This window comes from Amycolatopsis sp. NPDC048633 (genome assembly GCF_040650695.1).
Lineage (GTDB): Bacteria > Actinomycetota > Actinomycetes > Mycobacteriales > Pseudonocardiaceae > Amycolatopsis.
The window spans coordinates 1-57,671 of record NZ_JBEZHS010000014.1 but is presented as its reverse complement, the minus strand read 5'-3'; the positions used below and the strand labels follow the sequence as shown (position 1 = coordinate 57,671).

The 57,671-nt window shown below is 71.9% G+C and carries 46 protein-coding genes; 14 read left to right on the top strand and 32 right to left on the bottom strand.

Annotated features, from left to right (window positions below; all coding sequences use genetic code 11):
• Positions 1–100: 100 nt before the first annotated feature.
• The 10 genes from AB0C38_RS24610 to AB0C38_RS24565 all read right to left on the bottom strand — a co-directional run bounded on the left by AB0C38_RS24610 (position 101) and on the right by AB0C38_RS24565 (position 15,915).
• Complete coding sequence (locus AB0C38_RS24610; protein WP_360677296.1) at positions 101–1,123, bottom strand: hypothetical protein; 1,023 nt, start codon at positions 1,121–1,123, stop codon at positions 101–103.
• A 404-nt stretch (positions 1,124–1,527) separates the two neighbouring features.
• Positions 1,528–2,466: a HEAT repeat domain-containing protein gene (locus AB0C38_RS24605; protein ID WP_360677294.1), complete on the bottom strand. Its 939-nt coding sequence runs from the start codon at positions 2,464–2,466 to the stop codon at positions 1,528–1,530.
• A 6-nt stretch (positions 2,467–2,472) separates the two neighbouring features.
• On the bottom strand, positions 2,473–6,372 hold the full coding sequence (locus tag AB0C38_RS24600) for a hypothetical protein (protein WP_360677292.1): 3,900 nt from the start codon (positions 6,370–6,372) through the stop codon (positions 2,473–2,475).
• Between the two features lie 340 nt (positions 6,373–6,712).
• Positions 6,713–7,546 carry a MarR family transcriptional regulator gene (locus AB0C38_RS24595; protein WP_360677290.1) on the bottom strand — a complete coding sequence of 278 codons (834 nt, stop codon included), beginning with the start codon at positions 7,544–7,546 and terminating at the stop codon, positions 6,713–6,715.
• A 96-nt stretch (positions 7,547–7,642) separates the two neighbouring features.
• On the bottom strand, positions 7,643–7,987 hold the full coding sequence (locus tag AB0C38_RS24590; protein WP_360677288.1) for a hypothetical protein: 345 nt from the start codon (positions 7,985–7,987) through the stop codon (positions 7,643–7,645).
• Between the two features lie 32 nt (positions 7,988–8,019).
• Entirely contained in the window at positions 8,020–10,482 is a 2,463-nt protein-coding gene (locus AB0C38_RS24585; RefSeq protein WP_360677286.1) for a PEP/pyruvate-binding domain-containing protein, read from the bottom strand.
• 68 nt (positions 10,483–10,550) lie between these two features.
• A complete protein-coding gene (locus tag AB0C38_RS24580; protein WP_360677284.1) occupies positions 10,551–13,436 on the bottom strand; it encodes an AAA family ATPase in 2,886 nt (961 codons plus the stop codon).
• A 101-nt stretch (positions 13,437–13,537) separates the two neighbouring features.
• On the bottom strand, positions 13,538–13,957 hold the full coding sequence (locus AB0C38_RS24575) for a DUF6640 family protein (RefSeq protein ID WP_360677282.1): 420 nt from the start codon (positions 13,955–13,957) through the stop codon (positions 13,538–13,540).
• Between the two features lie 41 nt (positions 13,958–13,998).
• Entirely contained in the window at positions 13,999–14,319 is a 321-nt protein-coding gene (locus AB0C38_RS24570) for a hypothetical protein (protein ID WP_360677280.1), read from the bottom strand.
• A 129-nt stretch (positions 14,320–14,448) separates the two neighbouring features.
• The gene (locus AB0C38_RS24565) at positions 14,449–15,915 is read right to left on the bottom strand and encodes a PLP-dependent aminotransferase family protein (protein WP_360677278.1); all 1,467 of its coding nucleotides are present in this window, start codon (positions 15,913–15,915) and stop codon (positions 14,449–14,451) included.
• Positions 15,916–15,961: 46 nt separating this feature from the next.
• Between AB0C38_RS24565 and AB0C38_RS24560 the strand changes: the two genes are divergently transcribed.
• Together AB0C38_RS24560 and AB0C38_RS24555 are read left to right on the top strand one after the other, a co-directional pair.
• A complete protein-coding gene (locus tag AB0C38_RS24560) occupies positions 15,962–17,179 on the top strand; it encodes an MFS transporter (protein ID WP_360677276.1) in 1,218 nt (405 codons plus the stop codon).
• Between the two features lie 11 nt (positions 17,180–17,190).
• Positions 17,191–17,772 carry an NAD(P)H-binding protein gene (locus tag AB0C38_RS24555; RefSeq protein WP_360677274.1) on the top strand — a complete coding sequence of 194 codons (582 nt, stop codon included), beginning with the start codon at positions 17,191–17,193 and terminating at the stop codon, positions 17,770–17,772.
• A gap of 47 nt (positions 17,773–17,819) precedes the next feature.
• Here the strand turns inward: AB0C38_RS24555 and AB0C38_RS24550 are convergent, their stop codons facing one another.
• The gene (locus tag AB0C38_RS24550) at positions 17,820–19,748 is read right to left on the bottom strand and encodes a LamG-like jellyroll fold domain-containing protein (RefSeq protein WP_360677272.1); all 1,929 of its coding nucleotides are present in this window, start codon (positions 19,746–19,748) and stop codon (positions 17,820–17,822) included.
• Between the two features lie 431 nt (positions 19,749–20,179).
• On the opposite strand from AB0C38_RS24550, the gene AB0C38_RS24545 reads away from it, so the two are divergent.
• A complete protein-coding gene (locus AB0C38_RS24545; RefSeq protein WP_360677270.1) occupies positions 20,180–21,631 on the top strand; it encodes an amidase in 1,452 nt (483 codons plus the stop codon).
• Between the two features lie 21 nt (positions 21,632–21,652).
• On the opposite strand, the gene AB0C38_RS24540 is transcribed toward AB0C38_RS24545, so the two are convergent.
• The 5 genes from AB0C38_RS24540 to AB0C38_RS24520 are packed head-to-tail and all read right to left on the bottom strand — an operon-like array spanning position 21,653 to position 26,209.
• Positions 21,653–22,558 (bottom strand): acetamidase/formamidase family protein, encoded by a 906-nt coding sequence (locus AB0C38_RS24540; protein ID WP_360677268.1) that lies wholly within the window; start codon positions 22,556–22,558, stop codon positions 21,653–21,655.
• A gap of 32 nt (positions 22,559–22,590) precedes the next feature.
• Entirely contained in the window at positions 22,591–22,902 is a 312-nt protein-coding gene (locus tag AB0C38_RS24535; protein ID WP_360677266.1) for an NIPSNAP family protein, read from the bottom strand.
• A 24-nt stretch (positions 22,903–22,926) separates the two neighbouring features.
• Positions 22,927–23,400, bottom strand: coding sequence for a nuclear transport factor 2 family protein (locus AB0C38_RS24530; protein ID WP_360677264.1), 474 nt, complete (start codon positions 23,398–23,400; stop codon positions 22,927–22,929).
• On the bottom strand, positions 23,397–25,130 hold the full coding sequence (locus AB0C38_RS24525; RefSeq protein WP_360677262.1) for a CocE/NonD family hydrolase: 1,734 nt from the start codon (positions 25,128–25,130) through the stop codon (positions 23,397–23,399). Before AB0C38_RS24525 ends, AB0C38_RS24530 begins: the two co-directional genes overlap by 4 nt.
• Entirely contained in the window at positions 25,127–26,209 is a 1,083-nt protein-coding gene (locus AB0C38_RS24520; protein WP_360677260.1) for an FAD-dependent oxidoreductase, read from the bottom strand. The genes AB0C38_RS24525 and AB0C38_RS24520 overlap by 4 nt, the downstream gene beginning before the upstream one ends.
• Positions 26,210–26,309: 100 nt before the next feature.
• On the opposite strand from AB0C38_RS24520, the gene AB0C38_RS24515 reads away from it, so the two are divergent.
• Positions 26,310–27,233, top strand: coding sequence for a LysR family transcriptional regulator (locus AB0C38_RS24515; RefSeq protein WP_360677258.1), 924 nt, complete (start codon positions 26,310–26,312; stop codon positions 27,231–27,233).
• A gap of 6 nt (positions 27,234–27,239) precedes the next feature.
• Here the strand turns inward: AB0C38_RS24515 and AB0C38_RS24510 are convergent, their stop codons facing one another.
• From AB0C38_RS24510 to AB0C38_RS24460, 11 genes are read right to left on the bottom strand one after another with little or no spacing between them, the layout of a single operon-like run.
• Positions 27,240–30,125 carry an aminotransferase gene (locus AB0C38_RS24510; RefSeq protein ID WP_360677256.1) on the bottom strand — a complete coding sequence of 962 codons (2,886 nt, stop codon included), beginning with the start codon at positions 30,123–30,125 and terminating at the stop codon, positions 27,240–27,242.
• Positions 30,122–30,901 (bottom strand): SDR family NAD(P)-dependent oxidoreductase, encoded by a 780-nt coding sequence (locus AB0C38_RS24505; protein ID WP_360677254.1) that lies wholly within the window; start codon positions 30,899–30,901, stop codon positions 30,122–30,124. Before AB0C38_RS24505 ends, AB0C38_RS24510 begins: the two co-directional genes overlap by 4 nt.
• Positions 30,891–33,578 (bottom strand): aminotransferase class III-fold pyridoxal phosphate-dependent enzyme, encoded by a 2,688-nt coding sequence (locus AB0C38_RS24500; RefSeq protein ID WP_360677252.1) that lies wholly within the window; start codon positions 33,576–33,578, stop codon positions 30,891–30,893. The genes AB0C38_RS24505 and AB0C38_RS24500 overlap by 11 nt, the downstream gene beginning before the upstream one ends.
• Positions 33,575–34,735 carry a DUF4149 domain-containing protein gene (locus AB0C38_RS24495; protein ID WP_360677250.1) on the bottom strand — a complete coding sequence of 387 codons (1,161 nt, stop codon included), beginning with the start codon at positions 34,733–34,735 and terminating at the stop codon, positions 33,575–33,577. The genes AB0C38_RS24500 and AB0C38_RS24495 overlap by 4 nt, the downstream gene beginning before the upstream one ends.
• Positions 34,732–35,571, bottom strand: coding sequence for a PHB depolymerase family esterase (locus AB0C38_RS24490; RefSeq protein ID WP_360677248.1), 840 nt, complete (start codon positions 35,569–35,571; stop codon positions 34,732–34,734). Before AB0C38_RS24490 ends, AB0C38_RS24495 begins: the two co-directional genes overlap by 4 nt.
• On the bottom strand, positions 35,568–36,410 hold the full coding sequence (locus AB0C38_RS24485; RefSeq protein ID WP_360677246.1) for an ATP-binding cassette domain-containing protein: 843 nt from the start codon (positions 36,408–36,410) through the stop codon (positions 35,568–35,570). The genes AB0C38_RS24490 and AB0C38_RS24485 overlap by 4 nt, the downstream gene beginning before the upstream one ends.
• Entirely contained in the window at positions 36,403–37,182 is a 780-nt protein-coding gene (locus tag AB0C38_RS24480) for an ABC transporter ATP-binding protein (RefSeq protein WP_360677244.1), read from the bottom strand. The genes AB0C38_RS24485 and AB0C38_RS24480 overlap by 8 nt, the downstream gene beginning before the upstream one ends.
• A 4-nt stretch (positions 37,183–37,186) precedes the next feature.
• Positions 37,187–38,032, bottom strand: coding sequence for an ABC transporter permease (locus AB0C38_RS24475; protein ID WP_360677242.1), 846 nt, complete (start codon positions 38,030–38,032; stop codon positions 37,187–37,189).
• Complete coding sequence (locus tag AB0C38_RS24470) at positions 38,029–38,979, bottom strand: ABC transporter permease (protein ID WP_360677240.1); 951 nt, start codon at positions 38,977–38,979, stop codon at positions 38,029–38,031. Before AB0C38_RS24470 ends, AB0C38_RS24475 begins: the two co-directional genes overlap by 4 nt.
• A gap of 4 nt (positions 38,980–38,983) precedes the next feature.
• Positions 38,984–40,615, bottom strand: coding sequence for an ABC transporter substrate-binding protein (locus AB0C38_RS24465; RefSeq protein WP_360677238.1), 1,632 nt, complete (start codon positions 40,613–40,615; stop codon positions 38,984–38,986).
• Between the two features lie 14 nt (positions 40,616–40,629).
• Positions 40,630–41,763: a C45 family peptidase gene (locus tag AB0C38_RS24460; RefSeq protein ID WP_360677236.1), complete on the bottom strand. Its 1,134-nt coding sequence runs from the start codon at positions 41,761–41,763 to the stop codon at positions 40,630–40,632.
• Between the two features lie 213 nt (positions 41,764–41,976).
• Between AB0C38_RS24460 and AB0C38_RS24455 the strand changes: the two genes are divergently transcribed.
• Together AB0C38_RS24455 and AB0C38_RS24450 are read left to right on the top strand one after the other, a co-directional pair.
• The gene (locus tag AB0C38_RS24455) at positions 41,977–42,741 is read left to right on the top strand and encodes a MurR/RpiR family transcriptional regulator (protein WP_360677234.1); all 765 of its coding nucleotides are present in this window, start codon (positions 41,977–41,979) and stop codon (positions 42,739–42,741) included.
• Between the two features lie 166 nt (positions 42,742–42,907).
• A complete protein-coding gene (locus AB0C38_RS24450; RefSeq protein ID WP_360677232.1) occupies positions 42,908–44,131 on the top strand; it encodes a cytochrome P450 in 1,224 nt (407 codons plus the stop codon).
• 37 nt (positions 44,132–44,168) lie between these two features.
• On the opposite strand, the gene AB0C38_RS24445 is transcribed toward AB0C38_RS24450, so the two are convergent.
• The 4 genes from AB0C38_RS24445 to AB0C38_RS24430 all read right to left on the bottom strand — a co-directional run bounded on the left by AB0C38_RS24445 (position 44,169) and on the right by AB0C38_RS24430 (position 47,945).
• Positions 44,169–44,789, bottom strand: coding sequence for a hypothetical protein (locus AB0C38_RS24445; RefSeq protein WP_360677230.1), 621 nt, complete (start codon positions 44,787–44,789; stop codon positions 44,169–44,171).
• A 171-nt stretch (positions 44,790–44,960) separates the two neighbouring features.
• Complete coding sequence (locus AB0C38_RS24440; RefSeq protein WP_360677228.1) at positions 44,961–45,611, bottom strand: response regulator transcription factor; 651 nt, start codon at positions 45,609–45,611, stop codon at positions 44,961–44,963.
• Positions 45,596–46,864: a hypothetical protein gene (locus tag AB0C38_RS24435; RefSeq protein ID WP_360677226.1), complete on the bottom strand. Its 1,269-nt coding sequence runs from the start codon at positions 46,862–46,864 to the stop codon at positions 45,596–45,598. Before AB0C38_RS24435 ends, AB0C38_RS24440 begins: the two co-directional genes overlap by 16 nt.
• Positions 46,857–47,945 carry an ATP-binding protein gene (locus AB0C38_RS24430; RefSeq protein WP_360677224.1) on the bottom strand — a complete coding sequence of 363 codons (1,089 nt, stop codon included), beginning with the start codon at positions 47,943–47,945 and terminating at the stop codon, positions 46,857–46,859. The genes AB0C38_RS24435 and AB0C38_RS24430 overlap by 8 nt, the downstream gene beginning before the upstream one ends.
• Before the next feature lie 248 nt (positions 47,946–48,193).
• On the opposite strand from AB0C38_RS24430, the gene AB0C38_RS24425 reads away from it, so the two are divergent.
• From AB0C38_RS24425 to AB0C38_RS24400, 6 genes are all read left to right on the top strand, one after another.
• Positions 48,194–49,021 (top strand): endo alpha-1,4 polygalactosaminidase, encoded by an 828-nt coding sequence (locus AB0C38_RS24425; protein ID WP_360677222.1) that lies wholly within the window; start codon positions 48,194–48,196, stop codon positions 49,019–49,021.
• Positions 49,021–50,286: an ABC transporter substrate-binding protein gene (locus tag AB0C38_RS24420; protein WP_360677220.1), complete on the top strand. Its 1,266-nt coding sequence runs from the start codon at positions 49,021–49,023 to the stop codon at positions 50,284–50,286. Before AB0C38_RS24425 ends, AB0C38_RS24420 begins: the two co-directional genes overlap by 1 nt.
• 9 nt (positions 50,287–50,295) lie before the next feature.
• The gene (locus AB0C38_RS24415) at positions 50,296–51,210 is read left to right on the top strand and encodes a sugar ABC transporter permease (protein ID WP_360677217.1); all 915 of its coding nucleotides are present in this window, start codon (positions 50,296–50,298) and stop codon (positions 51,208–51,210) included.
• Complete coding sequence (locus AB0C38_RS24410) at positions 51,207–52,046, top strand: carbohydrate ABC transporter permease (RefSeq protein WP_360677216.1); 840 nt, start codon at positions 51,207–51,209, stop codon at positions 52,044–52,046. Before AB0C38_RS24415 ends, AB0C38_RS24410 begins: the two co-directional genes overlap by 4 nt.
• 46 nt (positions 52,047–52,092) lie before the next feature.
• The gene (locus tag AB0C38_RS24405) at positions 52,093–53,400 is read left to right on the top strand and encodes an alpha-glucosidase/alpha-galactosidase (protein WP_360677214.1); all 1,308 of its coding nucleotides are present in this window, start codon (positions 52,093–52,095) and stop codon (positions 53,398–53,400) included.
• A 135-nt stretch (positions 53,401–53,535) separates the two neighbouring features.
• A complete protein-coding gene (locus tag AB0C38_RS24400; RefSeq protein WP_360677212.1) occupies positions 53,536–55,110 on the top strand; it encodes a hypothetical protein in 1,575 nt (524 codons plus the stop codon).
• Here the strand turns inward: AB0C38_RS24400 and AB0C38_RS24395 are convergent.
• Positions 55,103–55,771, bottom strand: coding sequence for a TetR family transcriptional regulator (locus AB0C38_RS24395; protein WP_360677210.1), 669 nt, complete (start codon positions 55,769–55,771; stop codon positions 55,103–55,105). The two genes, AB0C38_RS24400 and AB0C38_RS24395, sit on opposite strands and share 8 nt — an antisense overlap.
• Positions 55,772–55,864: 93 nt before the next feature.
• Between AB0C38_RS24395 and AB0C38_RS24390 the strand changes: the two genes are divergently transcribed.
• Both AB0C38_RS24390 and AB0C38_RS24385 read left to right on the top strand, forming a co-directional pair.
• Positions 55,865–56,749, top strand: a complete 885-nt coding sequence (locus tag AB0C38_RS24390; protein ID WP_360677208.1) for an SDR family NAD(P)-dependent oxidoreductase — start codon at positions 55,865–55,867, stop codon at positions 56,747–56,749.
• 106 nt (positions 56,750–56,855) lie between these two features.
• The gene (locus tag AB0C38_RS24385; protein ID WP_360677206.1) at positions 56,856–57,584 is read left to right on the top strand and encodes a hypothetical protein; all 729 of its coding nucleotides are present in this window, start codon (positions 56,856–56,858) and stop codon (positions 57,582–57,584) included.
• The last annotated feature ends 87 nt before the right edge of the window (positions 57,585–57,671 follow it).

The following is a 57,671-nucleotide window of genomic DNA, read 5'->3' as shown; positions in this document are numbered from 1 at the left end:
GTCCGAGCCTGAGCAGGAACGGCTCCCGCGAACAGCGTCACCAGTACAGCGCATAGTTCATCGGCGAGGTACGACGTGCACGCCATCGCCTGTCGAGCAGTTATCGGGTCGCGCGGGTCAGCTCATCTGGCGGGGTGCCGGCACGACGGAGACGCTCGCGGGCCTCGTCCTCCGACAGCGAGGTGATGGGCCGCCCGGTCGCGTGCTGGAACTTGGCGTCGTAGGCCCTGGTCCACACGCCCGCCGCCCATGCGCGGTGAAGTTCGTCGGCGCTGAGGTCCCGGCCACGCGCATGGCCGTACGCGACGAGGAATCGTCGCGTGTCCTCGACGGTGGCCAGCTTGTCCGCGTCGATGGTCGAGTACAGCGCGGCGGCGAAACCGACCAGGACGTCTTCGCTGTCCGCGGTCACGCTGTCCCAGTCGTGCACCACCTGCAGCGTGTCTCCGCTCCAGCGCAGGTTGTCGGCGAGCCAGTCGCAGTGGCCGATCACGGCGCCGGACGCGCCGATCCGCAACCGGTCGCGAGCACGACGCCCGGCGTCGTCGATCCACTCCGCGCCGGACACCTCGTCGAGGTCGACATCGGAGTCCTCCGAGCGCGGCCACAGGCCGTTCCCGGCGTGGTTCCAGGCCGCCCACGACGGTGCCGGGGCGAGCGCGGACACCTCAGCAGGACTGGGGACCAGCCGGATCAGCCGCGCGAACGCTTCCGCGAAGGCAGCGGCTGCGACGTCCGCGCCCGGTAGCACGGAGCCGCCGGGGATGTAGACCTCCGCGGTGGCGATGTCACCACCGAAGGGAGCGGCGCCGGTGAGCGGCTCCGGGCAGGGATAGCCGGCCTGGAACAGGCGACGCTGAACCTCGACGCATACCGCTATCCGCGGCGCGGCCGGACGAACCTTGACCACAACCTCACGGCCATCGGCCAGCCGGAGCCCGATGACAGCGGACAGGTGCCCGGACCTGAATATCTCCTCCGCTGGCGGGCTACCCAGATGCTCCAGGCACCAGCGGGCGAGACCATCAGGATCGACCGCACACGCATGAGGTGGCATCTCGGCATCCTGACAGGTGAACCCTCCGCAGCCGACGACGACACGGCCTTCACCGAGTCCGTACACAGCGGCTTGGCTGGGTGATCAGCAGCCAAAGCGAGCGCTACGGTCGCACTCGCGAATTCAGCGACATGGTGGTGGGTCACGGCCTCTTCCTGGTCGAAGGGGCGGACGGGTGCGCGGCTCACCCCCGATCCGACACCCAGCTCTTGCCCATCTGGCCGAGTGAGTCCCGTCAGTAAGCCGGCGGGTGCGCGATGGCTCGATCATCGAGGCCAATCCGGTGCGGCAGCGCGCCGTCGCGGCCGCCGTTCCGGGGACAATGGTGCCGGAGCGGGCCGGCGTGCTCGGGGATCGATGGCGCGGTTGCTGGTGATCACGGCGGCGTGGGCCGGGTGCCGGTGGGATCCCGGACCGCAACACACGGCACCTGGATGAGCGGACGGTGGATCACCTCGGTTGTCGATGCGTCAGCCGGTGAGAATTGCGAGCGCTGCCTCGATGTCCGCGCGTTCGTCCCCTGTAGCGGACCGGAGCATCTCGCGCAACGGCTCGATCGCGCGGCGGACGCCGACCCGGCCGGCGGCCCTGACCGCGCGCGGATCCTTGTCCAGGCGCAGAAGGATCAGGTTGTGCACCAAGAGCAACGCAGGGGCGGGCAGGTCGAGCAGCCCAGCGATCGGGAAGTCCGGCTCGTCGCCTTCGATGCTCTGGTCGAAGCTGTGCAGCGGCTCCTCGTCCCGGTCGACGCGCGACGTCAGGCCCAGGTCTCCGGCGGTCTCGCCCGCGTCGATCCTGGCCAGGATCTCGCGCAGCTGGTCCCATGCCTCCTGCCGCACGGAACGCAGGGTCGACATCATCCGTCCGGCGATGCTCAGCAGGACGTCGCCGCGGCTCGTGACGCGGTCACCCAGGCCGCACGCGGTGAGCACTGCGTGGACGGCCGAGGAGCGGACGAACGGGTGCGGGTCGAGAAGCGCCACCTCCAGTATCAAACTCTTGTCCGGCTTGGGGAACTCGGCCAGTAGCTGGACGGCCTGGTCACGCTCGTCCACGCGATCGGTCGGGTTGCGCAGCAGGGCGACCATGGCTGCCCGGCCCGACTCGTTTCCCAGTCTCAGCAACGCTCTCGCGGCGAACACCCTCATCAGCGGTTCCGTCGATTCGGTGGCCGACCTGACCAACGCGGGGATGGCACGCACACAGCCGAACTCGGCCAGCGCGACCGCCGCCCGGCCATCGTCCTGCTCGACCTTGGAGATGAGGATGTCCTCCGCTGCGATCCGTTCCTCGCCCTCCAGCAAAGGCAGGAGCCGGACGCCGGGAAGGTCGTCGATCTCGTCCCGGCCAAACCGCAGCGGGGCGCTCACCCCGTCCTTGAATCGCTTGAACAAGCAGGATTCTGCCATCGTCGGTCATCCTTGCTGGTGCTGGTCCTTGCCGGGAGGCGTTTGCTTGTCCCTCTGCTTCTCGTCGAAGCGGGCCTTGGCGATCTGCGTGGCCTTTTTCAGGCCCGACTCGTCCAGCTCCTGTTGCTCGCCCTCGGGCAGTTCGTCGCCGTTTCGCGTGAGCTCTCGCCAGTACCTCGGCACCGCGCTGTCCAGTATCCGCAAGGGGTCGTCGCCCCACGCCATACCGTGGAACTTCAGGGTGATTTCGTGATCCGACGCCGCCTCGACGTTCCTCACCGCCTCGAGTTCAACGCTCACCATGATCGAATTCGGCTTCCAGAGTCGCATGAACAGGTGGATCACGTTGCGGAGTTTCCCGGCATATCGTGCGGAGAGTTTTGCCCACAGTGGCCGGACTCTCTTCCACTCGTCGAGGAAGATCAGCCCCTTGGTCACCGTGTAGAACTCCTGCTTTTCCAGCGTAGTGAATCCGCGGTCCTCGGCGTAGTCGGCCAGGTCGACGCCTTCCGACCACAGTGCGCCCTTTCCCGGTGGAATATGCAAATTCGCCAGCAGCACGTCGGCGACGGCGTCGAAGTAGCTGTCGTCGCGGGTCCGGAAGCCTTCGATGACGCGGAACCACAGCTCCTGTGCCTCCGCTGCCGAGAGCCCGAACTTCTTGCTGCCGTGCATCCACTTCCCGTACTCGGGGTGCTCGAGTGGCGCCTCCAGGTCGACGTCGGTGAGCGGGGCGAACTTGTAGATCGTGATGCGCCCCCGCGTGGTCGGCTCGGCCTCGAGCTTGCCCGCGGCCACCCATGCTTTGGCGTACTTCCGCGCCTGCGTCACGCCGAGCCCCAGCAGCTTCGCCAGCCCCGGCACATGAACGTTCTTCGGTCCCACAATGTCCGTGAGAGCGAACGCCAGGTTGTCCTCTTTCTTTTCCTTGTAATATTCCTTCCTCGCGAGGCGCAGATATCGGTCCTGCACCAGGTGGTCGAACGTCGCACGCGGGTTGAGCACCCCGGTGAACTCGTACAGCACCTGGTCGCCGGGGCCGAGGCGCGTGGCCACGGTCAGCACAGTTAGACGGTGGCGAGCACGGATCCCTGGGAGCCCGCGCCGCACGGCGTCCTCGTCGCCGAGTCGGTCGGCCAGTCTCGCGGCCTCGTGCAGCGCGGACATCAACACGCGCTTCTGACGATCGGCCGGCTCGTCCTTCTTCTTCGGATCCTTGGCACGCTGCTTGTCGCGACGGCCAGGTCCGCGCCGGTCGGCCGGTCGCCTGGCCGGACGACGCCCGGCGACCCGGTGCGGCACGCGACCGATGACCGGCACGCGCCGCTCGCCGGGCTCGTCGGGTTTCCCGGATTCCCTGCGCTTCTCGGGTTTCGGCCTGACCTTGCCCCACAGCTTCTTGACCAGCCCGACGATCGTGTCGACCACCTTGGCAATGGCGCGCTCCACCGTGCGGCCCAGTTTGTGGAAGATCTGCTTGACCTTGCCGGGAATCCCACCGAGGCCCAGCAGCGCGGCCAACGCGCCGATGAGCACCGGGACGGCCTTCGCCAGGGCGTACTCCACCGCCGACGCCGCGCTGCCGGCGTTGCCTCTCGCGATCGCGATCACGGCGTCGAGGACCGCGTTGACGAAGTCGATGATCAGGCGGGCCTGGGTCACGATGAACACCACGATGTCGATGATCATCTTGCAGGCGCGGATGAACGCCGAGGCGGGGTTGAACAGCGACGCGATCAGTTTGACGCCCGCGATGATCACCGTCGGCAGCAGGAAGTCGACCAGGTTCTTGACCAGGTCGTGCTTCAGGTCGCCGACCATGCCCTTCAGGTCGGGCCAAAGGCCGGCCACGCCGTGTCGCTTCGCGGCGACGACCAGCGGGACCGTGGTTTCGGCCGCCGCCACGGCTTTCTCGGGGACCTTGCGGACGAGGCGGGCGCGGATGGCGGGCCACGACAACCCGAGCATCGACGCCAGCATCACGAGAATGCCGAGGACGTCGAAGGTGGCGGGCAGCTGGACGCCCGTGGTGGCGGTGCCGAGCAGCCACGCCAGCACACCCTGCGCGAGGTGACGGCCCGCGTTCTTGGCGAACGCCTTCAACCCGCCGCCGACCCCCGTCACGAGGTTGCCGAGGAAACCGATCGGGTCGCCCAGGATCGCGCCGATCGCCGACGCCGCCTTGCGGAGCACTCCGAGCAGCAGCCGGCCCAGCTCCTTGATCGTCTCGATGACGTCACCGACGGCCTCGACCGCCTTGGTCACCAGGCCCTTGTTCTTCTCCTTCTCCGCCGCGATCTCCCCGTCGACCGACTTCACCGCGTCGACGTACCGGGTGGCCAGGGTGTCGATCAGGTCGCCGGCCTTGTCGTCGACCGTGTCCGTCAGCTCGTCGAACCTGCCGTCGAACTCCGTCGCCGCCTCGCGGCCGATCGTCCTCAGGTCCGCGGGCAGCTTGTCCAGCGCGTCCCGCATCTCCTTGCGGCCGGAGGCGATGCGGTCCTTGGCGCGGCGCAATGCCCGGCCGATCGTGTCCGCGATGCCGGAGATCACCTGCTCCATCGCGGTCAGATAGTGGTCCTTCGCCCGCACGTAGATCCGGTTGGCCTCCTCCGGGAGGTCACCGAACTGGTCGGCCACCCAGCGGGCCGGGCCCAGCGGTGGGGCGTACCGCTCGTGCTTGTACCGCCACATTCCGAGTTTGTGTTCCTTGGTGAACCGTTCGCGCGCGTTCTTCTCGCCGAACGTGAACTGGCGGTCGACCATCTTGTCCAGATTGGACAAGATTTTCTCGACGTCACCCTTGGTCCGGTCGAACACCGACTGCAGCAATGCGGTGACCTGGCCGCGTTTGTCCTCGTCACGGCCCTTGGCGCCGGTCTTGCCCGTGCCCACCTGCCTGCCGGTCGCCACGCGGACGTTGTGCATGCCGGTCATCGCGGCCGGCCCCTTGGCCGCCGCGGTGTCCTTGACCCGCTTGAGCTCGCGGGACTCGCCGGCACGCAGCCGCTGGGGCGCGCCGGCCGAGTGGTCGTCCATCGCCTTCTTGTCCTGGACAGCCTTGTCGAAGGACGGCTCGCGCGACTTCTCGAACGACAGCTGCTGCTCGGTGACCCGCGCCGCCGCCATCTGGTCGTCAACCTGCGCTGGGCCTGCCGACATGTCCGTCGCGGACGGGGGAAGCACGTCCGGTGCGGCCAGGCTGCGGTCGGGCGCGCCGGGTTTTCCGGGCACCCGGTCCGGGGCCAGCGGCACGACCGACTTGCTGTCCGGCGCCGGTTGCGGCACCTGCGCCGTCGTATCCGCGATGTCCCGCGCCGAGGTCTCCTTTCCCGCGCTGACCTTGCCCTGGACCTCGGTCTTCACTTCCTCGGCCTTGCCGGAGTCGCCGAACTTGTCCGCCTCGTCGAGGTTCTTCGGTGCGCGCTCGGCAACCGCGTCCTTCACCGCCTTGACGAACGTGGCCTTGTCGAACTCCTTGGGCTGCGCGGAGTCCATGTCCTCGGCGCGCGCCGCCTTGCCGCGTGCCTCCCGGTCGTCAGCCGGTGGCACCGCCGCCGCCTGTGCCGCACCGGCCTCGGCCGTGGCAGGCGGGTGACTCCTGCTGACCGCATTCTTCTTGGTGACGACGTCCTTGGCCAGCGCCTGGAACTTCGGGTCCGTTCTTGGTGACCGCGGCCCGGCCGCCTCCCTCTTGGGAGCCTCGTCCTTCTCGGGCCGCTTCGCCGCCGTCGGCTCCTCGACAACAGGGGGCCTCGCGGCCTTGGGGCGGGCCGGCGGTTTCCGCTCAGGAATGCTCGCGACGGCCTTGCTCACCACGGCCTGGTTACCGACGAGGTTCTGGCCGACCAGAAGCATCTGCACTGACCAGCCAGGCGGCCCGCCCATGGCCGCCGCGTTGCTCACCGGCGTCCGCGTACCGACCACCTCAGCCGGGGCCGGGTGCGTGTCCGGCGTCCGCGTGACGTTCCGTGTGGTCGGCCGCGGCGCAAGCATCTTCGCGGGAACAGGCATGTGATCGCGTACCCCCTGAGGACGCGTGTTCGACACATCCTGGCAGAACGCCGTCGCAGTCGCGCCGTTCGAGCGTCACCGGACCGTCACTGTGTCATGCCTCTGACCAGCCACGGAGTGTCAGAAGGTCTTCGTCGAAATACGAGCCGGCGTGGGAGCTGTCGCCGGAGCAGGCCGACTTTGACGTCGACGAGCGGGAACTGTCCGTCGATCCCGGAGGCGGCGCCGAGCACTACAACGGGAAGACCTTCCGGAACGCAGCCGAGAGCAGTTCAAGGTCGGTGACGACGCGGTTGAGTTCGCTGGGGCTCAAAGCGTTGTAGGGCGCCTCGGCGAGCCGGTCGGTCAACGCCTCGACTCTCGCCTTCGTGGCCCGGCCGGCTGCGGTGAGCCAGCCGTCGGTTCCGACGAGACCGCGGGCGCGCATGCCGTCGATGACCGCGTTCAACTGCGCAGCCGGGAGGTGGCCGACTCGGCCGAACTCCTTTGCGGGCATGTCGACTGACAGGGCGTGGAGTACGTGGGCCTCCGTCCCGCCGACACCCTCGGTCAGCAAAGCGACGGTGTGGCCGTCGCCACGGTGTTCGCGGAGCAGGGTGGCCGCGTGCCATAGCCGCGCCACGGGATCCTTCGGTACCGGCAGCGCGCGCAGGGCGGCGTAGAGGGCGCGTCCCTCCGCTGGTGCGCTGGTCGCCGCCGTCAGCAGGAGGTTGCCGGCGCGTGCGACAGCGGGGTCGTCGGCCAGTGCGCCGAGGATCCGGCGCATCGCCGCGACGCATCCCCGCTCGCGGGCGGCCAGCGCTGCCTCGGGTGTGGTGCGGTCCCAGACCTGCGGGAGGTGGCGGGCCACTTCGCCGGGGGCGAAGTTGTAGAACACCGCGTGGACCACCTCGGGCGGTGCCGTCCGGCCGAACGGTGCGGCCCGCCCGGCGAAGTAGGCGTCCCACGGGTTGCGCAGGCCCAGCGACATCAGGGCCTCGTCCGGCTCGTCGGCGAAGTACGGCACCAGGCCGATGGGCTCGACCAGGTCGTACATGCGGCGGGCTACGGGTTCCGGGTGCGACATCTCGGCTCCTGCGATTCCGGGCGGAGCCTCGTGGCGGCCGCTTACCTCCTCCACGAACGGCCCGCCCGGGATTCGACACCCCGGGTGCAACAGTCGTCAGGCCACCTGGAAGACCCGCCCTTCGCTTTCCCAGGTGGACTTGCTCCCCGGGTGGTCGAGATCCACGGTGTCCCCCTTGAGGAAACCGATGGGCGGCGGCGTGAAAGGACCGTGCGACAGGATCCCGGTGTACTTCCCCTTCGTTCCGTTGTTCCACGTGATGACGATTTCGAAGTTCGGTCCCCGGACGGATCCGACCGCCGTCAAGCTCTGCACGGAGCCGTTGGAGTGCGAGGCGAACGCGCTCAGCCGGTCCTGGTCCTGGGCGATGTCCACCAGCACCCGGAACCCGTTGCGCTGCACCATTTCCCAGCGGCCGCCGACTTGCAGGAACGGTCCCATGACTACCTTCTTCCCTGATCGGGCCCACCAGGTCACCGGACGATCCGGACCTGGCCTTTCGTGCCGTCCACGGTGACGACCTGACCGTCGCGCAGCCGCGTGGTGGCGTCGCCGGTGGCCACGACGGCCGGCACGGCGTACTCCCTCGCGATGATCGCCGGGTGGGACAGGGTCCCGCCGGCGTCGGTGACCAGCGCACCGACGCTCGGGAACACCACCGACCAGACGGGCGAGGTCATCGGGCAGACCAGGACCTCGCCGGCGCACAGCCGGCCGAGCCCGGTCTCGTCGTGGATCACGCGGACCACGCCGGTGTAGCTGCCGGGTGACGCCGCGATCCCGTGCACCACCCGCTGGTCGCCGCCCTGCCCCGGGGCGGGGGCGAGGATCCGGTCGAGGGCCCAGAGGAACGCCTCGTTGGCGAACCGCGCCGGCGCGGGCAGCGAGGCCATCGACGGCGGAGGTAGCGGCGGGGTCCCGTAGCTCGCGGGACCGGGGTTGGCCATGGCCCAGATCCGCTCGCCGGCCCGGCGTGCGGCCGGTACGCGCAGGTCGTCGCCGGTCCGCAACGCCGCCAGCAGCTCGGGCGGGCGCAGGTGGAAGGCGGCCGCGGGGTCGGGGAGCAGGCCGCGGCGCGTCAGCCGGTCGCCGAGCTCCAGGACGGCGCGACGGACCAGCGCGCCCGGGCCGCTGATCGTGTGGAACTCGTTGTCCTCGCGCACCGGGTAGGCCGCGAGGGCGCGGGACAGGGCGGTTTCGAACCGCTCCCGGGCGGCGACGTCGTGGCCGGCGAGCGCGGCCCGGGCTTCGGCGGCGGCCGCGGCCCGCCGCCCGGCCAGCTCCTCTTCCCGCGCCTGGGGGTCGTAGCCGGCGGCCAGCTGGTGCCGCAGCAGCGCGAGGACCAGGTCGGGCCGCTCGTCGATGGCGGGCTCGGCGAGCTCGTAGCTCAGCGTGCGGCAGCAGTACCGGCGCAGGTAATCGGTGAACCGCCCGGCGAACTCGGCGTCTTCGGCGAGGACGTCCGACGCCGGGTCCTCGACGAGCCGGCGCAGCCGGGGTCGGGCGGCGACGTGGGCGGCGAGCTCCGCCAGCGCGCGGGCCGGCTCGGTGGAACGCACCGAGGTGCCGGCGACCAGCCGCAGCCACGACTGGTCGTCCCAGCCGAGCAGCTCCCGGCAGGCGAGCGCCAGCTGGCGGAGCACCATCGCCAGCGCCAGGTGGAGCCGGAAGTGGATCGACAAGCCGACGCCGAACAGCCTGAGCGCCGACTCGGCGTGCCGCTCGAGCGCGTCGTCGTCGAGGAGGCCGAGGTCGATGTCCCGCAGGGTGGCGACGCAGACCTCGAGGCGTGGGCGCCACTCATCGGTCCACAGGTCGACGTGGCGCATCGGGATGTCGGCCCGGATCGCCGCCACGCACTCGCGCACCCGCCGCCGCAGCGCCGGAACCAGCCGGAAGGCGAGCGGCACGGCCCAGTCCGGCAACCGGACCGGCTCCCGGCCGCCGAGCGGGACGATCCGCAGGTACTCCAGGCCGCCGATGTCGCGCAGGTCCACGCCGTCGATGAGCAGGCCCAGCTCGCCGACGGCGTTCCGGACCGCCGTCATCCGCGGCTGGTAGGCCGCGTGGGTCAGCCTCGTCCACGGCAGCGGCGCGTGGCTGCTCTCCCGGGTCCAGTAGCCGGGCGGCACTTCGACCGGCAGCGGCACCGGAGCGACGGGCAGCGCGGTCACCGGCCGCGACTGCAGGAGCACCACCTCGCCGTCCGCGACCGCCCACTCGACGTCCTGGGGCGCGCCGCGCAACCGCGCGGCCGTGCGGGCCAGTTCGGCGACGGCGAGCGCCGAGCCGGGATCGAGCGCGGCTTCGGCCCCGCGCTCGCGGTGGGCCCGGCCGCCGCGGACCGTCCACCGCTCCGGCGTCACCTCGCCCGAAACCAGCCGCTCGGCCAGGCCCGGCACGGCGTCGATCACGACGACGTCCCGCTCGCCGGTGACCGGGTCCGCGGTGAACGCCACTCCCGCGGCGGCCGCGGACACCATCGGCTGCACCAGAACCGCCATCGCCGGACCTTCGCCCACCCCCCTCGAGTAGGCGACGACCCGGTCACCGAAAGCGGACGTCCAGCACCGCAGCACGGCGGCCCGCAGCGCGTCCGTGCCCCGCACGCGCAGCACCGTGGAGTACTGCCCCGCGTAGGAGGCGCCGGGCAGGTCCTCGCCGATCGCGGAGGAGCGGACCGCGAGCGCGACGTCACCCCACGGCCGGACCGCCTCGACGAGCGCGGCGAGCACGTCGCCGGGCAGGGCGAGGCCGCCGGGCGGCTCGCGCGCCGCGGCCACCGACCGCGCGAACACCCCGGCCGGGATCACCACGCCCGGGGGCACCGGCAACCCGTGCGCCGCCAGCGCCGCGAGCGTGGCGGCCTTGGTGCCGGCGAGGTGGCGGTCGGTGGCCTGCGGCAGGGGAAGCAGGACGGCCTGGGACGTCGTCATCGTGGGCTCCTCGCGACTCGGGTGACTCCACCGTCGCCGACTACGCCGGGAGCGCGGCATCGGCCGGACTACGTATTTCCGGGCAGCCGCTCGAGTACGTAGCGGGTGAGCGCCGTGCGGGAGCCGAGACCGAGCCGGCCGTAGATGTTCTGCAGGTGGGTGGTGACCGTCCGCTTGCTGATGAACAGCCGGCCGGCGACTTCGGCGTTGGACAGGCCCTGCGCGACGAGCCGGGCGACCTGTTCCTCGCGGTCGCTCAGCTCGCTCGGCCTGACCCGGGCGGGCCGGGCCACCGGGAGTTGCCCCAGCCCTCGCGACAGCTGCCTCGCCCGGTCCGCCTGCGGCCGCGCGCGCAGCCCGTCGAGCACCTCGACGCACCGCGTGAGATCGGCCGCGGGGCCGGGCCCGTCCGCTTGAAGCTCCACGCGGTCCAGCCGGGCGAGCACCTCGTCGTAGACCATCCCCGCGGCGGCGAGGCGGTCGACGGCCGCGTCGAGCGACGCCGGGTCGCGGGTGATCCGGCCGCGCAGCCACCCGGCGAGCGCGGCCGGGTACCAGACTTCGTCGCCCAGCGCCTCCAGCCGGTCCGCCGCCGTTCGCGCGGTCACGACGTCTTCGGCGCCCAGCGCCGCGGTCCCGAGCATGGCCAGCGCGACCGGGAGGAGGACGGGCCGGCCGGCGACCAGCGCGGCGGCCGGTCCCAGTGCGGCCGCCGCGCCGTCGCGACCGAGGACGACCTCCACGCTCACCTGGTCGAGGACGCTGGAAACCCGCCGGTCGACGTCCGGCCAGTGCCCGTAGCCCGCCCGGGCCTCGGCGACCCGGCTTTCGGCGTCGTCGAACCGGCCGCGCCGGGCGAGCAGCATGCCCTGCAGCGCGAGCCCGAACGCCGCGCCGCGGACCATGCCGACCCGCTGCGCCAGCTCCACGACGTCGAAGGAGCGGGCCATCGCGTCGTCCCAGCGGCCGCCGAACAGGTCCGCGAAGCCGAGCAGCAGCAGGGGGACGACCTCCAGCGTCGGCACGCCGGCCCGGCGGGCGCCGCCGAGCGCCTTGGTCGCGTGGGCCCGGGCCACCGCGAGGTCACCGCCGTTGAGCACGAGCATGAAGACCGACCGGGTGGCCAGCTCCGTCAGCACCGGGTCCTGGAGCTCGTCGGTCTTGCGCACCAGCGTGTCGACCCCGGCCAGGCCGGTCCGGAAGTCGCCGCCGGTGAACGCCGACGCGACCCGGTGGACGTCCGCGCTCACCCGGTCACGCCTCGACCCCGTCGTTTCGACGAGGCGATCCAGCTCGCCGATCAGCCGTCGCTCGGCGGCGGTGTCGCCGCGGCGTCCGGCGGCCCGCACGCGGGCCTCGGTGACGGTCAGGTGTTCCGGGCCGGGCGGCACGCCGGCGAGTGCTTCGGCGGCCAGCGCCAGGTGTGCCTCGGCGGCGCCGACGTGGCCGCGTTCCCACTCCGCCATGGCGGCGTTCGCGACGCACCGCGCCCGGGTCCGGACGTCGTCGCCGGCCAGGTCCGCCGCGGCCAGCCACGCGGTCCGGGCGTCCTCCGGCCGGCCGGCGAGCTGGCTGGCCCCGGCGAGCAGCCGGGTCAGTTCGCCGAGCGCGTCGGTGCGGCCGAGCCGGGTCGCCGCGGCGATGGCGGCGCGCGCGTTCGCCGCCGCTTCGTCGCCCCGTTTCCCCGCGATCGCTTCGCGGGCCGCGCGTTCCAGGATGTCGAAGGACTGCGCGGGCGCCAGTACCTCGCCGGCGGCCCGCACGTGGAACGCCAGCGCGCGCAGGTCGCCGGGAGCGGTGCGCAGCACGGCACGGGCGGCCGCCGCGTGCCGCTCGCCGCGGGCGGCCGCGGGGAGCAGGTCGTAGGCCACCTCGCTGAGCAACGGGTGCGTGACCCGGTACACCACCGCGCCCGCCAGCACCTGCTCGTCGGCCAGGTGCGCGGCCCGCAACCGGGCGATCCCGTCGAGCAGCACGGCCTCGTCGGCCACGACCTCGCGCAGCAACGCGTGGGTGACCCGGCCGCCGAACACGGCCAGGACGTCCAGCACCGGACGGGCGGCGGCCGGCAGGCTTTCGATGCGGCCGCGCAGCAGATCACCGACCACCCGGGGCATCGGGGCGAGGTCGCCGGCACCGAGCACCCACCGGTCGCCGGAGCGCGTCAGCGCGCCACTGTCGACCAGCGCGCCGACCAGTTCCTTCACGAACAGCGGCACCCCGCCGGCGCGGCCGGCCAGCGCCCGCAGCAACGCGGCTGGAGGTTCGGCACCCAGCAGCGCCCGGGCCAGGGCGCCGACCGCGTCCGATCCCAGCGGCCGCACGGTGATCTCGGTCAGCACGTCGCTGCGCCGCAACGCGGTGAACAGTTCCTGGACCTCCCGCCGCGGCTCACCGGTACGGCAGGTGAAGACGAACAGGATCGGGCAGTCGGCCAGCCCGCGGACCAGGTAGTGGAAGACGGCGAGGGATTCGGAGTCGGCCCACTGCAGGTCGTCGACCAGTACGGCCAGCGGTCCCCGCCGGCTCGCCCGGCGCACCAGGCCGCACACCGCTTCGAACAGCCGGGTGCGCTCCAGCCCCGCGTCACCGAGCGGAGCGGGCCGGGCGACGGGAAGACCGTCGAAGAGCCGGGCCAGGTCACCCAAGCCGTCGACGAGCGTGGCGACGTCGGCCGTGGGCCCGTGCACCAGTGGCCGCAAGGCTTCCACCACCACGGCGTAGGAAAGGTCGCGCTGCAGCGGGGCTCCGCCGGCGCACAGTCCGGTGAAGCCGTCCGCACGCGCCGACCGCAGCGCGGCCGCGGCCAGCCGCGACTTCCCGATCCCGGCCGCGCCCTCGACGACCACCACGGCGGCCCCGCCGGTCCGGACCCGCCCGGCGCACTCGACGAGCCGGCGCAGTTCCCGATCCCGGCCGACCAGCGGAACATCCGCGTGCACGGTGACGGCCACGGCGATTCGCCTCCGCTCGGAGTTCCGGGCGGGTAACACGATCACACACCGACCCGGCGATTCCGTGCATCGTCACCGCGATTCCCCTGGTTGGCCGAAGATCATTTCCGGGTGATCCGGTAGCGCTCGGCCGCGTAGCCGAGCAGGACCAGCCCGAGGCTGGGCAGGGTGTACTTGAGCTGCGGCCAGGTGTCTTCGCGGGGCGGGTCGACGCTGGCGGTTCCCGGATAGAGCGCGGCGGAGAGCTGGGTGATCCCGTACAGGCTCGCGATGATCGCCGCATTGTCCAGCGACGCACGCGACCGGCCCGGTTTCCACAAGTGGTAAAGCGCTGCCAGGGACAGCGCGGCGCCCATGCTCATGGTTTGGGCGTTGTGGAACTTGGCGTGGGGCGGCCACGCCGGATTGTGAATGTGCGTCTCGTTCCAGTCGGCGACGTACGAGCCGACCATGGTCCCCGCCGCGGACAACGAGATGAGCACCTTGCCGAACGGAAACTTCCGAAGGGTGGGAATTGCCATAGTTGTTCTCCATCAAGTGAAAGTGGGGGCGGGTTCCCGGCTCACGATCGCGCGCGGTGGGCGACCTCCGCCGGGTCCGGGGGCGTGGTCGGGTAGACGTCGGCATCGAAGAACCGGGCGAAAGGCAGGGTCGCCAGCGTCTCCGCGACCTGCCGCTCATCGGCGGCGATGACCTCGATGAACGTCGCCCGCCGGGTGGGGGAGACGTAGTGGGCGCCGATCCGCCCGGCCGAGCGCAGCACCGCCAGCTGCTTCTGCTCGTCCTCTCGGAGCGCGGCGAACTCCGTGAAGTCCGTGTCGTCGCGGAGGGTCGCGAACACCATGAACGTGGGTGCCGCGGCGGTGTTCTGGGTCGGTGACATGGAAGCCCTTTCGCAGTGATGTCAGCTGATGACATCACTGTACACGCTGATGTCATCGACTGACATCACTGCGCGAACCCTGACCGCAGCCGGCTGATCCTCGTGCTCGCCGACGGCCCCGGGAAGCGGTTACCGGGCCGCCGTGCCGGGGCCGGGGAACCGCGACAGCACCTCGCACAACGCGGCCAGCGCACCCGGCCACGCGCTGTCCGACGGGGTCGCGTACCCGACGACCAGCCCGTCGCCACGCGGCTCCCCGGTCGACGGGTGCGCGAAGTCGCCGAGGCCGTCCACCGCCAAGCCCGCCTTCGCCGCCGCCGCGATCACCTGCGGCTCGGTGCCCGGTGGGAGGTCCAGCACCGCGTGCAGGCCCGCCGCGATGCCCGACACGCGGATCCCCGGCGCCCGCTCGGCGATCGCCGCCACCAGCTGGTCGCGGCGGCGGCGGTACCGCAGCCGCATCGCCCGGACGTGGCGGTCGTAGTCGCCGGAGGTCAGGAACTCCGCCAGCGTCAGCTGGTCGAACGAACCCGGCGCCCAGTCCACGTGCCCCTTGGCCGCGATCACCTCGCGCGTCAAGGACCGGGGGAGCACCATCCAGCCCAGGCGCAGCCCCGGCGCGAGTGACTTGCTCGCCGTGCCGAAGTACGCGACCCGGTCGGGGTCGAGGCCCTGCAGCGCGCCGACCGGCTGGCGGTCGTAGCGGAACTCGCCGTCGTAGTCGTCCTCGAGCACCAGGCCGCCCGTCGCGCGCGCCCAGTCGACGACGCCGGCCCGGCGGTCCGGGCTCAGTGCGCCGCCGGTCGGGTACTGGTGGGCCGGCGTCAGCAGGACCGCGCCGGCGTCGGCGAGCTCTTCGGTGCGCGTGCCGTGTTCGTCGAGCGGGAGGGCCGGGGTGCGCAGTCCGGCGTCGGTCAGCAGGTCGTAGTACTGCGGGACGCCGTACGCCTCGACCGCGACCGACCGCACGCCGCGGCCGTGCAGCACGGCGCCGATCAGCCGCAGCGCGTGCACGAACCCCGCGCAGACCACGATGCGGTCGGGTGTCGCGTGGACCCCGCGGGCCCGCGCCAGGTAACCGGCGAGAGCGGTGCGCAGTTCGACGCGCCCCCGCGGGTCGCCGTAGCCGAGCGCTTCGTGCGGTGCGGCCGTGAGCGCGCGCCGGGCGGCCGCGAGCCACTGTGCGCGCGGGAAGCTCGCCAGGTCCGGGTTGCCGGGCAGCAAGCTGTACCGGGTGCCGGGCGCGCGGATCGGCGTCGGCCGCGCGAGAGGGACGCGCTCGGAGCCGGCCTTCGGCGCCCGGCCGGGTGCCGCGCGCGGGGCGACGCGGGTGCCCGAGCCCTGCCGGGCGGTGAGCCAGCCTTCCGCGACGAGCTCCGCGTAGGCCTCGGCCACGGTGTTGCGCGCGATCCCCAGGTCGGTGGCCAGGGTCCGCGACGGCGGCAGCCGCGCGCCCGGCTGGAGACGTCCGGTGCGCACGGCTTCGCGCAGCGCGGCCATCAGCGAGTCGCGCAGGCCGTGGCGGCCGCGCAGCCCCACGTGGTCCAGGTGCAGATCGGCGCCGAGACCGCCGGAATTGGCCCGCGTTTCCACCATGGAAGTGGACCATACTCCTGCTCCATTTCGGCCTAGCGTCGAAAGCGTGACCTCCCTCGATGTCCGGGAGTCCCCCGGACCACCCACCATCAGCACGCGCTTCGCCCTCTTGCTGGCTGTCGCCTGCGGGATCGCGGTCGCGAACATCTACTACGCCCAGCCGCTGCTCGAGGAGATCGGGCGCGACCTCGGGGTCGGGGCCGCCGGACTCGGGTTCGTGACGACGGTGACCCAGCTCGGCTACTTCCTCGGCCTGCTCCTGATCGTGCCGCTCGGCGACCTGCTCAACCGGCGGGTGCTCATCCCGGCGGGGTCGGTGGTCGCCGCCGTGGCGCTGGTCGCCGTGGCGGTCTCGCCGGGGCCGGTGACGTTCTTCGTCGCCAGCGGCGTCGTCGGGCTCGCGACCGTCGTGCAGCAGGTGATCATCGCCTACTCGGCGGTGCTGAGCGGTCCCGGCTCCCGAGGCCGGGTCCTCGGCATCGTGACCAGCGGTGTGGTGATCGGCATCCTGCTCGCCCGCACGGTGTCCGGGCTGCTTTCCGACGCGTTCGGCTGGCGCTCGGTGTACGTCGTCTCCGCGCTGCTCATGCTCGGCGTCGCGGTCGTCCTCGGCCTGCGGCTGCCGCCGGAGCGGCCGGACCGGCCGGCCGTGTCCTACCGCCGGCTGATCACGTCGGTGGTCACGCTGACGGCGCACAACCGGGTGTTCCGCGTCCGCAGCCTGATCACGCTGTTCATGTTCGCCGGCTTCGGCGCCCTGTGGGGCTCGATGGCGCTCCCGCTGTCCGCGTCACCGTGGCACCTGTCGACGTCGGAGGTGGGGCTGTTCGGCCTCGTCGGCGCGGCGGGCGCGATCGGAGCGGCCCGGGCGGGCGCGCTGGCCGACCGCGGCCGCGCACAGTGGGTCACCGGCGTCACGCTGACGCTGTTCGCGGTGTCCTGGCTGCCGATCGCGTGGCTGCCGCACTCGCTGATCCCGTTGCTCATCGGGATCGTCGTCATCGACTTCGCCGGGCAGGCCGTGCACGTCACCAACCAGCACCTGATCGTGGGTGTCGACCCGAACTCGAGCAGCCGCCTCATCGGCAGCAACATGGCGTACTACTCCGTCGGGTTCGGCGGCGGTGCCGTCGCGGCGACGGCGATCTACAGCGCGTGGGGCTGGGGCGCGGTCTGCGTCCTCGGCGCCGGGTTCAGCGTGGCGGCCCTGCTGGTCTGGGGCGTCGATCGCATCATCCCCACTGGACAGTCCACATCGGAATGAAGGAGAAAGTGATGAAGGTATTCCTCGCCGGCGCCACGGGCGTGCTGGGGCAGCGGCTGGTCCCGCTCCTGGTCGCGGCCGGGCACGAGGTCGGCGCCATGACCCGTTCGGCCGCCAAGGTCGAGCCGCTGGTCCACCTCGGCGCGGTGGCGATCCTGTGCGACGTCTTCGACCGCGACGAGCTCGTCCAGGCGGTGCGCGACTTCAAGCCGGACGTCGTCCTCAACGAGCTCACCGACCTGCCCGACGACGTCACGAAGATCGGTGACCACGCCGAGCGCAACGCCCGCATCCGCACGGAGGGCAACCACAACCTGATCGAGGCGGCCCGCCGGAGCGGCTCGGCGAAGATCCTGGCCCAGAGCGTCGCCTGGCCGCTGCCCGACGGCCCGGACGCGCGTGCGGTCGCGGATCTCGAGAGCTCGGTCCTGGCCGAGGGTGGTGTCGTCCTGAGCTACGGCCAGTTCTACGGCCCGGGCACGTACAACGAGGGCGAGAAGCCGGCGGAGCCGCGGGTCCACATCGACCGCGCGGCCGAGCTGACGGTCGAGGCCCTCGACGCGCCTTCGGGCGTGGTCACCATCGTCGACTGACGTCCGGGCGGCAGCGGGTGACCACCGGGTCACCCGCTGCCGGGGGATCACTTGGTCAGGAACTCGTCCGGCCGCAGTGCGCGGTCGACGATCCGGACGTCACCGATCCAGCCGTGGAACACGTTGTCGAGCGCGCCGCCGTACTCGTGGCCGCCGAGGAGCCACGTGAGGCCGAGCGACGCGATGCCGACGGAGTCGGTGAAGGGGTTGTCGGCCACCGGGGAGCTTTCGACGTAGACCTTGGTGTGGTGGCCGTCGTTGACGACCGCGAGGTGCCACCACCGGTCCTCGGCCAGGCCGTGGCTCCAGTTGGTGGTCGGGTAGGTCTGGCTGAGCGGGTAGCAGTTGAACTGCACCTCACGACCGTTGTTCGTGGTCATGAGCTGGGCCACCGGCTCCTTCGGGTCGGTGTTCTTGCCGTGCTTGCCCGCGTCGCCGGACGCGCCGCGGCGGACCAGGACGGGCATGTTGCCGTTGTTCCCGCCGTCCCAGTCGCGGGGGATCTTCACGAACGTCTCGATGGTGTAGCCGTGCTTGAACGTCTCGGTGTTCAGCGGCGCGCGCGAGCCCGTGGTCAGGTACGCGCCGTGCAGCGGGTTCTTGCCGCCGGCGAACCGGAGACTGGCGTGGCCCGGCTGGTCGGGGTGGTGGTCATCGGTCCAGATCAGCGCGTCGGGGGCGGTGCCGGCGACGGACTGCAGCGTGAGGTCGTTGCCGTGGCCCGACAGGTCGCGCACCTTCTGACTGGCGGTGACGGGGCTGCCGTTCGCGCCGACGTTGTCGAAGCGCCAGTACGCGAGCGTGCCCGGCACGAGCACCTTCCCGGCCGGGCGCGCCGGGCGGACCGGCACGGGGATGAAGCCGGCGAAGCGCTGTTCGAAGTCGAACGGCGTCGAGAAGCGGTCGACGGACGTGGTGAGCCGCGACTCCAGCACCTCCAGGCGGTTGCGCTTCGCGGGGTCCTTCTCGAGGATCCACGGGGAGATCGTCTCGACGTCGATCGTGTCGCGCTCGAGGTCGAAGTGGTACAGGCGCAGCATGCCGCCGCCGCTCATGTACCGGTTCTGGTAGTTCGTGATGTGCAGGTGCACGTCGTGGCCGGCGGCGTTCTTCTTCGTCATGCGGCCCGAGGGCCAGTAGTGGCCGTTGAGCGTGAGGAAGATCTGGTCGTTGTCCTTGATCAGCGAGTCCCACACGGTCTGGCCGTAGTCGGTGATCTCGGCGTTGTTCTCGGGGTCGCCCGACTCGTACGGGTAGACCTCGTCACCGTAGGTCGGCGCGACGATCTCGTGGCAGGTGAGGATCACCGGCAGCTTCGGGTTCTTCTTGAGCACGTCGTTGGCCCACGCGAAGCCCGCGGCGGACGTGCGCCAATCCATGGCCAACAGCAGCCACTCGCGCCCGGCGGCGCGGAAGACGTGCGCGGTGTTGTAGCCGCTCGCGTCCGAGCCGAGGAACGACTTCTGCCGGCGGAACCGCTGCGGGCCCATGGTCTGCAGGTACGGCGTGGTGCCACGCGTGTCGTCACCGGACACGTCGTGGTTGCCCGCGAGCACGCTGTAGGCGACGCCGGCCGAATCGGCCGTCTTGAACGTCTTGTCCACGGCCTGGAACGACGTGACGTCGGCGTCCTGCGTGAGGTCGCCGAGGTGGGCCAAGAAGACGATGTTGTGGTCCGGTTTGCCGCTGTTCTCGATCACGTACCGCAGCGACGCTTCCTGCGGCTCCGGGTTGATGCTGTTCTGGCTGCCCCAGTAGAGGTACTGGGTGTCCGGCATCACGGCGACGGTGAACTGGAGGCTCTCGCCGTCCGGGTTCCACCTGCCGCTGCCTCTGCTCGCGCTCGTCGCGCTGTCCGCGGTGTCGGCTTCGGCGGGTGCGACGCCGAGCGCACCCAGCGCCGTCGCGCCGACGCCGGCCAGCCCCGCGTTGCGCAGGAAGGACCGTCGGTTCGGGCCCGGCTGGTTTTCGCGCATGGTCTGCCTCATTCGGTTTTCCGGGAGAATCCTTCAGCGACCCGGACGCTATTCCCGCCTGCTTGAGCCGACGCGAACACCAGATGGCCTGCTCACGTCGGATCCGTTACGTCGCGAGCGCTCGAGACGCAGGTCACGGCTCGGTGCCGGGCTGTCATCTCGGTTGACAATTCCTGTCCTGTCAGGTGTGTCGGGTTGTGTCGCGGCCCGAATTGCGGGCGAGAATTGAGACATCCATCCTGTTGCGCGATGCGGGCATTCATGGCCGGTGCGGGCACAGTTGGCGCGAAATCAGTGCCGTGACCTGTGGTGAGTCACCTTCGGTGGTCGAACGAATACGCGACTTCGTCAATGAAGTTGGCCCGTCAGGCTTCCCTGTTGCGCGAACCGGAATTTCGTGTCCTACGCGACAGGTCGATAGCTTCGATTTCATGGAATGGAGCTTCAAGTCAGCCGAAGAACTCATTGAAGCGTTGCGCGCCGGTGCGGTGACGTCGGTGGAACTGACCGACGAGGCGATCGCCCGTATCGAGCGGGACGACAAGGTGGTCAACGCGATCTGCGTGCCGGACTTCGACCGGGCGCGGGCCGCCGCACTCCGGGCCGACCAGGCACGTGCGCGGGGTGAGGACCGGCCGCTGCTCGGCGTTCCGGTGACGGTCAAGGAGTCCTACGACGTCGCCGGGCTGCCCACGACCTGGGGCATGCCGCCGCACCGGGACCACCTGCCGGCCGAGGACGCGGTGCAGGTGTCGCGGGTCAAGGCCGCGGGCGCGGTCGTGCTCGGCAAGACCAATGTGCCCTTGGGGCTGCAAGACATCCAGAGCTTCAACGAGATCTACGGCACCACCACCAACCCCTGGGATCCCGGTCGCACGTCGGGCGGGTCCTCCGGCGGGTCGGCGGCGGCCCTGGCGTCCGGGTTCGGCGCGCTGTCCCTCGGCTCCGACATCGCCGGCTCGCTGCGCACCCCCGCGCATTTCTGCGGCGTCTACGCGCACAAGCCGACGCTCGGACTCGCGGCCAGCCGCGGGATGGTCCCGCCGGGCGAGCCGGCCTTGCCGGTCGACCTCGACCTCGCCGTCGTCGGTCCGATGGCGCGCACCGCCCGCGACCTCACGCTCCTCCTCGACGTCATGGCCGGACCGGACCCGCTGACGCGCGGCGTGGCGCACCGGCTGGCACTGCCGCCCGCCCGCCACGAGCGGCTCCGCGACTTCCGGGTCCTGGTCCTCGACGAGCATCCGTTCATCCCGACCGGGTCCGCCGTGCGGGCGGGCGTGCACCGGGTGGCCGACGCGCTCGTCGACGGCGGCGCCCGCGTCGGACGGCACAGTCCGCTCCTGCCCGATCTGACCGAAGCCGCGACGCTCTACATGCAGTTGCTGATTTCGGGCTCCGTCGCGCGTTTTCCCATGGAGTCGCTCGAGCAGCTGCGGACCCGCATCGCCGGGCTGGGCGCGGACGACCGGAGCCTGGACGCGACGCGGCTGCGCGCCCTGATGTTCAGCCACCGCGACTGGCTCGAAGCGAACAACCGCCGCGAGGCCCACCGCCACGGCTGGCGGCAGCTGTTCGCCGAGTTCGACGCGGTGGTCTGCCCGGTCACGCCGACGCCCGCGTTCCCGCACGACCACCACCCCAATCCGATGGAACGGCGCCTCGACATCGACGGCGTCGGGTACCCGTACTTCGACCAGCTCGTCTGGGCCGGCCTGGCCACCATGCCCGGCCTGCCCGCCACCGCCATCCCCGCGGGCCGGTCCCCCGAGGGGCTGCCGGTCGGGGTGCAGCTCATCGGTCCGATGTTCGAGGACCGCACCCCGCTGCGGCTGGCCGAACTGCTCGAGCAGGAGACCGGCGGCTTCCAGGCGCCCCGGTGAGTGCGTCCCGCCGAGCACCGGTCAGCGGATCGCTCCGTGGGGCAGGACGGCGTGCACTCCCCAGGTCTCGTTGGCGACCTGGGTGATCCGCAGGTCGACGACCGGGCTGGCGAGGGCGAGCGCCGTCGGCTGGTCGACGGCGAAGAGGTGCTGCAGCCACGTCGTCATCGCGGCCAGCGCGTCCGCCATCGCCTGGTTGAGGTCCACGCCGAACCCGAACGTGACCCGGCCTTCCGGCGTCTCGGCGTGGATGCCCGGGAGGACCGGATCCGCCGACAGCGTGATGGTCACCCCGGTCGTCATCGAGCACTCGATCGCCGTCCCGCCGACTTCGCCGTGGCCTTGCGCCGCGTGGCCGTCGCCCAGGTGCAGCAGCGCGCCGGGCACGGTCACCGGCAGGAACAGCGTCGATCCGGCGACCAGGTCCCGGCAGTCGATGTTGCCGCCGCCCGCCGCCCTCGGCGGGATGGTCGAGTGCGGCCCCGGCTCCACCGGCGGAACGCCGATGACACCGAGGAACGGCGCGACGCCGACGGTGTGGCCGAGGTTGCTGGTGGCGGTGTCGCCGTCGATGTCCCACGTCAGCCGCGCGCCCGGGCCGCCGGCCACGCCGAGGGCGCGGTTGAGCGGGGTGTCCTTCACCCCCGCAGTGGTCCAGCCCCAGTCCGCGGGCGTGATCGACGTGAAGCGCACCGCCAGGACCTGGCCCGGCTCGGCGCCGCGCACCTCGATCGGGCCCGTGAGGCAGTGCCCGCGCCGGCCGGGGATCATCGTGGGGCCGTCGACCCGGCGTTCCAGGTACCCCGCGGCGTCCAGCGAACCGACCACGAGGGAATCGCCCGGGTCGATCGTGAGCACCGGCGGGGTGGTCCGGTCGAACACGTCCACTGTGGTCTCGGGCGTCGCCGGGAGCTGGTGTTCGGCCACGTTTCGTCTCCTCGCGTCAGGTGCTTGCGGTCTCAGCGAAGCATGGACCCGGCGGTCGGTTCCAGGCGGACGGTGGACGCGCTCGCGCCGGTCAGTGCCGAGACGGTGTCGACCATGGCCGCACACCGGGGATGCCGGTGGACGGCGGTCAGGACGCGTTCGCGGTCGGCGTCGTCCTCGAACCGCCGAATCCAGACAAAGGTGTCCTCGCCGGCCACGGTGAACGATCCCGTCACGCGCATCCCCCTCTCCTGGTGCAGCGGGATGACCGTTTCGTCCAGGTAGCGGGCCAGCTCGGCGCCGTGGCCGGGGCGGGCGTGCTCGGTGCGGATCTCGTAGAACATCGAGACTCCTTCTTGAGATGGTGGTCAAGACCGGGCGGCGGCGAGGGCGTAGACGTCCGGAGATCCTTCCCACGGCGCGGTGCGCAGCACGGCCCAGTGGTGGATGAGCCAGCGCCCGCCGGTTTTGCGGAGTTTCAGCCGCCAGTAGCCACGCATCGTGCAGTGGTCGACGACGCCGGGGTCGGCGGGGACGTGGTGGTAGGCGACCACGTGCGTGCGGCAGCCGGCCTCGTCGCCGGACCGCTCGACGACGAGGTTCGTCGCGGCGTGGTGGGTGCAGTCGAAGCCCGTCAAGGTCGTGCGGGCCAGCTCGACCAGCTCGGCGGCCGGCACGGTTTTCGGTGGCCTGCCGTGGTAGTGGGTCGACAGGTCCAGCGTCACCTCGTCGGCGAACAGCCGCCGCAGGGCGGTCCAGTCCCGGTCGTCCTGGGCGTGGGCGAGACCGGCGACGACGTCGGCGATCGCCGCCCGCTCGGTCAGTTCTTCCAGCGCGTTCATGATCGGGTCTCCTCGGCGAAGGGGAAAGGCCGGTCGATCAGCGGCAGGATCAGCCGGCTGGGGTGGGCCGGTCCGTGGTGGACGTGGTTGACGGCGACGACCAGGTCGTCCTCACCGTCGGCGGCGATCGTTCCGCCCGTGTTGGTGTTGCGGTCGTAGCGCGGGAAGTTGCTGCTGGAGACCTCGAGCCGGATGCGGTGCCCGGGGAGGAAGACGTTCGCGGTGACGCCCAGGTCGAGGGTGAGTTCGGCGAGGGTTCCCGGTGCCAGGAGCGTGGGTTCGGTGAGCGACTCGCGGTAGCGGACGCGCTGGATGCCCTCGCACAGCAGGATCGCCCGGCCGTCGGGGTGCACGTCGACGAGCTTGCCGGTGAAGTCGGTGTCCGGTGTGGACGAAGACACGTGCAGCACCAGGGTGACGTGGCCGGTGACCTCGACGGGCCGCCCGAGCACGGCGGTCGTGAAGCACAGCACGTCCTCGCGGGTTTCGACCGCGGTCTGGTCGGCCGGCCCGGGGTAGGCGCCGGACGCGGCGGCGAGCACCGTGCCACCCAGGCTCGGAACCGGGTCGCGAGGGTCGTAGCGGAAGGTGTCCGTCGCTTCCGCCGGCGGGGCGTCGCGGGTCAGGACGTCGCCGGTGAGGAAGTAGTCGACGTAACGGGTATCGGGCAACGGCCAGTCCGGCTCGTCACGCCACTGGTCGACGCCCATCACGAAGAGCCGGACCCGGTCTGTGTCGCCGGGGTCCGGCCGGCCGCGGACCCAGCGGTCGAAGAATCGCAGGTGTGCTTCGGTGACGCCGGCGGCCTTGATGCTGCCGGCGAGCCCGAAGGACCGGTCGGGGTAGGTGCCGAGGTCGGTGCCGTCGGGGTGTGACCAGGGCCCGATGAGCAGCCGCTGACCGTCCCGGGCGGCCGCGCTGCCCCCGTGCCGGCGCATCATCGTGTAGGACCGCACGGTTTCGCCGATGAACACGTCGTACCACCCTCCGATGTGGAGGGCCGGGACGGTGATCCGGTCGCCGTGGTCGATCGCGGCGACGTCCTGCCAGAAGCCGTCCCGTTCGGGGTGGCCGAGCACCTCGCCGAGCCAGGGCAGGGAGCGGGTCACCGGGCCGCGGTCGGCGAGCGGCAGCGGTTCGTGCAGCAGCCGCGGATCGGCCAGCCCGGCCAGCAACGCCGCGGCGTCGGCGGGGTCACCGTTGTCGCGGCGCAGGGTGCGCAGGGCCGACAGCGTGCCCCAGGTCAGCACGGCGTCCTGGGACAGCGCGCCACCGGGGGAGCGCCACGGTGCCCCGTACGGGTCGGCGGAGCTCATCACCGGGGCGATCGCCCGCAACGCCGGAACGTCGTGCGGGGCCACTTGCCACTGCGCGAAGCCCATGTAGGAGCCGCCCCACATGCCGACCGCGCCGTCGCACCACGGCTGCGCGGCCAGCCACGTGAGCGTGTCGAGACCGTCCGGGCCTTCGTGGGCGTGCGGCACGAACGTCCCGGGGGAGCGGGACGTGCCGCGGACGTCCTGCGCCACCACTGCGTAACCCGCTTCGACGAGGGCGAACACGTCCGGGAGCTTCGGGTTTCCGTACAGTCCGGCGTCGTCCTTGCCGTACGGCGTGCGGATCAGCAACGCGGAGAACGGTCCCGGCCCGTCCGGCAGCCACACGTTGGTGGCGAGCGCGACGCCGTCGCGCATCGGTACCGGCACGTCCACTTCCACCGTGAACGTCATGCCGGCGCCATCATCCAGTGGCTGAACGCGGCGTAGTGGCGCGCGAACTCCTTCGGCGTGGGCGCGTGTTCCACCGCCGCCGACAGTTCCGCGGCGTGGGCGTAGCGCGGGATCCGATCCTTCTCGTAGGCGGCCAGCGCCGTGGATACGTCGCCGCCCGGGGTGAGCGAGCGGCCGAGCAGCGCGGCGTCCTCGATGCCCAGCGTCGCGCCGGCGGTGATGTGCGGCGACATCGCGTGGGCCGCGTCCCCGGCGAGCACGACGCGCGCGGAAGCCCAGTGGGGCAACGGAGGCACCAGCATGATCCGGTTGTGCAGAATGCTTTCTTCGGGCGTCGCGGCGATCAGTTCGGTGAGGATGCCGGTGCTCTCTTCCAGGTGCGCGGCGCGGTCCAGGGCCTGCTGCTTCCGCGTGCCGGTCAGCTCCGGTGTGCCGAACTGGTTCACCAGCCAGTAGACGCCGCCGTCGTAGGTGCGCACGTACCCGCCGCGGCAGCCGTGGGCACCCAGGATCACCCGGTCCTCGGTCAGCGCCGGACCCGGGTTCGGGAGCACCGCGCGCCAAGCGTGGTGACCGGCGTGCTCCCGCGCCGGAGTTCCCGGCACCAGCTGCTCCCGGACCGCCGAGTACGCGCCGTCCGCCCCGACGAGCACGTCGACGGTTTCCTCGCCGCCGTCGGTGAAGCGGACCGTGACGTGGTCCGCGTGCTCCTCGTACGCGGTGAACCCGGTGGCGAGCTTGATGTTCTCCCGGCCGACGGCGTCGGCGAGCAGATCGGTGAGCTTCGCCCGGTGCACCAACAGGAACCGGTGGTCCTCGACCCCGAACTCCGGAGTCTCGAGCGGCCGCCCGGCGGCGTCGTGGAAGTACATTTCGCCCGGTTTGCCGACGGCCCGCACCTGCTCGCCGACGCCGAGGTCGTCGAAGACCGCCAGCGCGTTGCGCCACAGCCCCAGCCCGGCCCCGGCGGCGCGGATCTCCGGTGCCTGCTCGTAGATCACCACTTCGATACCGGCGCGGCGCAGAGCGAGGCCGCTCGTCAGGCCCACGATCCCGCCGCCGATCACCACAACTCGCATCGGTGCCTCCTTCGTCGTTCGAACCCGACGCTAGGGGCCGACGCCGTTTCACTCCAGTGCAACGTTGGTACGGAGTAATTCCGTCTGTGATAATCGGTGCGTGGACTACGACCTGAGCCTCATCGAGGCGCTGGACGCGTTGCTCACCGAGAGCAGCGTGACGAAGGCGGCGGAGCGCCTGCACACCTCGGCACCGGCGATGAGCCGGACCCTCGCTCGCCTGCGGCGCGCCTTCGACGATCCGCTCCTCGTCCGCGCCGGACGCGATCTCGTGCCGACACCCCGGGCGCTGGAGCTGCGCAGTGAGGTGCACGCCGTCGCCGCCCGGGCCCGGGCGCTGTTCTCCCCGTCGGCCACCGCCGATCCGCGGACCGCGGTGCGCATGTTCGACCTGCAGGTCACCGACATGCTGTCGACGACGTTCATCCCGTCCCTGATCGACGACCTGAGGACGCAGGCGCCGGGGATCTCGCTGCGGCTGCGCCCGGAGAACCTCGAGGACACCCCGGCGCTGCGCGAAGGACTCGTGGACCTGGAGATCGGGACCATCCGCGCGGGTGACCCGGAGATCCACTCGGAAACGCTCGTCACCGAGACGTTGGTCGGCGCGGTGCGGCCGGACCACCCTCTGGCGAAGGTCAAGACCGTCACGCCGAAGCGCTTCGCCGCGGCCGACCACGTCGTCGTGTCGCGGCGGGGCCGGGCGCACGGCCCGATCGACGAGCGGCTCGCCGAGCTGGGCCTGAGCCGGCGGGTGCGCACCGTGGTCCCCAGCTTCGCGACCGCGCTGTACCTGGCCCGCGAAACGGACGTCGTCTGCGTCGCGCCCGCCCGGCTCGGACGCTCGATGCTGGACACGCTCGGGTTGCGGACGTTCCCGATTCCCGTTGCGCTGCCGCCCATCGCGCTCGGGATGGCGTGGCATCCCCGCAACCACCACGACCGCACCCACGAACTGCTGCGCGGGCGCACCCGGCACCTCATGGCCGCCACCGGGGCGGCTCGGCCGGGCGCGCCCGCGTGAGCCGGGCTACCAGCCTTCCGTCAGCACCCGGTCGAGCGCGTCGGCGAAGAAATCGGCCTCGGCGAGGCCGATCCCCAACGGGGGCTTGACCTTCAGCACGCACAGGCGGTCCGAGGTCGGCTGCATGATGACGCCGAGCTCGCGCAGGCGCTCGCAGATGGCCGCCGTCTCCGCCGCGGCCGGCTCGAGCGTTTCGCGGTCGCGCACCAGCTCGACCCCGAGGTAGAGCCCCATGCCGTGGACCGCGCCGATGATCGGGTGGCGACCGGCCAGGTCGAGCAGGCGGCGCCGGAGGTGGGCGCCCACCATCCGGGCGTTCACCTGCAGCCCCTCGTCGCGCAGCACGTCGAGCACCGTCAGCCCGGCCACGCAGCTGACCGGGCTGCCGCCCGCGGACGAGAAGAAGTACCCCTGACTGCGGTAGCCCTCGGCGATGGCCTTCGTCGTGATGACGGCGCCGAGCGGGTGCCCGTTGCCCATCGCCTTGGCCACGGTGACGACGTCCGGCACGACGCCCTGCTGCTCGAATCCCCAGAAGTGGTCCCCGAGCCGGCCGTAGCCCACCTGCACCTCGTCGGCGACGCACAGCCCGCCCGCCTGCCGGACGGCGTCGTAGATCGCGGACAGGTAGCCGTCGGGCAGCGGGATCCCGCCCGCGTTGCCGTAGAACGGCTCGCCCAGGAACGCCGCCGGCGGCCGGCCGCCGGAGACCATGTCCCGCACGTACGCGACGGCGTCCTCGGCGTAGCGCCCGGCTTCGGCCCCGCGGTACCGGCCGCGGTAGGCGTTGGGTGCGTCGAGCGGGTGCACCCAGGCGGGCCGGGTTGCGAGGGCGTTCGGGTTGTCGGCGACCGACGTCGAGACGGCGTCCGTCGCGTCGGACCAGCCGTGGTAGGCCTCCCGCACGGTCAGGACGTCCCGGCGGCCGGTGTTCGCCCAGGCCAGGCGCAGCGCCAGGTCGACGGCTTCGGTGCCGCTGTTGACCAGGAACACGGTGTCGAGCGGCTCGGGCAGCAGCGCGGCGAGGCGTTCGGAGAACTCGACGACGGCGCGGTAGTGGAAGCGCGAGTTGGTGTTGAGCAGCCGCCACTGCCGCTCGATCGCGTCGGCCAGACGGGGGTGCCCGTGCCCGAGGATCGCCACGTTGTTGACCATGTCCACATAGGACCGGCCGCCGACGTCGACCAGGTGGTGGCGCCAGCCGCGCTCGATCTGCGGCGGTTCGGCGAAGTAGTGCTCCTGCACCGGGGCGAACGCGGCTTCCCGCCGGGCCAGCAGCGGGGAATCGATCTCCTCGGACGGTCCACCGGGGACGATCAGGGGGGTCGGGTCCGGGCACACCCGTGTCCACGCGCCGGCCATCGACGCCGTGACGAAGAACGGCGGGCGGCTCGCGAGCCGGGTGATTTGGACGCGCACCGACGCCGGCGTGCCGTCGCCGGCGAGCCGGCCGATCAGGTCACCGGTCGCCAGGTCGTCGCCGGCCACCGCGCCCCGCAGCGCCCCGGTCAGCCACAGGGTTTCGCCGTCGCCGCGCAGCGCCACGGCGTCGTCGTGGACCTCGACGGTGCCGGGCCAGGGCGCGCGCAGCTCCAGCGGGTCGGCGGTGAACAGCTCCACGCCCAGCCCGGTGGTCGCCGGCGCGACCGCGGCGCCGAGCCGGGTGCGGGTCAGCCGTGGCTGGCGGAACGGGACGTAGGCGAGGCTCGCGTGCTCCAGCGCCGCCCCGGCCAGCCGCACTTCCGCGTCGTCCTCGAGGAACGTCCCGCCGTGCAGGCCCGGGCTGGTCGGTGAGAGGTCGAGCCGCGCGGCGGCGCGTTCGGCGACGATCCGCTGTCCCGTGCCGGCGACGAGCGTGGTGGCCGGGCGGAGCGCCGAGCGGACGAGCTCGGTCCCGACCTCGATCGGCACAGCCGTGGCCACCTCGAAGATCCGCCACTCGTGGTCGAGGTTGCCGGCGGCGTACCGGTTGTCCCGGTCGACGCTCGCCTGGTGGCGGCCGCTGACCATGAGCGACGCCGCGCGCAGCACGACGAGCGGCCACAACGCGGCCAGCTCGTCGTCCGCGATGGGCCGGACCCGGTCGAACGCGCGGATCGCGGGCAGGACGGCCGGCAGGTCGTCGCCGGCGTAGGCCAGCAGCGACGAGCAGGTCACCGCCAGCTCCGCGATCGCCCAGCTCCGTGCCAGGTCCCCGAAGTCGATGACGCCGGCGGGGTGCCGCCGCCCGTCGTCGCGGAGCTCGGCGATGACGTTGTCCGCGGTGAGGTCGCCGTGGACGGCCTGGAGCGGGAGCCGGCCGGCGAAGGGAACCAGCGCTTCGGCGGCGGCGTCCGCGGCCTCGCGCACGGCCGCCGGGGCCGGCGCGAACTCCGCGAGCCGCAGGACGACGTCGTGCGCGTGGCGCAGGTCCCACTGGAGCTCGCGTGGCGGCAGCGGACCGTCGAACGTCGCGAGCGCGCCGGAGACGCGGCCCGCCAGTTCGCCGAGCTCGGCCACGACCGGCGGCGCCAGGTACCGCGCGGCGCTGAGGGAGTCGCCGTCGAGGTAGGTCACGAGCCGGGCCACCGTGGCCGGCCCGGTGACCGGCTGGATCGTCCGGCCGTCGAGGCCCGGCACCGCCACCGGGACGCGCACCCCCGAGCACCGCGCGACGTGCGCGGCCGCCCGGTCCTGCGCGTCGAGGTCGGCCGCCGTGAACGCCGGGTTGGACACCTTCAGCACGTAGGTTCCCGACGGCGTGCCGATCTTGAAGTTGGCGTCCTGCTGGCTGCCCAGCTCTTCGGCGACGCCGTCGAGGCCGTAGCGCTCGCGGACCAGCGCCTCGGCGTCGGCCGCGGCGAGCGCCGGCGCGGCCAGCGCATCCTGCTCGGCGAAGTGGAAGGTGCTCATGCGCGCTCCTCGGCGATCGAGTTGCCCCCGTCGACGACGAGGCACTGCCCCGTGACGTAGGACGAAGAAGGTGTGCACAGGTAGGCGATCAGGCTCGCGACCTCGGCCGCGGTTCCGCTGCGGCCCATCGGGGTGCGCAGGCCCTGGGCGTGCTCGTGGCCGGTCTGCGAGCCGGTCGCGATCCAGCCGGGGGCCACGGCGTTGACCGTGACCCCCGAGGCCGCGGCCTCCAGCGCCAGCCCGCGGACCAGGCCGACGACACCGGCTTTGGCGGCGCCGTAGGCGATTTCGCCGCGGATGGCCGTCACCGGCCCGGTCAGGCTGGCCACCAGGACGAGGCGGCCGGCGCCGGCCGCCACGAGGGCGGGCAGCGCGGCCCGGGCCACCAGGAAGGCGGCGTCGAGGTCGCGCGCCAAGCTCGCGCGCCACACCGCGAACGACAGGTCGGCGGCCCGGGAGGGGCCGGGTGCCGGGTCCACCACCGAGGTCATGCCCGCGCAGTGGACCGCGATGTCGGCGTGGCCGAACCGCGAAACCGCCGTCGCGACCAGCTCTTCGGCCGTTTCCGGCCGGGTGAGGTCGCCGGCGACGCCGACCGTGCCGGCGGGCAGCTCCGCCACCCGGTCGTGCACGCGCTCGCTCCGCGACGACACGACCAGCGAGGCGCCGAGCGCGCCCAGCGTCTTCGCGGCCGCGAAGCCGATGCCGCGGGGGCTGCCGACCCCGGTCACCACGGCGACCTTGCCGGTGAGGGCGAAGGGGTGCTCACCAGGCACGGCCGAGCACCTCGTCCAGCACCGACGCGAAGAGGTCCGCGTCGGCGGCCGTGAACGTCAGCGGCGGCTTGAGCTTGAGGACGTTCCCCGCGCGGCCGGTCGGGTGCACGAGCACGCCCTCGTCCTTCATGAGCTCGCTGACGTGCAACGCTTCCGCCGCCGCGGGTTCCTTCGCGAGCCGGTCCCGGACGAGCTCGACGCCGAGGTACATCCCGTGCCCGCGGACGTCGCCGATCAGCTCGTGGCGCCCGGCGAGCTCGTCGAGGAGCGTCTTGAAGTACCGGCCGGTCTTCGCCGCGTGCTCCTGCAGGCCGCGCTCGGCGATCTCGTCGAGCACCGCGGTGCCGATCGCGCACGACACCGGGTTGCCGCCGAAGGTGTTGAAGTACCGCATTCCCGTGTCGAACTCGTCCGCGATCTCCCGGGTCGTCACGACCGCGGCCATCGGGTGCCCGTTGCCGATCGGCTTGCCCATCGTGACGATGTCCGGCACGACGCCCTGGCTTTCGAAGCCCCAGAAGACGTCGCCGAAGCGGCCGAACCCGACCTGGACCTCGTCGGCGACGCAGAGGCCGCCCGCAGCCCGCACCGCCGCGAACGCCGCGGCGAGGTAGCCGTCCGGGTGGAAGACGCTGCCGGCCGTGCCCAGCGCCGACTCCACGATGAAGGCGGCGGGCGGGGTCCCCGCGGCGGCGAGCCGGTCGGCCTGGCGCCGGACGTCGGCGGCGTAGGCGCGTCCCGCTTCGGGGTCTCCGTAGCCGTGGCGGCCGCGGTAGCGATCGGGCAGTTCGACCTCGTGGGTCGTCGGGTCCGGCCCCGCGCCGCCCGGGCCCTTGTAGCGGTTCGGGCTCAGGCCGGTGAGCACGGCCGTGTTGCCGTGATAGGCGCCGTCGACCACCAGGACGTCCCGCCGCCCGGTGACCTGGCGAGCCATCCGGATCGCCAGGTCGTTGGCCTCGCTGCCGCTGCAGACGAGGAACGCGACTTCCAGGGGCGCCGGCAGCGTCGCGGTGAGCCGCTCGGCGTACTCGGCGATCCCGGGGTAGAGGAACCGGCTGTTGGTGTTCAGCTTCCGCAGCTGCGCCGTGGCCGCGGCCACCACCCGCGGGTTGGCGTGCCCGACGTGGCTGACGTTGTTGATCGCGTCGAGGTAGGCCCGGCCCCGGTCGTCGTAGAGCCACGTGCCTTCGCCGGCGACGAGGGTCATCGGCCGCCGGAAGTAGGACCGCTGTGACCGCGCGAAGTGGACGTTGCGGGCGGCCAGGACCCGCACGGTGTCCCAGGGGCGGCCGGTCCGGGGCAGGCCGAGGAAGCCCGCGGGATCCGGGGACACCGACGCCCACGCGGCCGCCTGGGACGCCACGACCGACTCCGGTGCCAGCAGCGCCGTCTCCCGCGACCGGAAGACGGCGACGCCGACCGCGTCGCCCCGGCCCAGGGCGTCGCCGGCCACGATCGGGTCGCCGTCGTGGTGCGGGGTGGTGACGCCGGTCCAGCGTGACCACGCCGGTTCCGGGCTCGCGTGCCGCAGCAGCAGCGGTTCCGTGCTTTCGACCACCGCGTCGAGCGGGGCCAGGACCGTGAACGGCTCCGGCGCCTCGATGGTGACCCCGAGCCGGAGCGTCGCCGGCTCGCCGTTCACGGTCGTCCGGCGGACCGGTTCGCGGGGTTCGAGGTGCCCGCCGATGCTCGTCCCGGCGGGCACGGCGCTGTGGGTGCCGGGCAGGTCCGCCGGGACCAGGGACCGGCCGGCCGCCTCGCGGACCACCGCCTCGGCCAGGTCCGGGGGGATCGCCGCGAGGGCGGCGATCGCCGGCCCGGTGTGCCGCGTCCGCTCGTCCCCGTAGCCGGTGGCGCGCCGGGCCCAGGTGACGGCGTTGACGCACAGCCGGGCCGCCGCGAACGGGACCAGCACCGCCAGCTCGGCGTCGTCCAGGGGTTGCTCGGTGACGTACCCGCGCACGACGGCCGCGGCCGCGGCCAGGGGATCGGCCTTGCGCAGCATCGCGTAGGCGACGGCGACCGCCAGTTCGCCGACGCGGGCGGTGGCCAGCGCGTCGCCGAAGTCGAGCACCGCGTGGACGTGGTGGCGACCGTCGGCACCCCGCCGGGTCAGGACGTTGAAGTCGTTGAGGTCCTGGTGCACCACCGACCGCGGCAACGCCGGACCGTGCCGCTCCAGGGCCTGCGAGTACCGGGAGAGCAGGCATCCGACGTCGCCGGTGCCTTCGCCGGCCACCGCTTCGGTCGCCCGGAGCACGTCCCAGTGGCCCGGGGCCGGTTCCGGCGGCGACGGCGCACTCGCGAGGGCACGCACCATCCGGGCGGCCGTCACCCCCAGCTCCGCCAGCAGGTCCGGCGCGTGATTGTCCAGTTCGGACAGTGCCGCGCCGTCCAGCCACGACTGCACGGTGACCGCGTGGCCGCCGAGGACCACGACCAGCTCCCCGTCGAGGGCCGGGCGGACCTCCGGCACCCGGACGCCGGCCGTGCCGGCGAGCCGCATCAGCTCGTGCTGCCACCGGATGCGCGCGACGTCCGTCTTCGACACCTTCACGACGACCCGGGAACCGTCGTCCAGCAGGACGGCGGAGGTCCGGTCGAGCTCGCCCGCCAGCGCCGAGACGTCGATGCCGTGCAGGCCGTAGTGGTCTTTCAGCAGGGTCAGGACGTTCACCGGGTGACCTCGGGGTGGTCGATGCGCTCGTGCAGCTTGAGGTTGGCGAAGAACGCCACGACGACCGTCGCGAGGAGGACGGCCACCGCCGTGAAGAGCGCGCCGGTGGCCGGGGGCTCGGCCGCCCCGCCGGCCTGCTCGCGCGCGGAGCCGTTGAGGAAGGGCACCACCGCGAGCACCGCGATGCCGAGCACGGCTTCGAGCGTCACGATCCGCGGGAAGTGCCCGACCGCGACGGCGAACACCGAACGCGTGTCACCGGCGGCCCGCAGCCGCGCGATGCGGGGGAGCAGCACGAACTCGTTGACCGCGCCGCACCCGATCAGGATGGCCACGAGGGAGACCTTGAGCAGCAGGAACCGGCCGTACGGCGTTTCCCAGAGCTGGGCGGGCGAGCCGACCGACTTCCAGCCGAGCCAGAGCCCCGAGACGATCACGACGCCGACGCAGACCTCGGCGACGACGCTGAAGCGCCGCCAGATCCGGCCCCACACGAGGCCCGCCGCTTCCCCGAGCCGCGAGCGCGCCCCGGCCAGCACGACCAGCGCCACGATGCCGCCGACCCACGTGCAGGCCGCGATCGGGTGGGCGTAGCTCAGCACGGTCATCGTCCACGTGTCGGCGGTCTGCCCGTCGAGCGTGCCGGGGACGGCCGTGACGAGCTGGGCGACGACCAGCAGGGGATAGGTGATCGCGGCGATCGTCCCGGTGTGCACCCGCAGCGACGTCTTGAACAGCGGGATGGGCAGGAGCGCCGAGATCGCGAACAGCACGTAGGTCAGGAGCACCAGGAACCCGGGGGAGACCCAGGGGTCGCCCTTGCCGGGCGCGGTCAGGTAGGCCCAGATCGACGCGGGTTCGAGCCCCTCGCCGAAGGACATCCCGTCCGTCGCCCGGGCGGCCTTGCCGGCGAGCTGCGGGTAGAGGACGGCCAGCAGGAGAACGCCGGACCACGCCATCACCAGCGCGGACCGTCTAGTGAGGACAGTGCGGTCGGCGGGGTCGGCGTCGCGCAAGGCGGGGCGGACCGCCGTCCAGTGCACGAGCGTCGAGCCCATGACGGCGGCGAGCCCGGCGAAGTAGCCGAACTTCGTGAGGAGGCGCCACAGCGGCGGGACGACGTCGGTGTCGACGGCCGCGGCCAGGATCGTGCTCATGCCGGTCCTTCCTTGTCACGCCGGGCCTTGATCAGTTCGGCGAAGAACTCCTGGACCGCCGGCAGCACCGGCGAGCCGCGGTGCGCGACGCCCGGCACCAGCTCGAACCGGACGTCGATGCCGTGGTCCAGGAAGTCCCGTTCGAGGGTCCGCAGCCGTTCGACGCGGGTGGCGCCGGTCAGCTCGGCGCCGTCCATCCAGTTGGGCTCGCCCCGGTTGGTGATCTCCCAGGTCTCCACGTCCTGGTCGCCGACCACCATCAGCACCGGCACGCGGCGCAGCGCCTCGACGTCGACCGCCCGCCCGAACCGCTGCTCGAAGTCCTTCGTGCCGAGCCACCACGGCTGCGTGTCGTCGAGCCGGGTGATCCGCCCGGGCGCGCCGATCGACACGCCGGCCAGCCGGTCCGGGTGCAGGTAGAAGAAGCGGTGCGCGAACTGGCCGCCGCCGGAGAAGCCGTGGAGGTAGAAGCGTTCGGGGTCGATCGGGTAGCGCTGCGCGACCTCCTCGACCATCGCCAGCAGCGCGTGGTCGTAGCGGATGCCCTGGTACTCCAGGAACTTGTAGTTGTGCAGGTCGGCGGGGTCGATGAGGCCGGCCGGGAAGAGCGGGGCGAGCACGACGACGCCGTGCTCGTCGGCGAAGGGCTGGAGCCGGTCGCGGTAGATGAGGAAGTTCCGCTCGGTCCCGTGCATGACGACGACCAGCGGCGTCCGGGGACCGAGGTTTTCGGGCACGTGCAGGCAGTAGCTGAGGCGCTGGTCGAACCGCGAAGCGAACACGGGAGTCTTGCCCCGGCTCCAGTACGCGGTGGTGGGGGATTCGTCGGGGGTCATGCGAGCGAGCTCCTCTGCTCGAAAAGTTCCCTCAGCTCGGCGACCCGCTCGGGGTGCCAGTCGGGGCCGGGAGCGGACGACAGCAGCATTTCGGTGTAGGGGTTCTGAGGCCGGCGCAGCACTTCGGCGGTGCTGCCCTGCTCGACGGATTCGCCGCGGTACATCACGAGGATCCGGTCGGTCACCTCGGCGACGACGGCCAGGTCGTGGCTGACGAAGACCAGGCTCACGCCCGACTCGTGCCGGATCTCGTTGAGCAGGGCCAGGATCTGCGCCTGCACCGAGACGTCGAGGGCCGACACGGCCTCGTCGAGCACCAGCACGGCCGGGTCGACGGCCAGCGCCTTGGCGATGGCGACCCGCTGGCGCTGACCCCCGCTCAGCTGGTGGGGCCGCGACGCCGCCTTGGCTTCGCCGAGCCCGACGCGGTCCAGCAACGTCCGGACACGGGCCGCCGCCGCTGCTGCGTCCAGGCCGGGCTGGTGCCGGCGAAGGACGTCACGCAGGGCGTCTTCGACCGTGAGCCGGCGGTCCAGCGAACCGTACGGGTCCTGGAACACCATCTGCGCTTCCCGCGCCCGCGCGAGCCGGGCCTGGCGGCCGCGCGGTTTCCACTGCCGGTCCCGGCCGTCGATCGTGACCGTGCCGGCGTCGGGCAGCGCGAGGCCGACGATCATCCGGGCCAGCGTGGTCTTGCCCGAGCCCGATTCGCCGACCAGCCCGAGCGAGCCGCCTTTCGGCAGCCGGAAGCCGATGTCCCGGGCCGCCGCGACCGACGCGCTGCCCCCGCGGGCGGGGAAGGTCTTGGTGAGGCCGTGCACCACGAGTGCGTCAGGCATGCCCGTGCTCCCGTTCCGGCAGGCGCGGGGTCGCGTCGGCCAATGCCTTCGTGTAGGGGTTGGCGGGATCGACGAAGACCGTCTTGCCCGGTTGTTCGTCGACGATCAGGCCGTCCTTCATGACGTAGACGCGGTCGCAGAACGCGCCGGCGAGCAGCAGGTCGTGCGTGATGAACAGGACCGCCAGCTCCCGTTCGCGCCGAAGCCGGCGCAGCAGGGCCAGCACCTCCGCCTGGGTCGTGACGTCCAATGCGCTGGTGGCTTCGTCCGCCAGCAGCACCTTCGGGTCGGTGCTGAGCGCGGCCGCGATGACGACGCGCTGCAGCATCCCGCCGGAGAGCTGGTGCGGGTACCGCCGCAGCAGGCTCTCCGGGTCGCGGAGGCCGACTTCGGCCATCAGGCCGACGAGCCGCCGGGTGGCTTCGGCCTTGGGCACGCCGTGGACGTGCACGAGGCGTTCGGTCGCCGAGTCGCCGATCCGCCGGACCGGGTTGAGCGCCGAGCGCGGGTCCTGGAAGATCATCGCCGCGTGCTCGGTGCGGATGGCGCGCACGCCTTCCGGGTCACCGGGCGAGACGCCGCAGACGGAGATCGTCCCGGCCGTCTCCGCCCCTTCGGGCACCAGCCGCAGCACCGCCCGCGCGGTGGTCGACTTGCCGGAGCCGGACTCGCCGACCAGGCCGACGGTTTCGCCGGCGCCGACGTCGAGGGATACCCCGCGCAGGATCCGGTGCCCCGGCACGGAAAGCGTCAGGTCGTGGATCTCGAGCACGTGCCTACCTCCTGACCGCGAGCTTGTCGGAAAGCCGGACCCCGACCACGTTGGCCGCCACGACGACGATCGCGATGGTCAGCCCGGGCACCAGGGCCGGGCCGAGGACACCCTGGATGACCCCGGCGCGGCTCTCCTCGACCATCAGGCCCCAGTCGGAGCTGGGCGGCTGGGAGCCGAACCCGAGGAAGTTGAGCGTCGCCAGGCTCATCAGCCCGTCGCCGAACAGCACGACGAGGTAGCCGAGCAGCGTCGGCAGCAGGTTCGGCAGCACGTACCGCAGGCACAGCTCGAACCCGCCCGCCCCTTGCAGCCGGTAGGAGTCGACGTACGGCCGGGCCAGCTCCTCCAGGGCGATCGCCCGGGTGAACTTCGCGATCACCGGGGCGTAGGCCAGGCCCATCCCGACCACCGCGGTCACCGTTCCGCTGTCGAACACGGCGATGATCATCACCACGAACAGCAAGCCGGGGAACGCGAACATGACGTCGGTGACGCGCGCCAGCAGCGTGTCGACCCAGCCGCGGTGCCACGCCGCGGTGAGTCCGATGAGGACACCGAGCGCGGTGGCCAGCGCCAGCAGCGCGATGGAGCCGAGCAGGGTCGGGCGGGCGCCGTCGATGATCCGCGACAGCAGGTCGCGGCCGAGCTGGTCGGTGCCGAGCCAGTGGGCCGGGCCCGGCGGCAGCCAGATCGCGTCGAAGCTCGTGGCCGTGGGGTCGTAGGGCGTGACCCACGGGGAGAGCACGGCCGCGCACACCGCGATCGCGAGGATCGCGAGGCACGGGTAGTACGCCCAGTCGCGGCGCTTGCGCGGCGCGACCAGGACAGGGGTGCCGAGGGCCGTCATGCGGCAGCACTCCTTTCGAGCGTGCGCGGGTCGATGAGCGGGTAGAGGAGGTCGACGATGACCGTCACGGCCATGTAGGCGAGGACCATGTAGAGCAGGATCGCCTGCACCACCGGGAAGTCGTGCGCGTTGATGGAGTCGACGAGCATGCTGCCCACGCCGCTGAGGCCGAACACCGACTCGATCACGACGGTGCCCGCGAGCATGCTCGCGATGATCAGGCCGCACATCGTCACGACCGGGCCGAGCGAGTTGCGCAGCACGTGCCGCCGGACGATCTTGCGGCGCGGCAGCCCGAAGCTGCGGGCCACGTCGACGTGCTCCAGGCTCTGCTGCTCGACCATGGTCTGCCGCGTCACCCGGCTCACCACCGCGAACGCGCCGATCGCCAGGGCGATCGCCGGCAGGGTCAGGTGGTAGAGCCGGTCACCGAAGCCCTCGCCGCTGCCGGCGACGTCGAACCACTTGAGCTGGACCGAAAAGACGGACACCAGCACCAGAGCGACGACGAAGTTGGGGATCGACGTCAGGAACGTCGTGATGCCGGTGATCGACGCGTCGATCGTCGTGCCGCGCTTCAGCGCCGACACCACGCCCAGCAGGATGCCGACCACGACGAACAGCAGGGCGGCCATCGCCACGAGCGTCAACGTGACCGGGAGCCGGCTGGTCATCAGGTCCGCCACGGGTTGCTTGTAGACGAACGACGTGCCGAGGTCCCCGTGCAGGACACCTTTGAGCCACAGCAGGTACTGGTTCAGGAACGAGTCGTCCAGGTGGTACGCCGCGCGCACCGCGGCGACCCGGTCCGGCGTCCGGTCCTCGGGGTTCTTGATGAGGAAGCTCAGCGGATCGCCCGGGGCGGCGTACATCCCCGCGAAGATCACGAACGAGCTGACGACCAAGGTGAGGACCAGGGCACCGAGCCGCCGCGCCAGCGTCACCATCGCGTCAGCCCTTCGTGCCCAGATCGGCCGCCCACGGGTAGTAGCGGAACGCGCCGGAGGCCGGCACGCCCGTCACCTTCGAGGACATCGCGACGGTGCTGGGGCTGAGGATCGCGCTGATCCACGGCTTCGCGTCCGCCCACCGCTGGGCGAGGTCGATCGCGATCTTCGCGCGCGCGGCGCCGTCGAGGGCCGCCCGGCCGTCGAGCACCAGCTTGTCGTAGGCCGGGTCCTTGAGCACCCACTGCACCGAAGACTTGGAGGTGCCGTTCTTGTAGAAGCCGACGGGGTCGCTCTTGGAGACGAAGTAGTCGTCCATGAAGACGTCGGCCCTGGTGCGCAGGTCCGGGTTGTCGTAGAAGTCGCCGTACTGGACGGTCGGGATCTGCGTGATGCTCGCCTGCAGGCCGATCTTCTTCGCGGCGTCGACCAATGCGTTGGCCAGGGTGTCGCGGATCGAGGAACCGTCGCTGGCGACGACGATCGGTTTCGCGCCGGCGGGCACGAGCTTCTTGGCCGCGTCGAGGTCCGCCTCGGACGGCTTGGCCGGCGATCCCGTGAGCTTGTCGTAGGCGGCCTGGAACGTCGTCTTCTCGTAGCCCCAGGCACCCGAGCCGACCGGCTCCTTCCACGGCTGGCCGAGCCCGGCGAACGCGGCCCGGTTGACGCCGTCGCGGTCGAGCGCCAGGGACAGCGCTTTCCGGACGTTCGGGTCGGCGAGCCCGCCGCGCTCGGTGGCCATATAGCTCCAGACCCGGGTGTCGGGTCCCTGGCTCACCGTGATGTCGGCAGACTGGACGAGCCGGGCCGCCGACGCGATGTTCTCGATGTAGGAGCCCTGTGCGGCCCCGGTGACGAGCGAGTTGACGATCGCGTCGTCGGCCGCCCACTTGAAGGTGAGCTCGCCGACCTTCGACGCCTTGGCCTGGTTCCAGTAGTTCGGCGCCTTGGTCAGCACGACACTGGTGCCCGGCTTCCATTCCTTGAGCTGCAACGGGCCCGAGCACGCGTCCGGGCTCGACGGCGTGCCGAACTCCTTGCCGCGGGCCTCGACGACCTTGCGTTCCTGGATGAGCCCCGCGTCGCCGGCGAGCGCCTCGACGAACACCGCGTCAGGCTGCTTCATCGTGAAGGTGAGCTCGTGCGGGCCGGTCTGCGCGAACGACTGCACGTTGGGGAACTCGTCCGCCTCGGCGTTGCCGTCCGCGGCGTTGCGCTGCATGCTCCACACGACGTCGTCCATGGTCACCGGCGCGCCGTCGTGGAACGTCGCGTTGTCGCGAAGGGTGAACACGAGCTGGGTCGGCGTCTTCCACTCGTACTTGCTCGCCAGCCCCGGGCCGACGCTCATGTCCGCCTGGAGCTGGTTGAGCCGCTCACAGACGTTGGTCATGATCAGGTCGGACTGGTCGTTCGCGTCCGAATTGGACAGATCCAGGTTGGTCGGCTCCTTGGAAACCAGCCAGGTGGCCCGGTCGAGCGGGCCGGCGGCGGCGGGCGTCGCGTCGACCAGCTTGACGTTCGCCTTGGCGTCGGCGGCCGGGCCGGACGTGCCGCCGCAGGCCGCGGTGAGCGAGGCGATCGCGCAGAGGGCGACACCGGCGTAGACCCGGCGTCTGGTGGCGGATGCGGGCATGGTGGTGCTCCTCGTCAGGGGTACAGGGTGAAGGGAACAAGCTCGTACGGGTGCTCGCAAGGCGAACCCGGCGCGACGTAGTACTCGCCGGAGGTGAGGTCGACGCAGCTGGAGAGGGTGGTCGACCACTGCTCGGGCGCCGGCGTCCGCTCGTCGGGGTGCGTGCACAGGGAGTCGGGGTGACCGAGGTGGTCCGACATCGCGGTGTGGATGGCGGCGCGGACGTCGGCGGACTTCTCCGCGTACGCCGCGTTCCGCAGGCCCCGGCGTGCTCGTGGCACGCGGACCAGTGAGTCCGGCGACATCGGCCGGTGGTGCCCGGCCGGGCGCGGGGGATCGAACGCCTCGTAGTGGTTGCCGTGCACCAGGAGCCCGCGGTCGTCGGGGTAGGCCCAGCCGTGCCCGGCCGGGGTGGTCTCGACGTCGATCGAGAACCCGTCCCGGTGGGTCAGCAGGGCGTTGCTCGGGATGTGCGGCTTGATCCAGGTCAGCGCCTTGAGCGCGTCGGCGACGTTGCCGGCGTCGAGCACGGCCCGGCGGATGACGGTCTGCGGCATGCCGATCGAGTCGTCGATCCGGCCGCCGAGCCCGTTCGCGTTGAGCGCCAGGCCGTGGGAGTTGGCCCCGTGCCGGCCGATCTGCCCGGCTTCCAGCTGCATGATCAGCGTCGGCTTGGGCGGCTGGACGACCCTCAGCACGACGACCGTGTCGCGGATGGCGTGGCGCCAGTCCCAGTTCTGCCCGGCGTAGACGTGGCCGTCGCCGGCGGCGCCGTCGGTGAGGGAGAAGGAGGTGCAGCCGTCGATCTGGCGGCGCGCGGCCTCGGGGTCGTCGACGGGGGCGAACCAGTTGTCGTACATGATCTCGCCGCGGCAGTTGAGGGCGACGATCTCGGCCAGCCCCACCCCCGCGCCCTCGGCGACCCCGGCCATCTCTTCGAGCAGCTCGGGGAAGTCGCGCTCGATGAGCTGCTGCCACGGCTGGGTGTGCTCCAGCGTCTGGGCCCAGCTCAGGCCGGCTTGGCGGGCGAAGCCCTCGCGGTAGTAGGCGATGGCGGCCGCGATGAGGTCGGCGGCTTCGGCGCCGTACTGCTTGCCGCGGTCGAGCGGGTCCGTGCCCGAAACCTCGATGACTCTGGGACTCGGCATGAAAGTTACTCCTGAACAAGGCGTCAAACTCGTTACAGATGAAGCATCTGCTGTACGATTACGTTCGTGATGGGACGAGACCATACGCCAGAAGGCTCCGCTGTAACAGACTTAACGCGAAATCAGGGCATCACAGATCTGCGCGCCCGCATCCGGGAGCACTGGGACCGCCTGTCGCCGGCCGCGCAGGAGGTGTGCCGGCTGCTCGGGGAAATGACGCCTGAGCAGCTGCTCTACCGGTCGGCCGTCGAGCTCGGCGCCGAGACGCGGACGAGCAACGCGACGGTGGTGCGGACCCTGCAGAGCCTGGGTTACGCGGGCCTGGCCGAGCTCAAGACGGCGATCGCGCGGCCGTTCACCGACCAGACCGCACCCGAACTACGGGCGCGGAGCCGGGTCGAGGCGACCAAGGGGGACCTGCCGAACGTCTGGGAGATGGTCACGGCCGAGTGGGTGGACCGGATCAGGCTGATGCGCGACGGGTTCGCGATCGAGGAGTTCCAGCGGGCGGTCGAGCTGCTGCTGGGCGCGCGCGAGATCGTGCCGTTCGGCTTCGCCTCGTCGTTCGTCGCGGCCGAGCACCTGACGTTCAAGCTGCGCCGCCTCGGCCGCCGGGCGCGCACGATCCGCTCCTCGGGCTTCGGCCTGCCCGACGACCTGCTCGGCATCGACCGCGGCGACGTCGTGGTGGTGTTCGACCCGGGCCGGATCCTGGTCGACATCGAGGTGCTGCTGGACCGGGTCCGGACGGTCGGGGCCAGCAGCGTGCTCGTCACGGCGGAGCTGGCGGACCAGCTCCGCGACGCGGTCTCGGTGGTGCTGATCGCCCCCCATTCCCCGACGGGCCTGACCGGCGACGCGGCGACGGCGATGGTCGTGGCGGACGCGCTGATCCAGGGGGTGGCCGCTTCGGACGTGGAGGGCACGGTGGAGAACTCGCACACGCTCAACACCCTGCGGCAGCAGATGGGGTTCTGACGCGGCGGCGGCCCGATCTCCGGCCGCTACGAGCCGGAGATCGCCGTCGGCGGCAGGAAGCCGTAGCGCAGCCTGCCATCCGGGTGAAGCCGGGGCCCGGACCCTGCCCCGGCGGGGGAGCCGGGGAGAAGACTGCGGACACCGTCTCGCCACTGGAGGGAGCACCATGTCCGCAGCCGCCGACGAGGCTCTGCTGTCCCTGTCCACCCCGGCCGGGCTCGCCGATCCGTACCCCGTCTACGCGAAACTCCGCGAAGAGGCGCCGATCTTCCGCAGCGAGGTCTTCGGCGGCTGGGTGCTCAGCCGGTTCGCCGACTGCCAGCGGGTGCTCGTCGACGGCGAGACCTTCCTGGTGCTGGACGCGCAGTGGCGCGACCGGCACACCCCGGGCTGGCGCGACAATCCGGCCATGGCGCTGCTGGCCGATCTGCTGCCGTGGAAGAACCCGCCGGAGCACACGCGCGAGCGCCGGCTGCTCATGCGGGACTTCACCGTCCGGCGCGTCCAGGGGCTGGAGCCCGCCGTCCGCCGGGCCGTCGACCGGGTGCTGGATGACTTCGCCGACGCCACGGCGGACGGCAAAGCGGCGGACTTCGTCGGCACGGTGCTCTACCCGCTCGGGATGGCGGTGATCGGCGACCTGGTCGGCGTGCCCGAAGCCGACCACGACCGGCTCCGCCGCGTCACCGACCTGATCGGCAAGCAGATCAACCCGGCGATGTCGGCGGACCTGCGCGCCGAGGTCGACGCGGCCGCGGTCGAGTTCCGGGCCTACTTCGTGGACCTGATCGCGCTGCGGCGGGCGGAACCCCGGGACGATCTGACGTCGGCGCTGCTGGTCCGGCCCACCGCCGACGCGGAGCTGATGTCCGACGAGGACGCGCTCAACGCGCTGCTCGTCTTGTTCGGCGGCGGCTACGAGACCACCGCCGGTGCGCTGGGCCTCGGGATCCACGCGCTGCTGACCCACCCGGAGCAGTTCGCCCTGCTCGCGGGCGACCCCGGTTTGGCGGCGGGCGCGGCCGAGGAGATGCTGCGGTGGGACGGCGCCGCCCAGATGAGCCAGCGCGCGGCTGTCCGGCCGGCGGTGCTCGACGGGGTGGAGATCCAGGAGGGGGACGTGATCGTGGCGCTCAACGGAGCGGCGAACCGGGACCCGGAGCGGTTCGCGGCCCCGGACCGCTTCGCCATCACCCGCGACGCGGGCCGCGGTCTGTTCTTCGGGCACGGCCTGCACCTGTGCCTCGGCGCGGCCCTGGCCCGGCTGGAGATGACCGTTCTGGTCGAACAGCTGGGAAAGCGCTTCCCGACCTTGCGGATCGCGGGCGAGGTGCAGCGCCGCCCGAACCCGGCGCTGCGCGGGATGGCGGCCCTGCCCCTCACCCGGTGACGCGCGGCCACGGCCGGCGAACCGGCCGTGGCACGGGTCAGTTCTTCCAGACCAGCGGGGACTTGTCGTAGCCGTCGCCCTTGTCGAACGTCGCGGCGCCGACCTCGCTGCCTTCGCGCGCGCCCTGCAGCGTGCAGGTCTCGAACTTCGCGCCCGCCTTGGTGAAGTCCTTGCCCGCGGTCCCGGACTTGCACTGGTCGGTGCTGCCGGTGATGATCACGCCGGTCGAGCGGCCGTCCGCGCCGAGCGCGCGCAGGCTCACCGAGGAGTAGGCCAGGTCGGCGCCGTCGACGTTCTCGACCGTCGCCCGCAGGTAGAACGGCGTGATTCCTTTTGCTTTGTCGCCGTACTTCGCGAGGTCGGCGTTGGCGCCCTTTTCGATTGCGGTCACCGTGATCGCGATGGTGCCGGACTTGCTGGTGCCGTACTTGAACGGGACCACCGCGCGCTCGCCGAGCTTCAGTTCGGTGCCGGGCTTCGTGACGTCGCCCGCCGGAGCGGCCGCGGCCGTCGACGACTCGGGGGAGTCGGACGCAGGGGCGGCGGGGACGCTGGTCGGGGCGGCGGGCGCGGCCTGTCCGGACTCCTCGCCGCACGCGGACAGCAGGAAGGTGGCGGCGCAGGCGGCGAGCAGGGCGGTGGTGCGGACGTGCTTCATGGATCTCCTCGAAAGGCCCGCCGGACGGGTTCCGGCCGGGCGGAGCCGAGCGCCGCGGCCGCCCCCAGGACAGTCGCGGCGGCCGGGAACGGTGCGCCCTCGCGGCTCCGTCAGCGGGAAGCTAACCCGAATGCCGCACCGGCGGTGTGGTCCGTTCGCACCACACGGAGGTCACAGATCGTCGACGCCGATGAGGCCGTCCTGGATGGCGCGGGCGACGAGCGCGGCCTTGGTCGGCGCCTCGCGGCCGATGCGCGCGTACTTGACGCGGATCCGCTCCAGGTGGGAGTTCACCGTGCTGGCCGAGATCCCCAGCCGGTGCGCGACGAACTCCTTCGACTCCGACTGGAACCACTCGACGAGCACCTCGGCCTCCCGCGCCGAGAGCGCGGGCCGCGTCTCCGACCGGTCCCCGGCGAGCGCCCCGGCCAGCGACGGCGGGGTGTAGGGCCGGTCCTGCGCCGCGGCCCGGGTCGCTTCCACCAGGTGCCCGGCGCCTTCGGCCTTCGTCAGGTAGCACAGCGCGCCCAGTTCGAGGCACTGCAGGGCGACGTCGTCGTCCGAGCGCATCGAGTAGACGACGACCCGGCGCCCGGCTTCGGCCAGGCGCCGCAGGTCGCCGAACGCCGGCGCGGGGCCGCCCAGGTGCAGGTCGAAGATCACCACGTCGGCGGTCGCGCCCGCGCCCAGCCAGGCGACCTTGACGTCTTCGCCCTCGGCGACGACGTCGATCGGCGGGTCGCCACCCGTCAGCCAGTACGCCACGCCGGCGCGCACCGCCGGGTGGTCGTCGACCACGACGGCCGTCACTCGGGTCGCCACCGCGCCTCCATCCAGGTCTGTCCGTCCCGGGACTGGGACGTGACAGGGACCGCTGCCGATCCCGCGGGTTCGGCATCTCCGTCCGCGACGACGGCGACGCGCACCAGTTCGGGGGTGCGCAGCACGCTGACCCGCGCCCGGGTACGGGCAGCGGCCAGCGCCGTGAGTACGGGTCCGGTCAGGTCACGGCGGATTGGCGCCGGGACGTCGACGACATCGCCGCTCACGGCGAGCGTCACCGCGACCCCGCGCCGCTCGGCGACGTCGAGGCAGGCGGTGACCTCGTGCACCAGCGGGTCGGGCACGTCGTCGTTCTCCGCGAAGAGCCGCCGCAGTTGCGCGGCGGCCAGCGCGCAGCGGGCGCGGGCGTCCGGCGTGCGGGGGTCGACGGTGCCGTCCGCCAGGCCGGCCAGCAGCGGCAGCGTGGCGCCGAGCTGTTCGGCGAACCCGGTGCGCAGGTCGTGCCCGGCCTGGTCGGCGAGGGCGGCCCGGATGGCGAGGCGCTCCCGTTCGGCGGCGGCCGCCGCGGCTTCGCTCGCGCGGCGGTCGAGCAGCCGGATCAGCCCGGCGATGGCGAGCTGGAAGACGGTCACGCCGAAGAGCACGATCGCGGCGTCGCCGAGCTCGGTGCGGGTGGGGGTGCCGTCGAGCAGGAACTGGGTGACGCTGGCGGCGGTGTGCACGGCGAGCGCGACGAGCAGCGCGGGCACGCGGTCGGCGAGCAGCACGAGCAGGTGCCACCCGACGAGCCCAAAGGACCAGTGCGGTTCCCGGAAGAAGGAGTCCGGCGGCAGCGCTGCGGTAGCGGCGAAGGAGGCGACGAGCACGACGAGCGCCCCACCGGCGGCGACGGTCACCGGGAGCGGTTTCCGGCGCAGAACCCAGAGGGCGCAGAGCGCGGTGACCCCGGCGAGGGTCGCGTAGGCGAGATCGGCGAGCACGGGCGGTCGGTAGGCGGCGTGGTGGCGCAGCAGGGGAGCGAGGCCGAGCCCGAGCTGGATCATGGCGGTCACGCCGAGCAGCACGATCCGGATGGCCGCGGCGAGCCGGATGGCGGGATCGGCGGTGGCGGTGGACGCGGCGGCGGGCCCCGGCATGGGGTCGCCAGGGGCGTTGTGCGCGGCGGCAGAGCCGGTCGCGGTTTCGGCGGCGTCGCGTGCGGCGGTGGTCTGCGCCGAGGATGCGATCCCGTCGGCGTCGGCCGCGAACTCCGGACCAGCCCCCTCTTCACTGTCGGTCGCCGACTCACGCACGCGACCACCTCAGCGTCACGGTCGTTCCCGCGCCGGGGCTCGAGGTGACCTCCGCCGTTCCACCGGCCGTGCGCATCCGCTCGACCACCGAGCCGCGCACCCCGCGCCGCGCCGGGGAAACCTCAGCCAAGTCGAATCCCGCACCGTCGTCGGTGATCGTGACCGCCACTCCGCCCGGCAAAGCGCCCAGCCGCACCGAAACCGAGTCCGCGCCGGAATGGCGTTCGGCGTTGCGCAACGCTTCCTCGGTCGCGCGCACCAGGGCCAGCGCCGCCGATGCCGGGATCAGCGGCACCGGCTCCCAGACCGCCTCGACCGGCAGGGCGCGCCCTGCCAGCGTCGCGCGCAGGCCGGCTTCGAGGTCGGCCGGGGTGTCCTCCTCCCGGTGCGAGGCCGTCAGGATCGCCAGGTCGCGGGCCGCGTACCCGGCCACCGCACCCGGGTCGGCCGTCGCGCCGGACGCGACCGTCAGGAACGTCGCCGACGCCGTGTCGTGCAGCAGCGCCAAGTACTCGCGCTCGCGGCGGCGCCGGTCCCGGCCGAGGGCCTCGGCCCGCTCGAGAGCGGCCTGTTCGGCGCGCACGGCGTCCGTCCGCGCCGTCGAACGCACGAGGAGCACGAAAGCCAGCCGCGCGAGCGCGCTTTCCACGACGACCCGCAGTGCCACGGGCAGCCAGTCCCCGCCGCCGGCGGCCGTCCCGACCGTCAGCAGCACCACGAGCGCGGGCACGGTCAGCCGCGGCGGGTGCTCCCACTGCCAGGTGATCGCGGTGATCGTGAGGACGTTCACCGCCCACAGGCTCGCCTCGCCGGGCACGGACGTGATCCACGGCTGGCACGCGACCACCGCGGCGGCCCGAAGCATCGACAGCGCGAACGACGTGCGCCGTCCGCCGAAGACGTCGGCGGCGCCCGCGGCGAGGGTCAGGGCGAGCAGGCCGAAGGCCGGGAACGCGGCCGGCGCCGCGACCACGCCGAAGATCCCGACGAACGCCGTGGCCACGGCCCGCGCGGGTCCCGCGAACCGGGTGACCGACGCGCGGAACTGCGCCTCGACCGGCCCCCGCGCAATGGCGGTCATCGCACCCCTGTCGAACTGCGGAAATCGGACGTCCTGTTTCTACCAGGCCTCGTGTTGCGCTTAATACTGTCCAATAAGGGCGAACTTCCTGCACTATCACGCACTTGACATGTCCGGTGCTGCTCGCTTTACTGCTGAGCACGTCGGAACGGACGCCCGACGTCAGAGGTACGCCCAGCCGGTATGTCGGCCTCCGCCGCGAGCCCGGACTGAGTCGCCAGGACGCGCTCGTGGTCCGAGGCGGGGTCGTGCCCACCATCATCCGGAGCCCGATGATGCCCTCTTCCCGCGTTCAGTTCCTCGCCGGCGCCGCCTTGGCGGCCGCTGTCGTGGCCGGTACCGCGTGTTCCGCCGCCGCGGCACCGGCCGCCGCCGTCACGCCCCCGCCGGTCAAGGCCGGCTTCGACTACCAGATCGGCGGCGCCTACACCCCGGCGAGCGACGTCAAGGTCGTCAGCCGCGACCACACCGCCCAGCCCGCCGCCGGGCTCTACAACATCTGCTACGTCAACGCTTTCCAGTCCCAGCCCGGCGCCGAGGGGGAGTGGGACGATCTCCTGCTGCGCGACGCGAACGGCAAGGTCGTCGTCGACGAGGACTGGGGCGAGGCCCTGCTCGACCTCCGCACCGCGGACAAGCGAACCCGCGTCGCGGCCAAGGTGAACACCTGGGTCGACGACTGCGCGGCCAGGGGCTACCAGGCGATCGAGCCCGACAACTACGACAGTTTCACGCGCTCCAAAGGACTTCTGTCCGACGCCGACGCCCAGGCCTACATCCGCCTGCTGTCCGCGCACGCCCATCAAAAGGGCCTGGCGATCGCCCAGAAGAACACCTCCGAGCTGGCCGATCAGCGCCAGGCGAACGGGCTCGACTTCGCCATCGCCGAAGAGTGCGGGCAGCAGAAGAACTGCGATGAGTTCACGCCCGCGTTCGGCGACCACGTGATCGTCATCGAGTACACCGACGGCGGGCTCAAGACCGCCTGCAGCCGGTGGAGCTCGCTCAGCATCGTGCGCCGCGACCTCGACGTCGTGCCGAAGGGCGAAGCCGGCTACGTCCGCAAGACCTGCTGATGGACCGCCGCGGGTTCCTGCGCGGCGCCGGTGGTCTGGCTCTGGGCGCGGCCGTGGCCGGCTGCGGCCCGGCGCGGACCACCGGCGGCCCGGTCACGGTCGAGGTCTGGCACGGCCAGACCGACACCGGCAAGAAGGTCCTCGACGCGCTCGTCGCGGACTTCCACGGCACCCACCCCGGCATCCGGATCGACCTGGGCGGCGGCGTCCTCGCCGACGCGATGCTCCAGAAGATCACCGCGGCGCTCGCGTCGGGGTCGTTCCCGGACATCGCCTACGTCTTCGGCTCGGACCTGGCCAGTGTGGCGCGCAGCCCGAGCGTCGTCGACGTCACCGACCTCGTCGACGCGGGCCCCGGCTTCTGGGCCCCGGCCCGGGAAGCGGTCACGGTCAACGGCCGCGTCCGCGCGGTGCCGGCGCTGCTCGACTCCCTGGCCGTGGTGTGCAACAAGACGTTGTTCGAGCAGGCGGGAATCCCGGTGCCCGAGGCGGGCTGGACGTGGGCCGACTTCGTCGATACAGCAAGGAAACTCACCGACCCGGGCAGCGGCACCTTCGGTACCGCCTGGCCCGCCACCGGCGACGAGGACACCGTGTGGCGGCTGTGGCCGATGGTGTGGGACCTCGGCGGCGACGTCATCGGCGCGGACGGGCGCGGCATCGGGTTCGCGGGCCAAGGCGTGCGCGCCCTGGAGGTCGTCCGCGACCTCGCCGCGGCGAAGTCCGTCTACCTCGACCCGAAGACCGGCAGCGAGCAGATGTACCAGGCGTTCGAAGCCGGTCACATCGGCATGGTCCCGACCGGCCCGTGGCAGCTGCCCGACATCGCCGACGCCGGGATCGACTACGCGATCGTGCCGCTGCCGAGCTTCAGCCGCCGTCCGATCACCATCTCCGGACCCGACACCTGGACGCTGTTCGACAACGGCGAAGAGCGCGTCCAGGCGGCGCGCACCTTCCTGTCCTGGCTGGCCGACCCGGCCCAGGACGTCCGCTGGGACGACGGCGCCGGCAGCCTCCCGCTGAGCCGCCGGACGCAGCAACTGCCCGCGTGGCAAGAGAAAACCGACGAGACCCCGGGCTTGCCGGTCTTCGTCGACGCGCTGGAGAACGCCCGCGTCCGGCCGGTGCACCCGGCCTACCCCCAGGTGTCGGCCGCCCTCGGGACCGCGATCGTCGCCGTGCTGCTCGGCCAGGCGACACCGGCCGACGCGCTGCGCGACTGCGCCGCGGCCGCGAACGCCGCCCTGATCATTCCGCGATAGGGAGCCGCCATGCCCGGACTGCCGAGGCCTATCACCGTCACACCCGTTCAACGCAGGCGCCGTCGCGAAACCGCCACCGCGTGGGCCTACGTCTCGCCCGCCGTGCTCATCATCCTCGGCCTCGGCGTGGTCCCCGTGGCCTGGTCGCTGGTGCTCTCCTTCCAGGTCGACGACCTCGTGACCCCGAGTCGCTGGACCGGCCTGGACAACTACGCCGCCCTCGCCCAGGACCCGCGCTTCGCCCAGGCAGTCGGGAACACCGTGCTGTACACGGTGCTCTACGTCCCGCTCAGCATCCTGTTCGGGTTCCTGCTGGCGCAGGCGCTGAACCGGCGCATCCGGCTGGCCGGGCTGTACCGGACCCTCGTGTTCGTCCCGTTCGTGCTGTCGGCGACGGCCCAGGGCGTGCTGTTCTCCTTCATCCTCGACCCGCAGTTCGGCGCGGCCAACTCGCTGCTGCACCACCTCGGCGTGTCCCCGCAGGGGTTCCTGACCGACCCGGCGCAGGCGCTGCTGGTGCTGGTCGGGATCACGTTGTGGAGCGGCACCGGCTTCTGCGTCGTGGTGTACCTGGCCGCGCTGCAGGACGTCCCGCCGTCGCTGGTCGAGGCCGCGCGGCTGGACGGCGCCGGAACCTGGCGCGTGCTCCGGCACGTGACGCTGCCCGCGGTCATGCCGGTGACGCTGTTCCTCGTGCTGTGGCAGCTGATCACGTCACTGCAGGTGTTCGACCTGGTCTACGTGACGACCAAGGGCGGCCCGCTCGGCTCCACCACGGTCATCGTCTACTTCGTCTGGGAGCAGGCGTTCAAGAACTTCACCGCCGGCTACGGCGCGGCGTCGGCCTACGTGCTCGCGCTCGCCTTGCTCGTCGTCGTGGTCGTCCTGCGTGTGCTGCGCCGCCCCGGGAAGGCCCTCCGATGAGGGCACGGACGACCCGGCCCGCCCGGCTGCCGTTCAGCCCGTGGCACCTGCTGCTCGTGCCGCTGGCGCTGCTGTTCGCCGTGCCGCTCGTGTGGTTGCTGCTCAGCTCCGTGATGAGCAACGCCGAGATCAACCGGTTCCCGCCGGCGCTCTGGCCGTCCCATGTGGACTTCGCCGGGTACCGTTATGTCTTCGAAAACGCGCTCTTCCTGCGCTGGTTCACGAACTCGCTGATCGTCTCGGCGGTGACCGTGGCGTCGAACCTGCTCTTCGGCGTGCTGGGCGGGTACGCGTTCGCGCGGATGCGGTTCGCCGGGTCGCGGGCACTGCTCGCGCTGATGGTCGCGACGATGGCGATCCCGTTCCAGCTCACCATGATCCCGACGTTCCTGGTGATGAAGAAGCTCGGCCTGATCGACAGCCTCGGCGCGCTCATCGTGCCGTCGCTGGTGACGCCGTTCGCGGTGTTCCTGCTGCGCCAGTTCTTCCTGTCCCTGCCCCGGGAACTCGAAGAAGCGGCGTGGATCGACGGCTGCTCGCGGCTGCGCGTGCTGTTCACCATCGTGCTGCCGCTGTCGCGGCCCGCGCTGAGCACGGTGGCCGTGCTGACGTTCCTGACCACCTGGAACGACCTGACCTGGCCGCTGATCGCGCTCAACCACGACACGGTCTACACGCTGCAGCTGGGGCTCACGACGTTCCAGGGCCAGCACCACACGAACTGGGCCGCGGTGATGGCGGGCAACGTCATCACCGTGCTGCCCGTGCTGCTGGCCTTCCTCGGCGCGCAGAAGACGTTCGTCCAGTCGATCACCACCAGCGGGCTCAAGGGCTGACCACGCACGGTCCTCGTCCCCCGCGACCACACCGATCGGATCCCGCATGACCCCCAAGATCACCTTCGTCGGCGCCGGCAGCGTCGTGTTCACCCAGGGCCTGCTCGCCGACCTGTTCGCCTACCCGGAGCTGGCCGGCGTGCACGTCGCCCTGCACGACATCGACCCGGACCGGCTGGCGACCGCGCTGGGGGCGGCCCGGCGGATCGCCGCCGTGCGCGGCGTCAAGCCGGTGCTCACCGCGCACGCGGACCGCCGGGAAGCGTTGTCGGGCGCGGACTTCGTCGTGAACATCGTCCAGATCGGGATGGGGGAGGCGACGCGCACCGACTTCGAGGTCCCGGCGCGCTACGGCCTGCGTCAGACCATCGGCGACACCCTCGGCATCGGCGGGATCTTCCGCGCGCTGCGGACGTTCCCCTTCTTGAAAGCACTCGGGGAGGACATCGCCGACGTCTGCCCGGAGGTGTGGCTGCTCAACTACACGAACCCGATGGCGATGAACGTCCAGTACCTGAGCGAGGCCACCGGGCTGACCCGGGTCGTCGGGCTCTGCCACTCGGTGTACTGGACCGTGCACGGGCTCGCCGAGCTGGTCGGCGTGCCGTTCGGCGAGGTCACCTACGTCGCCGCCGGCGTCAACCACCAGGCCTGGGTGCTCCGGTTCGAGCACGCGGGCGCCGACCTCTACCCGCGGTTGCGGGAACTGGCCGCGAACGACGAGCAGCTGCGGCGGCGCGTCCGGTTCGACATGCTGCGGCGGCTCGGTTACTACCCGACGGAGACCAGCGAGCACTCCGCGGAGTACGTGCCCTGGTACCTCAAGCACGACAGCGAAATCGAGCGCTTGCGGCTGCCGGTCGGCGCCTACCTGGACATCGTCGCGGAGAACGAAGCCGAGTACGAACGCACCCGGCGGGCGATCGCGGCCGACGAGCCACTGCCCGTCGAAGGCACCGGCGAGTACGCGCCGCAGATCGTCCACAGTGTCCTCACCGGCACACCGCGGACCGTCTACGGCAACGTCGTCAACCGGGGCCTGATCGAGAACCTGCCGTCCGGCGGTGTGGTCGAGGTGCCGTGCCTGGCCGACGGCACCGGCGTCCGGCCGACCCGGATCGGCGCGCTGCCGCCGCAGCTCGCCGCGCTCAACCGGACGTACCTGAGCGTCAACGACCTCGTCGTGCGCGCGGCCGTCGAGGACGACCCGCGCCACATCCGGCACGCGGCGATGACCGACCCGGCCACCGCGGCCACGTTACCGGTCGAGCGGATTTTCGAGCTGTGCGACGACCTGGTCCGCGCGCACGGCAACCGGCTCCAGCCCGCCTTGCGCGCCACCCTCGGGCGCTGACCGGTGGTCCAGGAGAGCTGAACGTGGACGAAAACCCCCGGTAACCGGACGATTCGGCGTATATTTCCCGCACCACGGCGGGTGGCCGGGGAATGGATCTTCGGCGCCGTGGTCGTCAAGGGGGACGGGGAAGCCATGGCCAACGAACGTCGGGAGACCTATACGCGCGAGGGTGTCGAGGCGATGAAAGGGGGATTGGTCCGCGCCGCGATAAACCGGGACATCTGGGACCGGACCCTCGGCAAGAATCCGAAATGCTGTTACTCGGGGAACGCGGACGAGGGCTTTCGTGTCTCCTTCGACCACGACGAGACATTCCACGACCAGGAGAACGAACCCGGGTACGAGCCGCGCCCGTGGATGACCCACCACCATTTTCCGCCGATTCCGCGTACCCGCGACGAGACGAAGTACCGGACGGGGTGGCAGGAGGACTACCAGGGCAACCGCATCGCGGAGTTCGACGTGTGGGGGACGATGGGCTCCGGGTTCGCGGGACTCTACGGCGGGTGGGAGGCCCGGGTGGACCAGGCCTTCGAGCTCTGGGACGAGGTCGACCAGATGCCGTACGAGAAGGACTTCTGGGAGGCCGCCACCCGGCTCCGGGACGCGGTCAAGCCGCTGGGTGTCGTCAACGTGCCGGGCGAGTCCTACTACCTGGCGTGCCGCACGCTCGGGCTCATCGCGCACGATCCGGGCGCGCAGGGCACGACGCCGCCCGAACGGATGTGGGCGCCGCAGATCAACGGCCCGATCGACCGGTTCGTCATCCCGCTGCAGGGAACCCTGCTCAACCTCTACGTCCTCGGAGAGATGCTGGCCGCCCAGCTCGAGGGCATGGGGAACATGTGGCAGAGCACGCGGGCCAGCGTGATGGAGATCGGGCGGCAGGCCACGCGGAGGATGGATTTCCGCAGCGACGGCGACGCTGTCCAGGCCGTCATCAAGAGCGCCGGCTGGGTCGTCGGCGCGATGGGGTTGATCCCCGTGGCCACGGCCGTCGGCATCGGCCTGGCGGCCGCGGGGCTCGTCCTGGCCGCCGCCGACGCGCTCATCGACCGGATCGAGCACAACTCCAAGGAGGTGTTCGACATCCCGGCTTCGATCGACGGGGCCACCGCGGAGGAGATCATCCGGTCGGTGGAGGCCACCTTGGACAGCGGGCAGATCCTCGACCTCGAATCCCAGGTCCAGATCGACGAGAGCGACAGCGTGGACCTGCTCAGCGTGGCCAAGTCGCACATCGAGACCGAGCAAGCCGTCTACGACGTGGAAGCCGGGATCTACCGGACGTGCTTCACCATGAACACGAGCGAAGTCCTCAAGGACTCCCAGCCGGCAAACCCGCGCAACGTCGACATCGCCGTCGAGTGCGAACGCCTTCGCGATGCGGGGAAGACGTTCGCCGACGAACTGGGAGAAGAGCTTCTCGCCGCGTCGCAGCGCGTGCACGAGGTCTACTCGGACAATTCGACGTGGATCCGCCCGGAGCTTCCCGGTAGGGCGATCGGTCTGACCAAGACCGGGCCGTGGGACTACTGGAGACCGGTCCGTGACCATCTGGCTCGCATCCTCGACACGACCGGGAAGCAGGTGGTGGAGGTGGGGGAGTACCTGATCGCCGCCGCGAACTACCTCGAACGGGCGGACGCTTCGGCGAAAGAGGCGATGGACAAGGCGGGCCAGGAACTCGACGCGGCGTTCAGGTGAGCGGCGGCTTCGCGACGCCCACGGCGACCGCCCGCAGCAACGTCGTCAGCTGCTCCCGGAACCGCAGCGCGCTGTGGGCCCACCTCGGCACCTCCTCGTACAGCTGACGCAGGGTCGGCGACGGCCGCGAGAGCTGGGACAGGTACGCCGCGCAGCTCATCGCCGCCGTCAGCAGGGTCCGGGCGCCCTCGGCGTCGAGGCCGGCGCCGGTCTCGACCAGGGCCGACGTCATCGCGTCGTACGCCGTCGTGGCCGCGGTCTTGTACTGGCGCGCCCGCTCCAGCCGGACCGCGCCCTCCAGGCTGAGGCCGACGTGCGTCTGCAGGTCGCAGAACAGGGGGAGCGCGTCCAGTGACCCGGCGACGGCCTCGGCGACCTCGACCGGGCTCGGCCGGCGGCCGTCGAAGGCGGCGAGGTCGGCCAGGAGCCGCGAGCGCCAGTCCGCCCAGCCCTGCTCCGCCAGTTCGAGCAGCAGCTCCTCGCGGGATTCGAAGTACCGCCGCAGCGCCGACGGGTGCAGGCCCACCCGGCTCGTCACCCCGGTGAGCGTGACCTCGCGCACGCCGTGCTCGGCCGCGAGCTCGCGCGCGGCGGTCAGCAGGGCGGTCTTGCGCACCTCTTTGTCCTGGTCGGAGCGGGCGCGCTGGCGGGGCTGGGGCACGCCACCACGATAACGCAACCGCTTTGACTTAACGCGGAAGCGGAGCTATGTTCGGCGTAACGCAAAGATGTTGCGTTAACGAAGGAGCTTCCGATGAGTTCAGTGTTTTTCGTGACCGGTTCGTCGCGCGGGCTCGGCCGGCAGATCACCGAGCGGGCGCTCGCCGCCGGGCACCGCGTCGTCGCGACCGCCCGGGACCCCCGGGCCCTGGACGACCTCGTCGCCCGCCACGGCGACCGCGTCCACGTCGAGCCGCTCGACGTCACCGACGCCTCGGCGGCCGAAGCCGCGGTCGCCGCGGGCGTCGCCGCGTTCGGCCGGATCGACGTCGTGGTCAACAACGCCGGCCAGGGCGACCGCGCGTCCCTCGAGGACACGACGCTCGACGTCTTCCGCCGGCAGATCGAGACGAACTTCCTCGGCACGGTGTACGTCACCAAGGCCGCGGTTCCGGTGCTGCGCAAGCAAGGCGGCGGGCGGATCATCCAGATCTCGTCCGTCGGCGGCCGCGTCGGCAGCCCCGGGATGACGGCCTACCAGTCGGCGAAGTGGGCGGTCGGCGGGTTCACTGAAGCGCTCGCCGCCGAGGTCGCCCCGCTGGGCATCAAGCTCACGGTCCTCGAGCCGGGCGGCATGCGCACCGACTGGGGCGGCGCGTCGATGACCACGCCGCCGATCAGTGAGCCGTACGAGGCGACGGTCGGCGCGTCCGCCCGCGCGATGGCCGACTTCGAAAAGCACGCGAACAGCGACCCGCGGAAGGTCGCCGACCTGGTGCTCACCGTCGCGGGCCTCGACGAGCCGCCGCTGCGCCTGCTGGCGGGCAGCGACGCCTACGAGTACGGCCGCGAGGCGTGGCAGCACCGCGTCGACACCGACGCGAAGTGGGCTGAGCTGAGCAGTTCGACCGACGACGACGAATCCGGGGACGCGTGGCGCCTCCAGCGGGGCAAGAGCCTGCCCGACGTGCGGGCCTGACCGACACCGAAGGGTGGTCGGAGGTTCCGGAAGGCCGATTGGTGGGTAGCCCAGAGGTGTGAGACTGAGCAGGCCCTGCCTGCGGGACTAGTGAGAGGTGAGCCACATGAGCCAGGGCGATGCTCCGGTCGGGCGATCGGTCAAGACGGCGGCTGCCGGTGTTCGGGATCTCGCCGCGGAGGCGGCACGGGTCGGGGCGGCCGCAGCCGCGCGGGCGGTGGAGATCACCGATCGGAAACTGACGGAAGGCGCGGACGAGCTCGCGAAGGTCGGCCGTTCGGCGTCCAAGGACTTCGACAAGAGCACCCGGTCGTCGCGCCGCGACGTCCGGAAGCACTCGGTCGCGGCCCGCGACGAGGTGCTGGCCCGCGCCGGGAAGATGCGCGACCCCGGCCGCAAGGCGGCGCAGGCGATCGCGACGGTGGCCGGGTCGGCGAACGACTCGAACCGCAAGCGGCGCAAGGCCGTCGCGACGGCGAAGCGAGACCTGGCCGTGGCGCTGGAGGAAGCGAAGAGCGTGGCGCGCGGGGAGCGCAGCCGGCGGGCCCGCTGGCCGTGGCTGCTGGTCCTCGGCGCGGTGGCCGCCGGAGTGGTGGCCGTCGTGCAGGCCAAGCGGTCGAACCCGCTGGTGGAAGAGGAGAAGGCCCCGGTCCCGGCCGACAAGGTCGTGACCCCGGCCGACCAGGCGGTGCCCCCGACCCCCGCGAAGCCGGTCGCGGCCCCCGCGCCGAAGCCGGTCGCGGAGAAGCCTGAGGCCCCGAAGCCGCCGGCCCCCAAGCCGGTCAACGGCAACGGCCACGCGGCCGCGGGCAAGACGGAGAACAAGGCCCGGTAAACCGGAACCGGTTCCGGGTGCTGGCGCAGTTTCCGGTAGGGGAGGGCGAGTGACGGTCAAGGTCGTGCTGCTGGAGGACGAGGAGCT

What these genes read in the sequence shown, in the direction of transcription:
- AB0C38_RS24495 (WP_360677250.1), bottom strand. Translation starts at nt 34,735, where the DNA reads ATGAGCACGATCCTGGCCGCGGCCGTCGACACCGACGTCGTCCCGCCG.
- AB0C38_RS24470 (WP_360677240.1), bottom strand. Translation starts at nt 38,979, where the DNA reads ATGGTGACGCTGGCGCGGCGGCTCGGTGCCCTGGTCCTCACCTTGGTC.
- AB0C38_RS24510 (WP_360677256.1), bottom strand. Translation starts at nt 30,125, where the DNA reads ATGAGCACCTTCCACTTCGCCGAGCAGGATGCGCTGGCCGCGCCGGCG.
- AB0C38_RS24430 (WP_360677224.1), bottom strand. Translation starts at nt 47,945, where the DNA reads ATGACCGCCATTGCGCGGGGGCCGGTCGAGGCGCAGTTCCGCGCGTCG.
- AB0C38_RS24545 (WP_360677270.1), top strand. Translation starts at nt 20,180, where the DNA reads ATGGAATGGAGCTTCAAGTCAGCCGAAGAACTCATTGAAGCGTTGCGC.
- AB0C38_RS24605 (WP_360677294.1), bottom strand. Translation starts at nt 2,466, where the DNA reads ATGGCAGAATCCTGCTTGTTCAAGCGATTCAAGGACGGGGTGAGCGCC.
- AB0C38_RS24405 (WP_360677214.1), top strand. Translation starts at nt 52,093, where the DNA reads ATGACCCCCAAGATCACCTTCGTCGGCGCCGGCAGCGTCGTGTTCACC.
- AB0C38_RS24385 (WP_360677206.1), top strand. Translation starts at nt 56,856, where the DNA reads ATGAGCCAGGGCGATGCTCCGGTCGGGCGATCGGTCAAGACGGCGGCT.
- AB0C38_RS24410 (WP_360677216.1), top strand. Translation starts at nt 51,207, where the DNA reads ATGAGGGCACGGACGACCCGGCCCGCCCGGCTGCCGTTCAGCCCGTGG.
- AB0C38_RS24420 (WP_360677220.1), top strand. Translation starts at nt 49,021, where the DNA reads ATGGACCGCCGCGGGTTCCTGCGCGGCGCCGGTGGTCTGGCTCTGGGC.
- AB0C38_RS24550 (WP_360677272.1), bottom strand. Translation starts at nt 19,748, where the DNA reads ATGCGCGAAAACCAGCCGGGCCCGAACCGACGGTCCTTCCTGCGCAAC.
- AB0C38_RS24590 (WP_360677288.1), bottom strand. Translation starts at nt 7,987, where the DNA reads ATGGGACCGTTCCTGCAAGTCGGCGGCCGCTGGGAAATGGTGCAGCGC.
- AB0C38_RS24445 (WP_360677230.1), bottom strand. Translation starts at nt 44,789, where the DNA reads ATGAAGCACGTCCGCACCACCGCCCTGCTCGCCGCCTGCGCCGCCACC.
- AB0C38_RS24520 (WP_360677260.1), bottom strand. Translation starts at nt 26,209, where the DNA reads ATGCGAGTTGTGGTGATCGGCGGCGGGATCGTGGGCCTGACGAGCGGC.
- AB0C38_RS24490 (WP_360677248.1), bottom strand. Translation starts at nt 35,571, where the DNA reads ATGACCCCCGACGAATCCCCCACCACCGCGTACTGGAGCCGGGGCAAG.
- AB0C38_RS24450 (WP_360677232.1), top strand. Translation starts at nt 42,908, where the DNA reads ATGTCCGCAGCCGCCGACGAGGCTCTGCTGTCCCTGTCCACCCCGGCC.
- AB0C38_RS24525 (WP_360677262.1), bottom strand. Translation starts at nt 25,130, where the DNA reads ATGACGTTCACGGTGGAAGTGGACGTGCCGGTACCGATGCGCGACGGC.
- AB0C38_RS24460 (WP_360677236.1), bottom strand. Translation starts at nt 41,763, where the DNA reads ATGCCGAGTCCCAGAGTCATCGAGGTTTCGGGCACGGACCCGCTCGAC.
- AB0C38_RS24530 (WP_360677264.1), bottom strand. Translation starts at nt 23,400, where the DNA reads ATGAACGCGCTGGAAGAACTGACCGAGCGGGCGGCGATCGCCGACGTC.
- AB0C38_RS24455 (WP_360677234.1), top strand. Translation starts at nt 41,977, where the DNA reads ATGACGCCTGAGCAGCTGCTCTACCGGTCGGCCGTCGAGCTCGGCGCC.
- AB0C38_RS24585 (WP_360677286.1), bottom strand. Translation starts at nt 10,482, where the DNA reads ATGACGACGTCCCAGGCCGTCCTGCTTCCCCTGCCGCAGGCCACCGAC.
- AB0C38_RS24485 (WP_360677246.1), bottom strand. Translation starts at nt 36,410, where the DNA reads ATGCCTGACGCACTCGTGGTGCACGGCCTCACCAAGACCTTCCCCGCC.
- AB0C38_RS24390 (WP_360677208.1), top strand. Translation starts at nt 55,865, where the DNA reads ATGAGTTCAGTGTTTTTCGTGACCGGTTCGTCGCGCGGGCTCGGCCGG.
- AB0C38_RS24565 (WP_360677278.1), bottom strand. Translation starts at nt 15,915, where the DNA reads ATGGTGGAAACGCGGGCCAATTCCGGCGGTCTCGGCGCCGATCTGCAC.
- AB0C38_RS24575 (WP_360677282.1), bottom strand. Translation starts at nt 13,957, where the DNA reads ATGGCAATTCCCACCCTTCGGAAGTTTCCGTTCGGCAAGGTGCTCATC.
- AB0C38_RS24415 (WP_360677217.1), top strand. Translation starts at nt 50,296, where the DNA reads ATGCCCGGACTGCCGAGGCCTATCACCGTCACACCCGTTCAACGCAGG.
- AB0C38_RS24570 (WP_360677280.1), bottom strand. Translation starts at nt 14,319, where the DNA reads ATGTCACCGACCCAGAACACCGCCGCGGCACCCACGTTCATGGTGTTC.
- AB0C38_RS24475 (WP_360677242.1), bottom strand. Translation starts at nt 38,032, where the DNA reads ATGACGGCCCTCGGCACCCCTGTCCTGGTCGCGCCGCGCAAGCGCCGC.
- AB0C38_RS24555 (WP_360677274.1), top strand. Translation starts at nt 17,191, where the DNA reads ATGAAGGTATTCCTCGCCGGCGCCACGGGCGTGCTGGGGCAGCGGCTG.
- AB0C38_RS24535 (WP_360677266.1), bottom strand. Translation starts at nt 22,902, where the DNA reads ATGTTCTACGAGATCCGCACCGAGCACGCCCGCCCCGGCCACGGCGCC.
- AB0C38_RS24465 (WP_360677238.1), bottom strand. Translation starts at nt 40,615, where the DNA reads ATGCCCGCATCCGCCACCAGACGCCGGGTCTACGCCGGTGTCGCCCTC.
- AB0C38_RS24400 (WP_360677212.1), top strand. Translation starts at nt 53,536, where the DNA reads ATGGCCAACGAACGTCGGGAGACCTATACGCGCGAGGGTGTCGAGGCG.
- AB0C38_RS24595 (WP_360677290.1), bottom strand. Translation starts at nt 7,546, where the DNA reads ATGTCGCACCCGGAACCCGTAGCCCGCCGCATGTACGACCTGGTCGAG.